This is a genomic window from Streptomyces yerevanensis (assembly GCF_000716805.1).
GTDB classification, from domain to species: domain Bacteria; phylum Actinomycetota; class Actinomycetes; order Streptomycetales; family Streptomycetaceae; genus Streptomyces; species Streptomyces flaveus.
This window is the reverse complement of sequence record NZ_JNWJ01000028.1, coordinates 1-55,949: the sequence shown is the minus strand read 5'-3', so window position 1 is coordinate 55,949 and position 55,949 is coordinate 1. Positions and strand designations below refer to the sequence as shown.

The window sequence follows — 55,949 nt, the reverse complement described above, 5'->3', positions numbered from 1 at the left end:
TCGCTCCAGGACACGTTCCTCGCCATCACCGGCCGGGGCCCCGCACCGGTCGACGCCACCCCCGTAGCCGTCTAGGAAACCCATGCTGCTGCACGACACCGCACTCATCTACGGCCGCTACCTGCGCCAGTCCCTCCGCTCCCGCTTCGCACTGCTCTTCGGCGTGCTGATGCCGCTGCTCTACCTGCTGTTCTTCGGTCCGCTGCTGACCGATCTGCCGCTGGGCGGGCAGGGCAGCTCCTGGCAGGTCCTCGTCCCCGGGCTGCTGCTCCAACTCGGTCTGTTCGGGGCGTCGTTCGCGGGCTTCACGATCATCATGGAGAAGGGCCAGGGAGTGGTCGAGCGCATGCGCGTCACCCCCGTCAGCCGGCTGGCCCTGCTGCTGGGCCGGGTCCTGCGGGACGCCACCGTCTTCGTCTTCCAGGCGGTACTGCTGGTGCTGGCCGCGTTCGCCATGGGCCTCAGGGCACCGCTGCCCGGCGTCCTGATCGGCTTCGCGTTCGTCGCCCTGCTGACCGTTTCGCTCGGCTCACTGTCGTACGCGCTGGCCATGAAGCTCAGCACACCGCAGACCTTCGGCCCGGCGGTCAACGCGCTGACCATGCCGTCGATGCTCCTGTCGGGCCTGATGCTCCCGATAACCCTGGGCCCGGCCTGGCTGGACGTCCTGTCCCACTTCATGCCGTTCCGCTATCTGGTGGACGCGGTGCGGGACGCGTACGTCGGCTCGTACGCCACCACGCACATGCTGTACGGCACCCTGGTCGCCCTCGCCTTCACGGCGCTGGCCGTGACAGTGGGCACACGAGTGTTCCGGACGGCCGGAGCGTAACTACGCTGGTCGCATGGTCAATCTGACGCGCATCTACACCAGGACCGGCGACCAGGGCACCACCGCCCTCGGCGACATGAGCCGGGTCGCCAAGACCGATCTGCGGATCGCGGCGTACGCCGACGCCAACGAGGCGAACGCGGTGATCGGTACGGCGATCGCTCTCGGGGGGCTGGACGAGGAGCTTGTGAAGGTCCTCACCCGCGTGCAGAACGATCTCTTCGACGTCGGGGCCGATCTGTCCACGCCGGTCGTCGAGAACCCGGAGTTCCCGCCCCTGCGCGTCGAGCAGTTCTACATCGACAAGCTGGAGGCGGACTGCGACCGGTTCCTCGCCGAGTTGGAGAAACTCCGCTCGTTCATCCTGCCCGGCGGCACGCCCGGTGCGGCACTGCTGCACCAGGCGTGCACGGTCGTACGGCGGGCGGAGCGGTCTACGTGGGCGGCGCTGGAGGCGCATGGTGAGGTGATGAACCCGCTCACGGCGACCTACCTGAACCGGCTCTCCGACCTACTGTTCATCCTTGCGCGTTCCGCCAACAAAGACGTCGGAGACGTGCTCTGGGTCCCGGGTGGGGAGCGCTGACTTCTCCGCGTACGGGGCCTTTTCCGCGTATCCGTACGGGGCCTTCTTCGGGAACACCGTGTAGCCGAGCGGGATGAGCAGGTTGATGCCGATCACGAACAGCATCTTCGACTGCCAGTCGCGCAGCGACTCGGTCTCGCCGCCGGAGCCCACGTACCAGATCGCGGCCTGGAGCAGCGCCAGGGCGACGACCGCCGCGAGAATCCACCGGCCCGCGACCTTCCACTCGTGCACCGCGCGGGCGAAACCGTACTTCGGTGGCTTCACCGGTGGCGGGCCGCCCGCGAAGCGGTGGGCGAAATGGGCGTCGGCCCACTTGATCATGGAGTGGCCCAGGCCCACGGTGAAGCCGATGTAGACGGCGGCGAGACCGTGCTTCCAGTCGGGTTCCGCGCCGTTCTTGAGGTCGATGGCGGTGACGGTGAACAGCAGGACTTCGAGGAGCGGCTCGCACAGCAGCAGGGCGAGGCCGGTCCTCGGCATCTTGAGCAGATAGCGCGCGGTCAGGCCCGCGGCAAGCAGCGCCCAGAAGGCGACTTCGCAGACGATGATGAGTGTGACGATCATGGTTCGCTCCTCTCGGTCACCGTTCCAGGCTCCCGGCGGCAGCGGCCCGGATCGTCGTCGGCGGTGACGAATCGGCACTGCATCCTTCGATGTAGCCGCACTGGTGGAGTGTCGGTATTCGAGAGTTGCAGTATTCGCCCGCAAGGTTGCTGCTACGTACGGTGCTCGACACCGTGTGCTGACTCTGAGCCCTACCCACGTGTCCGCGTCAGCCGCGTTGTCGGCGGGCACGCAGATTGGCCCAGTGGCGCAGGCGTTCGCTGATCTGGGCTTCGTGGCCGTTGTCGGTGGGCTGGTAGTACGTCTCGCGGTCCATGCCGTCGGGGAAGTAGTTGTCACCTGAGAAGCCGTCGGCTGTGTCCGGGTCGTACTGGTAGTCCTTGCCGTAGCCGAGGTTCTTCATCAATCGGGTCGGGGCGTTGAGGATGTGGGCGGGCGGCATGAGCGAGCCGGTCTGCCGGGCCGATCGGTGTGCGGCGTTGAAGCCGCGGTAGACGGCGATGGACTTGGGGGCGGTGGCGAGGTAGACGACGGCCTGGGCGATCGCCAACTCGCCCTCGGGGGAGCCGAGCCGCTCGTACACGTCCCAGGCGGCGAGGGCCTGCTGGACGGCGTGCGGGGCGGCCATGCCGATGTCCTCGTTCGCGAAGCGGACCAGGCGGCGGGCGACGAACAGCGGGTCCTCGCCGCCGTCGAGCATGCGGGCGAGCCAGTACAGGGCCGCGTCCGGGTCGGAGCCGCGCATCGACTTGTGCAGCGCGGAGATCAGGTTGTAGTGGCCCTCCTGCGCCTTGTCGTACAGCGGGGCCCGCTGCTGGATGTGATGGGCGAGCCCGGCGGTGTCCAGGGGAGTCCCGGTATCGGGGAGGGCCTGGAGCTGTTCGGCCATGTTGAGGAGGTAGCGGCCGTCGCCGTCGGCCATGGCGATCAGGGCGCGGCGGGCGTCGTCGTCCAGGGGCAGACGGTGGCCGGTGAGCTGCTCGGCGCGGGCGAGGAGCGTGGACAGGGCGGTTTCGTCGAGGCGTTTGAGGACGAGGACCTGGGTGCGGGAGAGGAGGGCGCCGTTGAGTTCGAAGCTCGGGTTCTCCGTGGTGGCGCCGATCAGGGTGACAGTGCCGTCTTCGACGTAGGGCAGGAAGCTGTCCTGCTGGGCACGGTTGAAGCGGTGGATCTCGTCGACGAACAGCAGGGTGCCCTGGCCGATTGTGCGCCGGCTGCGGGCGGCGGCGAAGACCTTGCGCAGGTCGGCCACGCCGGAGAAGGTGGCCGACACCGGTTCGAAGGCCAGGTCGGCGGCGTCTGCGAGGAGCCGGGCGATGGTGGTCTTCCCGACGCCGGGCGGGCCCCACAGGACGGCGGAGCTGAGGCGCTGCTGGGCGACCATGCGGCCCAGCGGGGCGTCCGGGGCCAGGAGCTGGTCCTGCCCGACGACCTCGTCCAGCCGGGTGGGGCGCAGGCGGTCGGCGAGGGGCCGAGCGGGCTCCTCACCGAAGAACGGCAGGGTCGGTTCCATCGGTCTCTCGGGTCGCCGGCGGACGTGTGCGGACATGACGAGCTTTGCACGGGACACTGACAGGCTGCGGCTCAGCCGATCGTGGGGAAGTTCGCGGAACTCATCGGGCGCTGGGGCGGTCGCGCCGCGGCAGCCGCTCGACGGCCAGGTCGTAGGAGTCCTCGACCGCGTCGGTGACCAGCCGCTCGGTGACGCCGGGTCCAGGACCGAGGGAGATCCAGTGCCGTTTGTCGAGGTAGCGGCCCGGTGTGATCGAGGCGTGGTCGTGCACGTACGTGCGGGCGTGTTCGGGTTCGCACTTGACCGTGATGATCTGATCGTCCGGGTCGTCGGTGACGATCAGGAACACCTTGCCCGCGACCTTGTACACGTCGAGTCCCGGGGTGAAGGGGTAGCCGTGGCTGACGTCGGGGAGGGCCAGGGCCGCCTGGCGGGCGGTGTTCTGGAGCCGGTCACCGGCCGCGCTCACCGGGCCGCCCGCGTGGCGGTGCCGTAGGTGTGCGGGTCGACGGGCTGCTCGGCCTTGGGCAGATGGGCGACGACGAGCCGGTAGGAGTCGGTGACGAGTTCCTCGACCAGCTTCTTGTCGACGTCTTCCCCGCCCTCCAGGGTGATCCAGTGCTTCTTGTTCATGTGGTAGCCGGGGGTGATGTGGCTGTACTGCTCCCGCAGGGCGTGGGCCTCGCCCGGGTCCGCCTTGAGGATCACGACGGGCCGCCCCGGAACCTCGGTCATCAGCATGAACACCTTGCCGCGCACCTTGTAGACCTCCCAGTCAGGGCCGAAGGGGTGCTCCAGCTGAGCTCCGGGGAGTTCGTCTGCGCAGTCGGCGGCCGTCTTCTGCAGGGTCGATCCGTTCATAGGCCGTGGGTCTCCTCGGGCGGTGTCGGATGGTGGCATCGAAGAGGGGGAGGGCGCGCCGCGCGGGCGCGGTGGCAGGTCCCATCCTTCCGTCGAAGCCGACTGCGAAGGGGGTAGGCTGCGGACATATGATGGTCGATCGGCGACACTCCGGGCCGAGTGGGCAGGCTGGACCGGCTGCGGTTCCGCTGTACGGTTTCGAGCCCCCGGTCGGTACTCCGTACGGCCTGGAAGTGAGTACCGTCGAGGAATTCTTCGTCCAGCACGACGACTGGCCGTGGAACCCGCCCCGTCCGGGCCGTGCGACCTTCCACTACCTCATCGCGGTCACCGAAGGTGAGCTGCTGCACGACGTCGACCACGTCACGCGGACTGTCGGCCCCGGCCAGTGGCTGTGGGTGCGTCCCGGGCACGCGCAGTGCTGGCATCCGCCCGGCGCAGCCCGCGGCACCTTCATCCTGTTCGAACCGGACGTGCTGCGGCCCGACCTCGCCCGTCTCCTGGCCCCGCTCACCGCGCACGAGGCCCCGGCGGTGCTGAGCCCGCACCCCGACGACACCGCCTGGCTCCAGCAGACGGCACTCCAACTCCTGGACGAACACCGCGCACTGGGGCGCCGCCCCCTCGACATCCACCACGCCCTGCGCCGCAGCCTGCTCGAATCGCTGCTGCTGCGCCTGGCCAACTCCCCGGGCATCGCCCCCATCGGCACGGCCACGGCCGGCACGGGCCGCGCCGACAGGTACGGACGCTTCCTGGACGCCCTGGAGCTGCACTTCCGCGAGCTACACCAGGCTGCGGACTATGCCGAGTTGCTCGGCTGCTCGGTTCGCACCCTCAGTCGTACCGCCCGGGACGCCACGGGCAAGGGGGTACGTGAACTCATCGACGAGCGGCGTCTCTTGGAAGCCCGGCGCCTGCTGGGAGGTGCGCGGTGGGATGCCCGGGCTGTGGCGGTCCACCTTGGCTTCACCGATCCCGCGAACTTCGGCCGCTTCTTCCGCGACCGCACCGGCCTCACCCCGGCCGCCTTCACGGCCAGCGAGGCCCCGACCCACCCGTGAGTGGAGCGCGGCGGCTGGCGCACCTCTGACCACCCACAGGCCGACCACCTTGCCGGGGCCCGGCTTGCGGTGGGTGGCGAACGCCGGGTCGCGCACCGCCTTCTCGCTTTCAACCCGGCTGGCAGAGCGCGGCTCATCAGCCGTTTGCCGTATCGCTGAGGCCCGGCCTCGACGGCAGCTCACCAGTGCCGCCGCCCCATGCCGTGCCTGCTCGGCCGGCTTCCCAAGCTCCTCCGGGCCCGCCGATGGCAGAGCCCAGTCCCCTCGACCTCCCCTCGGCTGCCTGGGCCACGAGAGAAAGACAGGCAAGGAAGTTTCACCTGTTGACCACCAGGTGACCGCTGCACACCAGGCGTTTTGTCATATCCCGGGAAACGATGGGAGAGGTCACCGCGAGCGACCAGCCGCCGATTCACCGCGCGAAGCATCCGCATCGCGCTGGAAGGACATGTCATGACCGCCTCCACTCCCAAGGCTCCGACTGCACCAGGGGTGCGGTCCTGGTGGGGGATCCCGTACGCCACCGCCGAGCGGTACCGCCGTCCCGTGGTCGCGGACTTCGATCCCAGCCTCCCGTACGACCGCAAGGGCGTCGTCTCGATCCAGCCCGACAGCGGCGACTGGCTCGAAGCGGACAGCGGGATGGGTGAGGACTGCCTGAACCTGAACGTGTGGGCCCCCGAGGAGCCGGCCGGCGAGGCGGCGCTCCCGGTGACCGTATACATCCACGGCGGCGGATTCGAGGTCGGGGCGAACACGCAGATCACCTCGAACGCCGCCGGTCTCGCTGCGACGGGGCGGGTGGTGAGCGTGTCGGTCAACTACCGGCTCGGCGCCCTGGGCCCGCTCTCGCTGTCGCACTACGGCGGAAAGCTCGCCGAGGCCAGCAACCTCTTCCTCCAGGACATCATCGCCGCGCTCACCTGGATCCAGCGGAACATCGCCCACTTCGGCGGCGACCCCGACAACGTAACCGTCTACGGCCATAGCGCCGGCGCCTACTCCACCTTCGGACTGCTCGGCGCCTCCTCCGCCGACGGCCTGTACCGTCGCCTGGCCGGGTTCTCCGGCGGGCCCGCCCGCTCCATCCCGGCCTGGTGGGCCGAGGAACTCGCGCACCTGTTCGTCACCGAACTCGGCGTGGCGGACAACCCTGAGAAGCTGCTCGACCTCGACCCGCTCTCCCTGCGGGACGCCCTGCGCAAGGTCGCCCCGACGGACCTCGGAGTCCGCGGCGGGGTGGACAACAAGGCCACCGGCGTCGTCCTGGACATCGGGCAGCCCGGCGCCGTGGTGCACGCCCATCCCATGGACGTCCTGGCCTCGGGCGCGCACCACGACGTGGACGTGCTGCTGAGCATGGCCAGTGACGACATGGGTTGGTGGGTGGCGAACGACCTCGACCGCTACGACCCGGGCACTGTCGACCGCGTCGTCGACGAGGTCGCGGGGTGGCGTATTTCCCGCTCCCGCGCGCAGAAGATCGTCGACTTCTACGACCAGGGCGGCCGTACCCCGGCCGAGGTCCGTGCCGCGGTCATGGCGGACTACCTCTTCGCGATCCCCGCCGCCCGCGGCGCCCTGGCCCACGCCGCCGCCGGCGGCAACGCCCACCTCCTGGTGATCGGCCCCGCCGAGGGCGCGCCCGCCGTGCACGGCACCGAGATGTACGCCCTGGTCGGCCAGGAAAAGCCGGGCCGCAGCGCGGAGCAGGCCGAGCGTGACACCCGTATCCGCGACATCGTCCTCGACTTCGCCACCGGCGAGCACTCCCGCCTGTGGCCCGCCGTCGCAGACCAGCCGACCTCGGAAACCGTCGGCAACTCTCCCTTCGAGGGCACCGCCCACTACCAGCAGGTCCTCGACTTGTGGGAAGGCATCGGCCGCCCCTGACGGCCTGCGGGCGATACGGAAGAGCGCAGGGGACGACGAGACGGAGTGAGGTACTCGGTATGAGCCAACCGACAGCAGCAGGTGACGCCGCACCGGTGACGATGGGGGCCGTCGTCGTCACCCGGCCCGGCGGCCTCGACGCACTGGAGATCAAGGATGTGCCGGTGCCCGTCCGCAAGCCCGGCTGGGTGCGGATCAGGGTGAAGGCGTTCGGCGTCAATGAGTCCGAGGTCACCACCCGCAAGGGCGAGTCGGATGCGGAGGCCACCTACCCGCGCATCCCTGGCATCGAGGGTGTCGGCGTGGTCGACGCGGCCGACGAGGACAGCGGGCTGCGGCCGGGTCAGCAGGTGGCCACGATGATGGGAGGCATGGGCCGCTCGTACGACGGCGCGTACGCCCAGTACGTGACCGTCCCCGCGGCGCAGGTCATCCCGTTCGAGACCGGCCTGCCGTGGGACGTGGTCGGTGCGCTTCCGGAGATGTTCCAGACCGCCTACGGATCGCTGACCACCGGCCTGGACCTCCAGGCCGGGCAGACGCTGCTGATCCGCGGCGGCACCTCCACCGTCGGCCTGAGCGCGGCCACGATCGCGAAGGACCTCGGAGCCACCGTGCTGTCCACCACCCGCAGCCCGGAAAGGGCAGGGGAACTGCGGGCCGCGGGCGTCGACCATCCCCTCGTCGACAACGGAAGCCTCGCCGACCAGGTGCGCGAGCTGATGCCGGACGGAGTCGACGCCGCACTGGAACTGGTGGGCTGCTCGGTCCTCGCCGACACCCTGCGCACCGTCCGCCGGCACGGCACGGTCTGCTTCACCGGAGCCCTGGCGGGCCAGTGGACGATCCCCGACTTCAGCCCGTTCATGATCCCGGGCGGGGTGCGGCTGACCAGCTACGCGGGCGAGGCCGCCGACCTTCCGTCCGACGTCCTCGCCCACCAGCTCCAGGCCATTGCCGAAGGACGCCTCAACGTCCCCGTCGCGAAGGTCTACCACGGCCTGGAACAGGTCCGTGACGCCCAAGCCGACCTCGAGTCCGGCACCACACCGGGCAAGCACGTCGTCGTCCTGGACTACTGAGAACGGATCGCGGGACACCACAAGGTCATCGCACACCTCATGCCGATCGGCTCGAACCAGCACATCGTGCAGCGTGCGTACCTCCGATGGGCTCCGGCAGCTCACGCATGCGCGGCACCTCACTCACGTCTACATGATCAACAGATCCCCCTCGATGGTAAGTGGGTCGACTTGCCATAGGAGGGTGCGACAGCTACCTTCCATTAGGTAAGTCCATCGACTTACCTCCATTCTCGGCAAGGAACAGCCACATGATTCGTCTTGCGGGCAAGCGCGCCCTCATCACCGGCGGCACGAGCGGGATCGGTCTGGAGACCGCGCAGCGTTTTATCTCGGAGGGGGCCGATGTGCTGGTCACGGGGGTCACCCCGGCCAGCATCGAGAAGGCGAGGCAGATCCTCGGGGACAAGGTGCCGGTGGTGCAGGCCGATGCGCGCGATCTCGATGCGCAGCGCGGTCTGGCGGAGCGGGTGCGTGAGCACTTCGGAGAGCTGGACGTGGCATTTTTGAACGCCGGTGTCTCGGACTGGCGGCCGTTCGAGGACCACACAGAGGACAGTTACGACCGTCTCTTCGACATCAACGTCAAGAGCGTCTTCTTCCTCACCCAGGCCCTGGTACCTGTGCTGGCCAACCCGTCCTCGGTCATCCTCAACGCGTCCAACAGCGCACACGGCGGCTACGGTCACTCGAACGCCTACGCCGCGACCAAGGCGGCTGTCAGCTCCCTGATGCGGTCGTGGAACGCGGACCTGCTCAGGTCGCACGGCATCCGATTCAACGCGATCAGCCCCGGCCCGGTGGACACCCCGCTGTACTCCAAGATCGGGGTCGAGGATCCCGCCCAGCAAAAGGCGGTTCTGGAGGCGATCAGCTCCGGCATCCCCCTGGGGCGCATGGGTCTGCCCGAGGAGGTCGCGGAAGCCGTCGTGTACCTCGCCTCCGATGCTTCGGCCTTCGCTGTGGGCCAGGACCTTATCCTGGACGGTGGCCAGACCGTCCTCTGACAGCGAGGATGCGCTGGAAGACGGGCGAGGGGCGCAGGGATGTCGGTGGCGGACCGTGACCGAGCGAAAACCGGTGGCGATACGTGCGAGGCCGGGTATCACGCGCAGATCAAAGCCGAGAACCGCGCGCGCATCATCCACGCCGCCCGCGACCTCTTCCTCGCCCAGGGATACGACAAGACCTCCCTGGCCCAGATCGCCAGGGAGGCCCGCGTCTCCACCGGCACCCTCTTCAAGCGGTACCCCTCCAAGGCTGCGCTGTTCGCGGCCGTCACCTCCGAGCAGTGGCAGCTGGATGTGCAGTACGTCGAGCCCCCCGCGCCCGGCGATCCCCGGAACGGCCTGACGCACATCGGCCGCGACTACGCCTGCCTGGTCTCGCGGCCCGGCACGGCGGCGCTGTGCCGGCTCGTCATCACCGAGCTTCCCCAGATGCCGGAACTCGCCGACATCGTCGGCACCGGCTTCGCCATCGATCGCGGCCCCTTCTTCGACCGGCTCCGCGACTACCTCGAGGCCGAGGAACAGGCCGGCACGCTCGCCTTCCCCTCGACCGACGGACAGACGCAGACGGCATCCGCAGTGGCCGAGCAGTTCCTCGGCATGATCTGCGGCCAACTCCTGTGGCCTCAACTCGTACGGACCGACTTCGTCCCTCCCGCCGACCCAGTCGACAGCACAGTCGTGGACGAAGCCGTCGCCCTCATGCTCACCCGCTACCGCGCCCGATCCTGAACCCAGGACGCTGCGGCTACTGCGGGCAGACCGCAGAAGCGTGACGCAGAGTGGCGGCCCGCACGTGAGTCAAACGGCCTAGCGGAGCGCCCGGAGTCAACAGGTGTGTCCGCAGCCGGACGAAACCACCGGCCAGGACAATGATCAGAGTCGGAACACGCCCTGCTGACTGCCTAGCCCTGCGGGGCGGCCCGTCGCACTGCCAGATATTCGGACCAGTTCCCACCGGCGAGGGTGGCCCAGCGTTCGGCTGTCTTGGGGTGGATGCCGAGCAAGTCGGCGATGACCATGGGCGGCAGGTCTACCAGGGCGTCCATCATGGCGGTGTTCCGTGCTGCGCGGGCGGGCAGACCGTGGTGTCTCAGGGTGTCGGCGAGGCCGAGAGGGTTGCGCGGGCGTCCAGGGCTGTGACCGGGCAAGAGGTACCTGCACCCGGCCGTGTTGCTGTGCCGGGGGCTTTGCTGGAGCTGGTCGTCGATGAGGCGGGCGAGCTTCGGCGGCAGCACAAAGGGGTGGTGGTTGACCGTCAGATAGGTATGCCCCTGGTCGCGGCGAACGTGGTCGTCGGTGAGTTCGACGATGCGGGTCAGCGGAAGGGCGTAGAGCCGGACGAGAGCAGCCGCGACGCGGACCTCCAGGGGCAACGCCGTGTCGTTGAAGCAGCGCAGCAGCTCTTTTCGGTGCTCCTCCTCGGCTTGAAAGTGGCCTGGGAGTTGGGCGGCTGAGCGCTCGATGACCAAATCGGGCGGGCACAGGCGTCGTGCAGTGCTCCAGCGGAGGAAGGGGATGGAACGGGAGCGCAGAGTTGGCCGGTCGATCGCCCAGGTGTCCAGATGCTGCTGTTGGAGCTGGGGGAGATTCAGGTGCTGGGTGTCGAGCCAGTTCAGGAAGTTGATGGCGGCGAGGACGTTGCCGCAGTCGCCCTTGTGTGCGGCGTAGGTGTAACGGCCGCGGGCTGAGCGCCGGCGGGCGTCGCGGATGATGTGCCATTCGGCGAACGGGCGGATGAGATTGGCGTGCCGTGGTGGCAGTTCGGCCACGGTCCGCGCGACCCAGTTGGTGAGGAGGGCGAGATTCTCATCGCGTGGCGGCAGGACGCCGGCGGTGACGAGTAGCCCGCGCACGTAGGCGGTGGCAGTCCGTTGCGGCAGCGCGTCGAGGGATTTGTGGTCCAGTGCTTCGGGATCGAGAGCCAGGCGTCCCAGGAGGCGGGCGGTAGGGCTGCGGCGCAGCCACTGCAGTACGCGGTAGGGGTTGTCCGCACCGGTCAGTACCGCGGCGAGGGGTTGGAGCGGCTGGGTCACGCCTGCGCCGTCTGCGGCGAGCAGGTCGGTCACGCGGGCGGCCAGGGTGCAGCGGGGACAGCGGCGGCCGGAGTAGAGGTCCGCCGGCTCATCGCAGGCTGAACACCGCTCGACCGGCTCGTCGGGGAACGAGCACGCCTTGCACAGAGGGCTTCCCTCGGCCGTCTGACCGATCAGGATGCGCTGTCGATTGCACGACGCGCACGGTGCAGGGGTCGACAGGGCTGTTCTGTAGCAGGGGTCGCACACCGGCCCCTTGGGCCAGAAAACCTTGACCTTCCCAATCCGGCCGCACAGGGCACATGCGCACTCTTCGCGAGGACGGCACGTGTCGCAGTGGAACAGGCCCCGGCCACCGTCGATGTGGTGGCCGGGGCGGACCCTCTCGCAGATGACGCAGGTCTTCTCACGTCGCTTGTAGCACCGGTCGCAGGTGTCCGGCCTGGAGCCGTCGGCCCGGGCGACGATGGGAACGATCTGTCTGCAGACCCCGCACAGGCGGGCAGGACTGGAGTAGCAGGCGCCGCAGACCGGCCCGTCAGAGGTCAGGGCGTTGACCCGGCGTACGCGTCCACAACGGCAGCAGGTCTGAGTGTTCTTGGGAGCACAGGTCTGGCAGAGGCTGGTGCCGTCGGGCAGGCGCCGGTAGGAGATCATCATCCGGTGGCAGTCGGCGCATTCTTCCTTGGCATCCGGCTCCTTGTTCCTGCACGGATTACAGATGCCGCCCTCTGGTCGGCGGGCGTAGATGCTGGCCATTTTGCCGCAGCGTGCACACGGCTTCTTGGCACGTCGGCCGGCGCAGCGTGAACACAGTCGTCCCGCCGGCCCGTTGTTGGTGGGAAGAGGGTCAGTCCGTCCGCAGTCGCCACAGGCCACCAGGACGACCTTGTCACCGTGGCCGACGGCGGTCAGCACAGCCAGCAAACGCACCACACAGGTCGGGCAGTCGCTGCTGGGCACGCTCAGAGCGTCGGGCCTGTCGGACAGATAGCGCACCAGGCGGAAGGCATTCGCACCACGCCATGCCCGGGCTTCCTCCGCCACGGCCTGCGCCTGTTCGGGGCCTAGGGATTCGCCCACCGCCGACCGCAGCAGCGTAACGATCTGCTCCTGTGCGGCAGCGAGTTCGGCGCGTAAGCGGATCTGGTCCGGAGTCAGCGGCCTCACGGCTGCCCCGGGCGCCGGATCGTGGTCCGCCGCTCCTTCAGCGGCAAAGCCTCGGCCTGTCCGTCCGCGGTCTTCTTGACCTGTGCGTTGACCACCTTCGGCTTGATGAGATCGTTCGGCGTGCACCCGAAGATGTCGCACAGCGCGACCAAGGTGTCCATGCTCATCCGCTGGGGCGGCTGCGTCACCAAGCGGTAGACCTGCTCACGTGACAGGGTGACGCCACGTTCTGCCAGGAGCGGCACCAGGTCCGAGGTCTGGAACATCTGGTGCTCGGCCATCGTGGCCCGCAGACACCACTCGTAACCCATCTTCTTGATCATTTAAGGTCCCAGTCGTCACCCAGCCGACGCTTCAGCGAAGCCTCCAGGAGCTGGTTCCGGTACTCGTCAGAGACGCCCATGTAGATGGCCGTCGTGGACGCGTGGGTATGGCCCACCTGCTCTTGAACGAAGCGGGCAGGGTAGCCGAACTCGGTCAGATGCGTGATGTAGCTGTGGCGCAGGCAGTGCAGGTCGAGGTCCTCGTTGAGGCCGGCGTCCTGGCGTGCCGTCACGAACGCCTCGTTGATCGAGCGCGGAGACATGCGGCCGAGCCGCTCGGTCACCCAAAGGGCCGGGTGCCGGTTCGGCGAGAGCCGTGGGCGAATCTCGTGCACCCACTCGTCAAGAACGTCGACTATCCAGTCCATCTCGGGGACCAGAAGCACGGTCCGTCGCTTCGGCGGTGTGCCCTTGGAGGACTTGCCGTACCTGACGGTCATGCTGTCGGCCTGTCCGAACTGCGGCGCCTTCCTGTGCCGTCGCAGATCCACCAGGTCGACCATCGAGGACTCGGTCCGCCTGGTGCCGTAGGCGTAGATCGTCTTGAGCGCCGCGGCATCGCGCAGTGCGGTGAGCGTGCCCTTCCGGCCCTGCCCGTGAATGCGTCGAGGTCGGGCATCGGCGGCGTCGAACAGCGCCTGAACCTCGTCGTAGGTCAGAGGCCGCCGCCGGGGATCACCCTCGTACTCCACCGAGTGCAGGACAGAGTTGCCCTCGTGAAAGATCACCTGCGGTGACAGGCCGAACCGTTCCTGGCAGATCTCAACCCATCCGTACCGGCGGTCCAGCAGGAACTCCACGAACAGCTCGATCCCAACCTCGTACGCCCGAGCCGTAGACAACTGGATCGGCTTGGAGCCGCTGCGAAGGTGAACGATGAAAGCCTCGCCATCGGCAGGAGTCCACTGCCACGGGTACAACCCTGTGAACTCCTCGAACCGTTGGATCAGACGCAGCCGAGGCTGGATCGTCGAAGCCTGGAGAAACCGCGCGGACTGCTGGCGAGCCCATCCCTCCTTCATGGCAGAAGAAACCGCTGACTCCGGGTCCAGAAGGACGACATTCGGAGCCAGGGCAAGACGCACCGAGCCAGGTGCCTCAGCGATCATGCCCGCCGTTGTATCAAACGCATCATTGTTGCGTCCATACGGGGCACCCCTGGTCAACTACGCAAGGGAGCCACGGCCGTGCACGCGCCAGGGGCTCTGATCAGCAAAAACATCCGAGGCAAGGAGCTACGAACTGTTGCAGCCAATGCAATTCATCGCGTTTCGGACCGTTCCCCAGGATCAGGCGCCGGGCTCGTACGCCGTGTTGGATGGATTCATGGCCGTACGACTCCCCCGCCCGCACCGCGATGACGTGCGCATCGCGCTCGCGGGGCTGCTCGGCGGGCTCGTCCTGTGGGGCCTCGGCCTTGGCATGCGGACGGCCGAAGAGCCGAACGTTCTCTGGCCGTGGCGCTGGCCGGTCCTGGTACCGCTCGTCGTGATGGTCTGCTGCGAGGTGCTGCGCCGGCAACGCCCGCGTACGGTCCTGCTGGTGGGTACGGCTGCGCTGGCCCTGGACACCACGACACAGGGAAACATTGCCACCCTCGTCATGTTCACCGACCTCGCGTACGCGGCCGTGCTGTACAGCCCTCTGGCCTCCGCCCGTCGCATTCTCTGGATGACCGGGCTGCTCACGGTGGTCGGCACGGTCGTTCCCATCGCGGTGTGGCGCACGCCGGAAGCGGTGCTGGTCGGCGTGATCATCGGCGCGGTGGCGTTCGGCCCCGCAACCACCGGCTGGCTCGTCCGCAACCACCGCGACGCCGCCGAAGCCGCCCGCCTGCGCGCCGAACAGACCGCCCTGCTCGCCGAGATCGACCGCACCCAGGCCGTCACCGCCGAACGTGCCCGGATGGCAAGGGAGTTGCACGACATGGTGGCCAACCACCTGTCCGCGATCGCCATCCACTCCACGGCCGCGCTCTCCCTCGACGACGCGGACACGACGAAGCAGGCCCTCGGCGTCATCCGGGAGAACAGCGTCGAGGGCCTGGCGGAGATGCGGCGGCTCATCGGGATACTGCGGGACTCCAGCGGCGACACCGAACCCTCGGCCGCCCCCACCCTCGACGGACTCGGCGCACTCGTCGACACCGCCCGCGCCAACGGCCTCGACGTCACGCTCGACACCACGCACGTAAAACTCCCCGCGCCGGTCGAGCTCGCCGCGTACCGGATCGTCCAGGAGTCCCTCACCAACGCCCTCAAGCACGCCTCCCCCGGCCGGGTCACGGTGACGCTCGCCCAGCGGGACGGCACCCTGAGCCTCAGGGTGACCAGCCCGTACGGCGACCGCGACGGCCCGCGCGCCCCCGGCTCGGGCGCCGGTCTCGTCGGCATGCGGGAGCGGGTCGCGCTGCTGGGCGGCACCTTCGAGGCCGGGCCCGAGAGCGCGCCCGACTCACCCGACTCGGGCAGCTCACGCGACGGCAAGATCTGGACCGTACACGCCACTCTGCCGACCACTCTGGGAGGAACCGAATGATCCGCGTGCTCGTTGCCGAGGACCAGTCCGCCGTACGCGCCGGGCTCGTCCTCATTCTGCGCAGCGCGCCCGACATCGAGGTGGTCGGCGAGGCCGCGGACGGTGAGAAGGCGGTCGCGCTGGCGCGTGAACTGCGGCCCGATCTGGTCCTGATGGACGTCCAGATGCCCCGCCTCGACGGCGTCTCGGCCACCCGTCAGGTGGTCGACGAGGGTCTTGCCGACGTACTCGTGCTGACCACCTTCGACCTCGACGAGTACGTCTTCGGGGCGCTGCGCGCGGGCGCCTCCGGCTTTCTGCTGAAGAACACCGAGGCCCGCTCTCTCCTCGACGCGGTCCGCACGGTCGCGCGCGGCGAGGGGCTGATCGCGCCCGCGGTCACGCGACGCCTGATCGCCGAGTTCGCCGCCAAGCCCGTACGGGATCCAGGGCCCGACCCGGCGGTCCTGGAGTCCCTCACCCGCCGTGAACGCGAGGTGCTGTCCTGCCTGGGCAACGGGCTGTCCAACGCCGAGATCGCGGGCCGCCTGGAGATGGCCGAGGCCACGGTGAAGACCCACGTGAGCCGCCTGCTGGGCAAACTGGAGCTGCGCAGCCGGGTGCAGGCGGCGGTGCTGGCGCAGGAGTTGGGCGTGTAACAGCACCACCCTCATTGGTCTGGACCTCTTGACCTATGGTCCAGACCTTTCTATTGTCCAGCGCACCCCCTCACACTGCCCTCACTTCCCCGAGGAGTCCCTGGATGCGCTTCGGCCTCAGAGTCAGACACAGAGCCGTGGCAGGGTTCGCCACCCTGCTGCTCCCGCTCGCCGCCCTGGTCGGCCTCGCCGGTCCCGCCCAGCCCGCCACCCCGAGCTCCGCCCCGGACGCCGTGGACATCGCGACCGCTCCACCCCCGGTCCAGAAGGTCAAGCTCGGTTACTTCATCGAGTGGGGCGTCTACGGCCGTAACTACAACGTCAAGAACCTGGTGACCTCCGGCTCCGCCGCGAAGGTCACTCACATCAACTACGCCTTCGGAAACGTCGTCGACGGCAAGTGCGCGATCGGCGACTCATGGGCCGACTACGAAATGCCGATCACCGCCGACAATTCGGTGAGCGGCAAGGCCGACACCGCGGATCAGCCGCTCAAGGGCAACTTCAACCAGCTGCGCCAGCTGAAGGCCAAGTACCCGCACATCAAGATCCTTTGGTCCTTCGGCGGCTGGAGCTGGTCCGGCGGCTTCACCGAGGCGGCCAAGGACCCGGCGGCCTTCGCCCGATCCTGCCACGACCTGGTCGAGGACCCGCGCTGGGCCGATGTCTTCGACGGCATCGACATCGACTGGGAGTACCCGAACGCCTGCGGTCTGACCTGCGACACCAGCGACGCCACGGCCTACGCGGACATGATGCGGGCCCTGCGCACCGAGTTCGGCTCGAAGTACCTGGTCACCGCCGCCGTCACGGCCGACGCCTCCCCCGGCGGCAAGATCGAGGCCGCCGATTACGCGGGCGCCGCGCAGTACCTCAACTGGTACAACGTGATGACGTACGACTTCTTCGGCGCCTGGGCGGCGAACGGCCCCACCGCCCCGCACTCCGCGCTCACCCCCTACAACGGCATTCCGCAGAAGGGCTTCACCAGCGCCGAGGCCATCGCCAAGTACAAGTCGCTCGGCGTGCCCGCGAAGAAGCTGCTGCTCGGCATCGGCTTCTACGGCCGCGGCTGGACCGGCGTCACACAGTCCGCGCCGGGCGGTACGGCGACGGGGGCGGCCCCGGGCACGTACGAGGCGGGCTTCGAGGACTACAAGGTCCTCAAGAAGTCCTGCCCGGCCACCGGCACCGTTGGCGGCACGGCATACGCGCACTGCGGCAGCGAGTGGTGGTCCTACGACACCCCGGCGACGATCCTCGGCAAGATGAGCTGGGCCGAGAAACAGGGCCTGGGCGGCGCGTTCTTCTGGGAGTTCAGCGGTGACACCAGCAACGGCGAGCTGGTAAAGGCGATCAACAACGGCCTCAGGTAAGGGCCAGGCCTGACTTAGGCCACGTTGACGCTCCTCCAGACTTCGTCCGGGGGGGGAACCCCCAATCAACGAGTAAATGTGGCCTTTCAGGCCACATTTACTCGTTGCCCGGGCGGAGCCGCCTCCAGCCACGCCAGGAACCCCGTCAGCGCGTCCTCGCTCATCGCCAGCTCAAGGCGCGTACCCCGGTGGAGACAGGCGAGCACGATCGCGTCGGAGAGCAGCGCCAGTTCCTCCTCGCCCTCTGGGGCGCGGCGGCCGGCCACCTCGATCGACGAGCGTTCCAGGATGCGGCGCGGGCGAGGGGCGTAGGAGAAGACGCGGAACCATTCGATGCGGTCGCCGCTGTAGCGGGCGATGCCGTAGCCCCAGCCTTTGCCACTGGTGTCGCTCTTCTCGGCGGTGTTCCAGCGGAGGCTGCAGTCGAAGGTGCCGCCGGAGCGCTGGATCACTCTGCGGCGCACACCGAAGGCGAAGAGTCCGGCGGCCACCAGAAGGATTACCAAGCCGCACACAGTCAGAGCGAGGACCATCGACACCGACCTCCTCGTCTCCTAGGTAACGGAAAAGGAAAAAGCACCCGCATTGCCGCAGCCGCGACCCGGTCCGGAGAAGGCTCCGGTCCTGGCCGCGGCTGAGTCATGTCCAGTGGCGCGCTGGGTTCAGCGTGCCGCCACCGCTCGCAGTCGGACGTCCGCGCGACGCTCGGCGGACTCGTCGCCCTCCGCCTTCGCGCGCTCGAGCTCCCGCTCCGCGCTCTGGACATCGATCTCGTCCGCCAGCTCGGCGATCTCGGCCAGCAGCGACAGCTTGTTGTCCGCGAACGAGATGAAACCGCCGTGCACCGCAGCGACGACCGTTCCACCATCACTCGTACGGATGGTCACCGGGCCCGACTCCAGCACACCGAGCAGCGGCTGGTGACCGGGCATGACGCCGATGTCGCCGGACGTGGTACGCGCGACGACCAGGGTGGCCTCGCCGGACCAGACACTGCGGTCCGCGGCGACGAGCTCGACATGCAGCTCAGCAGCCAAGGTGGGCTCCTCGGGTCACCACCCGGCGGTTGCTGCCGGGTGTTGGAAGTAAGTCTAGTAGGGCTCCGCTTGTCAAAAGTGCGGGGTCCCCACCCAGCACTCGGCTGGGGGTCCGGGGGTTATCCCCCGGGCAATGCTGCGTAGGCGTACGAAGAAGGGCGGGACGCACCCCGCGAGGCGGCCCCGCCCCCCTTCATGAACACGAGGTTCAGGAGACGCCGAGCTCCTTGGCCTTGGCCTTGAGGTCCTCCAGGCCACCGCACATGAAGAACGCCTGCTCCGGGAAGTGGTCGTACTCACCGTCGCAGATCGAGTTGAACGCGGAGATCGACTCGTCGAGCGGCACGTCCGAACCGTCCAGGCCGGTGAACTGCTTGGCGGCGTGGGTGTTCTGCGACAGGAAGCGCTCCACGCGACGGGCACGGTGGACGACGAGCTTGTCCTCCTCGCCGAGCTCGTCGATACCGAGGATCGCGATGATGTCCTGGAGGTCCTTGTTCTTCTGCAGGATCGTCTTGACGCGCATGGCGCAGTCGTAGTGCTCCTGCGAGATGTAACGCGGGTCCAGGATGCGGGACGTGGAGTCCAGCGGGTCCACGGCCGGGTAGATGCCCTTCTCGGAGATCGGACGGGAGAGCACCGTCGTCGCGTCGAGGTGGGCGAAGGTCGTGGCCGGGGCCGGGTCGGTCAGGTCGTCCGCGGGGACGTAGATCGCCTGCATCGAGGTGATCGAGTGACCACGGGTCGAGGTGATGCGCTCCTGGAGCTGGCCCATCTCGTCCGCGAGGTTGGGCTGGTAGCCCACCGCGGACGGCATGCGGCCGAGCAGGGTCGACACCTCGGAACCGGCCTGGGTGAAGCGGAAGATGTTGTCGATGAAGAACAGCACGTCCTGCTTCTGCACATCGCGGAAGTACTCCGCCATGGTCAGACCGGCCAGGGCCACGCGCAGACGGGTGCCCGGGGGCTCGTCCATCTGACCGAAGACCAGCGCGGTCTTGTCCAGCACGCCGGACTCGGTCATCTCGTCGATGAGGTCGTTGCCCTCACGGGTGCGCTCACCGACGCCGGCGAACACGGAAACGCCCTCGTGCAGCTTGGCCACACGCATGATCATTTCCTGGATCAGCACGGTCTTGCCGACACCGGCACCACCGAACAGACCGATCTTGCCGCCTCGTACGTACGGGGTGAGAAGGTCGACGACCTTCAGGCCCGTCTCGAACATCTCGGTCTTCGACTCGAGCTGGTCGAAGGCCGGGGCCTTGCGGTGGATCGGCCAGCGCTCGCCCTCGAACTGCTCGTCGGAGTTCAGCACCTCACCGAGGGTGTTGAAAACCTTGCCCTTGGTGAAGTCACCGACCGGGACGGTGATGCCCGTGCCGGTGTCGGTGACCGGGGCCTGGCGGACCAGACCGTCGGTGGGCTGCATGGAGATCGTACGGACCAGTCCGTCACCCAGGTGCTGGGCGACCTCCAGCGTCAGGATCTTCTTCTTGCCGGCCTCGGCCGGGTCGGCCACCTCGACGTGAAGGGCGTTGTAGATCTCCGGCATGGCGTCGACGGGGAACTCCACGTCGACGACCGGGCCGATCACCCGGGCGACGCGGCCCGTGGCAACGGCCGTCTCAACTGTCGTCGTCATTACTTGTCACTCCCCGCGGTCGCGTCGGCCAGGGCGCTGGCGCCACCGACGATCTCGCTGATTTCCTGGGTGATGTCGGCCTGGCGGGCCGCGTTGGCAAGCCGGGTGAGGTTCTCGATGAGATCCCCGGCGTTGTCGGTCGCCGACTTCATCGCGCGGCGCGTGGCGGCGTGCTTGGAGGCAGCCGACTGGAGCAGCGCGTTGTAGATACGGCTCTCGACGTAGCGCGGCAGCAGGGCGTCGAGGACGTCCTCCGCCGACGGCTCGAAGTCGTACAGCGGAAGGATCTCGCCCTTGGTCTGCGACTCCTCCGCCACTTCCTTCAGGCTGAGCGGCAGCAGGCGGCTGTCGACCGCCGTCTGCGTCATCATCGAGACGAACTCGGTGTAGACGATGTGGAGTTCGTCCACGCCGCCGTCCGCCGTCTCCTTCTCGATGGCCTCGATCAACGGGGCCGCGACCTTCTTCGCGTCCCCGTACGAGGGCGCGTCGGTGAAGCCGGTCCACTGCTCCGAGATCTTGCGCTCACGGAAGTTGTAGTGGGCGACACCGCGGCGGCCGACGATGTAGATGTCGACCTCCTTGCCCTCGCGCTCGAGACGGGCGGTCAGCTGCTCCGCCGCCTTGATGGCGTTGGAGTTGAAGGCGCCGGCCAGGCCGCGGTCGCTCGTGAGGAGCAGTACCGCGGCGCGGGTCGGGTTCTCCGCCTCCGTGGTCAGCGGGTGCTTGGTGTTCGAGCCGGTGCCGACCGCCGTGACCGCGCGCGTGAGCTCGGTCGCGTACGGCGTGGAGGCCGCCACCTTGCGCTGCGCCTTGACGACGCGCGAGGCGGCGATCATCTCCATCGCCTTGGTGATCTTCTTGGTCGCGGTGACGGATTTGATGCGACGCTTGTAGACCCGGAGCTGGGCTCCCATGAGTCAGGTCCCTTCCGTCGTCACTTGCCCGCAGCGGCAGGGGTGTCCTCGCCGAGCAGCTTGCCGTCCGAGGTCTCGAACTGCTTCTTGAACTCCGCGACGGCGTCACTCATGGCCGTGATCGTGTCGTCCGACATCTTGCCGCCCTCCTTGATGGAGGTCAGCAGGCCCTGCTCCTTGCGGTGCAGGTACTCAAGCAGCTCCTTCTCGAAGCGGCGGATGTCGGCGACCGGCACCTCGTCCATCCTGCCGGTGGTGCCGGCCCAGATGGAGACGACCTGGTCCTCGGTGGCCATCGGCTGGTACTGCGGCTGCTTGAGCAGCTCGACCATCCGCTGACCGCGCTCCAGCTGCGCCTTCGACGCGGAGTCCAGGTCGGAACCGAAGGCGGCGAAGGCCTCCAGCTCACGGAACTGGGCAAGGTCGACGCGGAGCCGCCCGGAGACCTGGCGGATCGCCCTGTGCTGGGCGGAGCCACCGACTCGGGAGACGGAGATACCGACGTTCAGCGCGGGACGCTGACCGGCGTTGAACAGGTCCGACTCCAGGAAGCACTGGCCGTCGGTGATGGAGATGACGTTGGTCGGGATGAACGCCGAGACGTCGTTGGCCTTCGTCTCGACGATCGGCAGACCGGTCATCGAGCCCGAGCCCATGTCGTCGGAGAGCTTCGCGCAGCGCTCCAGCAGACGGGAGTGCAGGTAGAAGACGTCACCGGGGTAGGCCTCGCGCCCCGGCGGACGGCGGAGCAGCAGGGACACGGCGCGGTAGGCGTCGGCCTGCTTCGAGAGGTCGTCGAAGACGATGAGGACGTGCTTGCCCTCGTACATCCACTGCTGGCCGATGGCCGAACCGGTGTACGGCGCAAGGTACTTGAAGCCGGCCGGGTCGGACGCCGGGGCGGCGACGATGGTCGTGTACTCCAGGGCGCCGGCCTCTTCGAGGGCACCACGCACGGAGGCGATGGTCGAGCCCTTCTGACCGATGGCGACGTAGATGCAGCGGACCTGCTTCTTCGGGTCGCCCGTGCGCCAGTTGTCGCGCTGGTTGATGATCGTGTCGACGGCCAGCGCGGTCTTGCCGGTCTGCCGGTCGCCGATGATCAGCTGACGCTGGCCGCGGCCGATCGGGGTCATCGTGTCGACGGCCTTGTAGCCGGTCTCCATCGGCTCGTGCACCGACTTACGGACCATGACGCCCGGAGCCTGCAGCTCCAGAGCGCGGCGACCTGACGTCTCGATCTCGCCGAGGCCGTCGATCGGGGCGCCGAGCGGGTCGACGACGCGGCCGAGGTAGCCCTCGCCCACGGCGACCGACAGGACCTCGCCGGTACGGCTGACCGGCTGGCCCTCCTCGATGCCGTTGAACTCACCGAGGACAACGCAGCCGATCTCGCGCTCTTCGAGGTTGAGCGCGAGGCCGAGGGTGCCGTCCTCGAACTTCAGCAGTTCGTTGGCCATGGCCGAGGGCAGGCCCTCGACCTTCGCGATGCCGTCGCCGGCAAGGGTGACCGTACCGACCTCCTCGCGCGAGGCCGCGTCCGGCTTGTACGCCTGGACAAAGTTCTCCAGCGCGTCCCGGATCTCCTCCGGCCGGATCGTGAGCTCCGCCATCTGGGTTCCCTGCTCTCCTTGTTGGGCCCGAAGTTTCAACTTGGGGGTCTGGGGGCGACCCCCAGGAATCCTCTGCACGGCCCAACCAGGGCCGTAGTACTGCCTGTCTTCGTACGTGCGTGTATTGGTACGTGTATTGAGTTGCTGTCAGCCCGCCATGCGGCGAGTGGCGTCCTCGAGCCGGTCCGCGATGGAGCCGTTGATGACCTCGTCGCCCACCTGCACCCGGATCCCTCCGACGACCTCGGGGTCGACATCGAGATTGAGGTGCATCGGACGCCCGTAGAGCTTCGCGAGAGCGGCACCCAGGCGCCGCTTCTGCGGGTCGCTCAGCGGGACCGCCGAGGTGACGATGGCGACCATGCGGTCTCGGCGCTCGGCAGCGAGCTTGGACAGGGACTCGAGTCCCGCCTCCAGGCTACGTCCCCGCGGCGCGGTCACAAGGCGCGTGACCAACCGCTCGGTCCCGGCCTTGGCCCGGCCGCCGAGCAGGCTGCGCAGCAGCTCGGTCTTGGCGGCGGTGCCGGCGGCGCGGTTCGTCAGCGCGGCACGCAGCTCGGTGTTGGAAGAGACGATCCGGCCGAACCGGAACAGCTCGTCCTCCACCTCGTCGAGCGTGCCCGCCCGCTGGGCCGCGGTGAGGTCGGCCGTGTTGGCCAGCTCCTCGATCGCGTCCACCAGGTTGCGCGGCTGCGACCAGCGAGAGCGCACCATGCCCGACACCAGGTCGACGGTGGTCCCGCCGACCTGACCGCCGAACAGCCGTCCGGCCAGCTCGGCCTTCGCCTCGCCGGGCTGCGCCGGGTCGGTGAGGACCCGACGCAGGCTGATCTCGCGGTCGAGCAGCGCGGTGACGGCGGCCAGCTCGTCGGCGAGCGCGAGCGCGTCCACGGACGTGTTGTCCGTCAGCGCGTCGAGACGCTCACGTGCGGCAGCGGTTGCCTCGCGGCTCGCTCCGTGCGCTGTCATCGAGCCGCCTCGGCCTTCTCCTCGAGCTCGTCGAGGAAGCGGTCGATGGTGCGGCTCTGCCGGGCGTGGTCCTCGAGGGACTCGCCCACGAGCTTGCCGGCCAGGTCGGTGGCGAGCTTGCCCACGTCCTGACGCAGCGCGGAGGCAGCAGCCTTGCGGTCGGCCTCGATCTGGGTGTGACCGGCGGCGATGATTTCCTCACGCTGCCGCTGGCCTTCCGCGCGCATCTCGGCGATGAGCGTGGCGCCCTGCTCCTGCGCCTCCTGGCGCAGCCGCGCGGCCTCGTGCCGGGCCTCGGCGAGCTGGGCCTTGTACTGCTCCAGCACGCTCTGGGCCTCGGTCTTCATGGCGTCGGCCTCTTCGATGCCGCCTTCGATCGCCGCGCGGCGCTCTTCCAGAACCTTGTTGATGTTCGGGAGGAGCTTCTTCCAGAAGAAGAAGAACACGATGGCGAAGGCGATGGTGCCGACGAGCAGCTCGGGACCCGGAGGCATGAGCGGGTTCTGCTCACTCTCGGTCGCCAGCTGTACGAGATTGGCGATCACATCAGTGCCTTTCGTCGAAACGTGTCGGTGAGCAGAAAAATTACTGACCGAACACGAACGGCATGACGATGCCGATGAGGGCGAGCGCCTCACAGAACGCGAAGCCGAGGATCTGGTTGGCACGGATCAGGCCGGCCGCCTCGGGCTGGCGGGCGAGGGCCTGGGTGCCGTTACCGAAGATGATGCCGACGCCGATGCCGGGGCCGATGGCGGAGAGGCCGTAGCCGATGGAGCCGAGCGAACCGGAGACAGCGGCGAGGGTCTCAGTGGCAGCCATGCTGATTCTTCTTTCTCTTTCATGGACCGGCGGGGGTTGGCCACCGGACGTTCTTGGGACTTGCGGGGGCGGGAGGGGCTCAGTGGTGCTCGGCCAGAGCACCCTGGATGTACGTGCAGGCGAGGAGTACGAAGACGTACGCCTGGACGGCCTGCACGAAAAGCTCGAAACCGATCATGGCGATGGTCATCACGAAGGAGACACCGGCCGCCGGGATCATCCAGCTGTTCAGCAGATACCAGGAGGCGACCGTGAACATGACCAGCATCAGGTGCCCGGCGAACATGTTGGCGAACAGTCGCACCGCGTGCGTGAACGGCCGGACGAGCAGGTTCGAGAAGAACTCGATGACCATCACGAGCGGCAGCACCGGGCCGAGCGACTTGTCGTAGCCGGTGATGTTCTTGAAGAACCCGACGAAGCCGTGCCGCTTGAAGGTCAGCGAAACCCAGGTGACGTACACGATCGCGGCGAGGACCGCCGGGAACGCGATGATCGACGACACCGGGAACTGCGCGAGCGGGATCACGGACCAGATGTTCATGATCCAGATGAAGAAGAACAACGAGACCATCAGGGGGACGTACTTCTCGCCCTCCTTCTTGCCGAGGGTCTCGTAGACGATGCCGCGGCGTACGAAGTCGTAGCCGGCCTCGCCGATCATCTGGAGCTTGCCCGGCACCACCTTGGCCTTGCCGAAGGCCAGTGTGAAGAAGGTGATCACGAGGCCGGTGGTGATGAGGGCGAGCAGCATCACCTTGTTGAACTCGAACCCCCCGACCGTGGCGATCGGCTTGAAGAGGAACGAGTGCAGGCCCGGAGCCGGGAAGCCGCAGCCGTTGTCGGACATGATCCGACAGCTCCAGTCAAAGGCGAGCTGGGTCTGTTCAGCACTCACCACGGGCTCCTTCGGCGTGACGCATAGGTACGGCAACCTCGTTGTGTCGGCGCGGCGCGCAGCCGCGGTTCGGCACTGGACTGGTGTTACGGATGTGGGGGCGGCTGTGGGGCATCGAGCCTCGCGCTAGAGCAGGCGTCAGCTCGGATGCCCGCGCCCGCGATGCCGCAGTTGGCACCGGACGATAGCAGGGCCTCGCGCGAGTCCTTATACCGGCCCTACCTCTCACGACGACGACCCGGACTTCTCGTTCTTCTCGTCCTTCGCGGCTTCAGGATCGACGTAGAAGATCTTGGCCTTCATGTGTGCACGCGCCTGCGCCGCCATCCATACGACGGTCGCCACGACGAGGCCGATCGCGAAGGTCTGCGGATCGAAGGCAGTGGTGTCTTTGAACAGGCCCACGAACATCAGGAGCAACAGGAGCTGAGCCACGTACAGCATCATGCCCATCGCCTGGAAGAGGTGCGGAAGCGATTTGGCGGTGCGCTGCAGAACGTACAGACCGATTCCCATGAAGAGGATCGCCAGCAGTACGCCGACAACAGCACCCAGCGCTCCCTTGCCCCCCGCAACCACCCCGCTGACAACGGCGGCAATCGCGCCGACGGCAGCCGTGGGCACGGCGGCCTGAAGGAGAATCCGGGCGTCATTGGACGGCATGGCGGCAGCTCCGCTTACTAAGGGGGCAGGGTGTCGTCATGGACGAGCGTAGTCCCGGGTGGGGAGGGAACCTCACGCCAATGGGCCGTCGCACTGCGGCCCTTCGGCTCATCCCCGAGCTTCGTGAACCGTATCACAAACTATTTGATGAGGTCTTTACCTGATTGGTGTGCTCGGCGTCACACATGAGAGTGAACCTGCCCGTCTGTGCACTCGCGCCGCCGAGTTTGTCTGCTATAGGGACGGTTTGCGAAAGCGTCAGTGGGACGATTCGGCCTTGCGTCGGTCCAGAACGCGCGAACGACGGCCGACAGCCGTCGAACCGTTGACACCTGAGACGCCCGCGGTGACCGGAGCGCGACGTTCCTCGCCGGTCTCGCCGGACTCAGTGGCCTCACCGAGCTCGCTGGACGCGCCACTCGTGGCACCCGCGTACGCGACCGCAGGCGCCCCCTGCACGGCCTCCTCGGCCACCTCCTCCGCGAGCCGGCCACGGCGGCGGTAGCGCGGCGGCACGAAGCGCTCGGCCCAGGCCGGCGTGCGCGGTGTGAAGCGCGGCAGCAGGAGCAGCACCAGACCCACCGCGCTGAGGAACACGATGCCGAGCACGATCCACATGGACGCCGAGTTCACCGAGTACGCGAGGGCCCCGAAGGCGACCAGTGCCGACCAGAAATACATGATGAGCACGGCCCGGCTGTGCGAGTGCCCGATGTCCAGCAGGCGGTGGTGCAGATGCCCGCGGTCGGCGGCGAACGGGGACTGTCCGCGCCAGGTGCGCCGCACGATGGCGAGCACCAGGTCGGCGGCCGGTACCGCGATGATCGTCAGCGGCAGCAGCAGCGGGATGTAGACGGGCACCGTCTGGTGCACGGCCTCCTTCTCGGACCCGGCGAAGAGGTTCATCGCGTCGGGGTCGACCTGCCCGGTGATGGAGATGGCGCCGGCCGCGAGCACCAGGCCGATGAGCATCGAGCCCGAGTCGCCCATGAAGATGCGCGCCGGGTGCATGTTGTGCGGCAGGAAGCCGAGGCACATGCCCATGAGGAGCGCGGAGAAGAGGGTGGCGGGGGCGGCGGACTCAAGTCCGTACCCGTACCAGATGCGGTAGGCGTACATGAAGAACGCCGCGGAGGCGATGCACACCATGCCCGCGGCGAGGCCGTCGAGGCCGTCGGCGAAGTTCACGGCGTTGATGGTGATGACGACGAGCGCGACGGTCAGCAGCGTGCCCTGCCACTGGGTCAGCGAGACCGAACCGACGCCCGGCACCGGCAGCCACAGGATCGTCAGACCCTGCATGACCATGACGCCCGCGGCGATCATCTGGCCGCCGAGCTTGATGAGGGCGTCGATCTCGAACTTGTCGTCCAGGACGCCGATCAGCCAGATCAGCGCGGCCCCGGACAGCAGCGCTCTCGGCTCGTTGGAGTTCTCGAAGACCTCACTGAGGTTCGTCAGATGGTCGGCGACCAGCAGGCCGGCGCACAGTCCGAAGAACATCGCGATCCCGCCGAGCCGCGGCGTGGGTTCCCGGTGCACGTCACGTGCCCGGATCTCCGGCATCGCTCCGGCCACGATCGCGAACTTCCGCACCGGCCCGGTCAGCAGGTACGTCACCGCGGCCGTGACGAGGAGCGTCAGGAGGTATTCACGCACAGGCATCCCCACAGGTCTCGCTGGCCATCTCAGCCCCACACCCTAGCTTTCAGCGCATACGGTTGGGGACTTCCGGGTAGAGCCGATGGTTGCACGCGTGGCTGTGTACGGGTTCGCGCATACCCCGCTCTAGTCCGGATACGGCGGAAATCTTCCGGCCAGCTCCCGCACTTCTTCACGCACCCGCCGGGCAGCGTGTACATCACGCAGCGCGGCGGCGAACAGTACCGCGATCCGGGCCATCTCCACCTCGCCCATGCCCTGGGTGGTGACGGCGGCCGTCCCCAGGCGCAGTCCGCGCACGTCCGGGTGGGGCAGTGCGCAGGTGTCGAGGACCAGACCGGCGGCGGCAAGGCGGCCGCGGGCACTGCGGCCGTCCACGCCGAGCGGTGCCGGGTCGAAGGTCAGCAGGTGGGTGTCGGTGCCGCCCGTGGTGACGGCGAGGCCCTCGGCGGTCAGCCCCGCCGCGAGCGCCCGTGCGTTGGCAACCACCTGATGGGCGTACGCCGTGAAGGCCGGCGTGGCCGCCTCGCCGAACGCGACGGCCTTGGCGGCGATCGTGTGCATCTGGGCGCCGCCCTGGGTGAACGGGAAGACGGCCCGGTCGACGCGCTCGGCCAGCTCCGTGCCGCACAGCAGCATGCCGCCGCGGGGGCCGCGCAGCACCTTGTGCGTGGTGGCGCAGACGACGTCGGCGTACGGCACGGGGCTGGGCGCCGCTCCCCCGGCGACGAGGCCGATGGGATGGGCGGCGTCGGCGATGAGATAGGCGCCCACCTCGTCCGCCACGGCCCTGAATGCGGCGTAGTCGATGTGCCGCGGGTAGGAGATGGAGCCGCACACGATGGCTTTCGGGCGGTGGGTCCGGGCGAGCGCGCGCACCTGCTCGTAGTCGATGAGGCCGCTCTCCGGGTCGACGCCGTAGCCGACGAAGTCGAACCAGCGGCCGGAGAAGTTGGCGGGCGAGCCGTGGGTGAGGTGGCCGCCGTGCGGGAGGCCAAGGGCGAGGACGGTGTCGCCGGGGCGCAGCAGGGCGGCGTATGCGGCGAGTACGGCCGAAGATCCGGAGTGGGACTGCACGTTGGCGTGCTCGGCGCCGAAGAGGACCTTGGCGCGCTCGACGGCGAGGCGTTCGGCCACGTCGACGAGTTCGCATCCGCTGTGGTGGCGGGCGCCGGGGTAGCCCTCGGCGTACTTGTTCGCGAGCGGTGAGCCGAGGGCGGCCAGCACGGCGGGGGAGGTGAAGTTCTCGGCGGCGATCAGCTGAAGCGTCGTCGACTGCCGGTCCAGTTCCCCGAGGAGGATCTCGGCCAGCTCGGGATCCTGCCGACCGAGCACGTCGGCGGGCAGCAGGCCGTCAAGCGTATGTGTGACCACCATCGTGGACTCCGGACCGGCAACCCCGTACGGGGCGGCCTGATATCGGTGGGAAAGTACGTCCAATGTAGAACCGCGTCCCCTGCTGCGCCCGTTGTTACGCCCGACCCGGGGACCCCGGGAGCGGTCAGGTGCGGGCCGGGCCCCTCCCCCACGCGCCGCTGTGACATCAGTCGCTCCGCGACGGGCCGTCCGTCGGAGGTTGTCCCGCGGCCGCGTCAGGTGCGGGCCGGTACGCCCGTCAGCGCCGTCACCACCGGATCGATCGCCTGCTGGATCTCGTCCCCCACCGAGCGGAAGAACGGCAACGGTGCCCCGTACGGGTCGTACACCTCGTCCGCCTCCACCGTCGGGGCCAGGAGCCACCCGCGTAGAGCTGCCGCGGCGCGGACCAGGGCTCGTGCGCGCGCGACCACACCGTCCTCCAGGGGAGGCAGGGTTGCCGGGTCTATGGCCTTCACCAGGCGGGTGAACTCCTTGAGGGTGAAGGTGCGCAGGCCCGCCGAGTGGCCCATGGAGATGACCTGGGCCCGGTGGTCGCGGGTGGCCGTCAGGACCAGGTCCGCTCTGATGACGTGTTCGTCCAACAGCTCCCGGCCCACGAAGCCGGAGGCGTCCGCGCCGAAGTCGGCGAGGACCGCCTCTGCGTTGGCCTCCATGGGGGCGCCCTCGTGGCCCCAGGTGCCGGCGCTCTCCACGATCAGGCCGCCCCACAGCGGGTCGCCGAGGCGGTCCGCCAGGGCATGGCGGGTCAGCCGCTCGGTGATCGGCGAGCGGCATACGTTGCCGGTGCTGACGTGGAGGATGCGGAAGGTGTCCCGGGGTAGCCCTGTGAAGGTCCCCGTATCGTCCCCGTTGCCTATGCCACGCCCCGCGTCAGGGGCCGTCAATTCGCCACCTCGAGGTCGGGTACCACCTTGCGCAGCTCCTCGGCCGACAGCGCGCCCGCGCGCAGCAGGACCGGCACCTTGCCCGTGACGTCGACGATCGAGGAGGGGACGTTGCCGGGGGTGGGCCCGCCGTCAAGGTAGACCGAGACGGAGTCGCCGAGCATCTCCTGCGCGGCGTCGCAGTCCTCCGGCGCCGGATGGCCGGTCAGGTTCGCCGAGGACACGCCCATGGGACCGACCTCGGTCAGCAGCTCGATCGCCACCGGGTGCAGCGGCATGCGCACGGCGACGGTGCCACGGGTGTCCCCCAAGTCCCACTGGAGGGACGGCTGGTGCTTGGCGACCAGGGTCAGCGCGCCCGGCCAGAACGCGTCGACGAGCTCCCACGCCATCTCGGAGAAGTCGGTGACGAGGCCGTGCAGCGTGTTCGGGGAGCCGATGAGAACAGGGGTGGGCATGTTGCGCCCACGGCCCTTGGCCTCCAGCAGATCGGACACGGCCTCCGAGCTGAACGCGTCGGCGCCGATGCCGTACACGGTGTCGGTGGGCAGCACGACGAGCTCACCCCGGCGTACGGCGGACGCGGCTTCGCGCAGACCTGTAGAACGGTCGGTCGCGTCGTTGGTGTCGTATCGCCGTGCCATTTAGCGAGCCTCCTCGTACACGTACTGCTGGCTTGAAGTCTTCGAACAAGGCGTGCCGAACGCAATGCCGCGCGCCGGGTTCACGGCATCGCCCTGCGGGCCGTGGCGAACCGCGGCCGGTTGTTGAGGTCGGGGTGGTCGGCGGCGTCGGCCCAGCCCCGCTCCTCGGTGAAGATCCACGGCACCTGCCCGCCCTGGGTGTCGGCGTGCTCGACGACGACGACGCCGCCGGGCCGCAGCAGCCGGTGCGCGGTGCGCTCCAGGCCACGGATGAGGTCGAGTCCGTCCTCGCCCGAGAACAGGGCGAGTTGAGGATCGTAGTCCCGCGCCTCGGGCTGTACGTACTCCCATTCGGTGAGCGGGATGTACGGAGGGTTGGAGATGACGAGGTCCACCTGGCCGTCGAGGTCGCGGAAGGCGTCCCGGGCGTCTCCCTGACGCAGCTCGACCCTGGACCCCTCGACGTTCTTGCGCGTCCACCGGAGCGCGTCCTCGGACAGCTCCACGGCGTGTACGCGGGAGCGCGGCACCTCCTGCGCCATGGCGAGCGCGATCGCCCCGGACCCCGTACAGAGGTCGACGATGAGCGGCTCGACGACATCCATCGCGCGTACGGCGTCTATGGCCCAGCCGACGACGGACTCGGTCTCCGGGCGCGGCACGAACACCCCTGGCCCGACCTGGAGTTCCGTGTACCGGAAGAAGGCCCGCCCGGTGATGTGCTGGAGCGGTTCGCGGGCCTCGCGGCGGGCGATGACCTCCCAGTAGCGGGCGTCGAAGTCGGCGTCCTTGACCGAGTGCAGCTCGCCCCGCTTCACGCCGTGCACGAAGGCGGCGAGCTCCTCCGCGTCATTGCGCGGTGAGGGCACGCCGGCATCGGCAAGGCGCTGGGTGGCCTGGGCCACTTCCGCGAGCAGCACGCTGCGGGGGTTCGGGGGCCGCCCCCCAAAATGTTGCTGCACGCTGGTCCTCCGGGGCTGAGCTGTTGTCTTGTCGCTGTTGCGCGGCGTTATGCGGCGGCGAGCTTCGCGGCCGAGTCCGCGTCCACACAGGCCTGGATCACCGCGTCGAGGTCACCGTCGAGCACCTGGTCCAAGTTGTACGCCTTGAAGCCGACGCGGTGGTCCGAGATGCGGTTCTCCGGATAGTTGTACGTTCGGATCTTCTCGGAGCGGTCGACGGTACGGACCTGGCTGCGCCGGGCGTCCGCCGCCTCCTTCTCCGCTTCCTCCTGGGCCGCCGCGAGGAGCCTGGAGCGCAGGATACGCATCGCCTGCTCCTTGTTCTGCAACTGGCTCTTCTCGTTCTGACAGGAGGCGACGACTCCGGTGGGAATGTGCGTGATGCGCACCGCGGAGTCGGTGGTGTTGACGGACTGGCCGCCGGGGCCGGACGAGCGGTAGACGTCGATCCTCAGGTCGTTGGGGTTGATCTCGACGTCGATCTCCTCGGCCTCCGGGGTCACGAGGACACCGGCCGCGGAGGTGTGGATCCGGCCCTGGGACTCGGTCGAGGGCACGCGCTGCACGCGGTGCACCCCGCCCTCGTACTTCATGCGGGCCCAGACACCCTGGCCGGGCTCGGTGGCGCCCTGGCCGCCCTTGGTCTTCACGGCGACCTGGACGTCCTTGTAGCCGCCGAGCTCGGACTCGGTGGCGTCGATGATCTCGGTCTTCCAGCCGACGCGCTCCGCGTACCGCAGGTACATGCGCAGCAGGTCGCCCGCGAACAGCGCGGACTCGTCGCCTCCGGCGCCGGCCTTGATCTCGAGGATGACGTCCTTGTCGTCGTTGGGGTCGCGCGGGACCAGCAGCAGCCGCAGCTTCTCGGTGAGCTCCTCGCGCTGCTTCTCCAGCTCCTTGACCTCGGCCGCGAACTCCGGGTCGTCGGCGCCGAGTTCGCGGGCCGTCCCGATGTCGTCGCCGGTCTGCTTCCAGGAGCGGTACGTCGCGATGATGGGGGTCAGCTCGAAATAGCGCTTGTTGAGCTTGCGCGCGTTCGCCTGGTCCGCGTGGACCGACGGGTCGGCGAGCCTTTTCTCAAGATCGGCGTGCTCGCCGATCAGTTCCTCGACCGCCTCGAACATCTCCGGCTCCAATGACGTACGTGAAAACAGGGGCTGCACCATCGCAAAGCGCCGGTCCCGAAGCCCCCTTTGCGGGGACAACGAGGACCGGCGCTGTGAGGTCGCTACTTCTTGGCAGCGGCAGCCTTGCCGAAGCGGGCCTCGAAGCGGGCCACACGGCCACCGGTGTCGAGGATCTTCTGCTTGCCCGTGTAGAACGGGTGGCACTCGGAGCAGACCTCGGCACGGATGCTGCCGCTGGAGATCGTGCTACGGGTGGTGAACGACGCGCCGCAGGTGCAGCTGACCTGCGTCTCGACGTACTCGGGGTGGATGTCGCGCTTCAAGGTGTCTCCTAGTTTCGGGAGGGCACCGGGTCGCTGCCGCGGGCTGCGGAGCGTGAACCGGGGCCGACGTACCAGTCTGCCATCGACTGGTGTCATCCCCCAAAACAGGGGGGCGGGGTCTTGTATTCCCTGGCCGTAGGGGGGTGGGTTCGCGGAACGGGGTGCCTCGCCGGCGCCGCGGGCGTCTGCGGGTTGTTTGTGGCTGGTCGCGCCCCTATGCGGCGCCTACGACGCTCTTTGCCTTGCCCGTCGCCGTGCCTTCTGTGGCCGTCTTCGGGATGGGGCGGTCGTTCTTCAGGGCCTTCCACACCAGATCGGTCTTGGACTTGACCATGAGGACCCGGTTGCCGTCGGCCGGGTCGTACTGGACCGGCATCGTCACCATCGTCATGTTCGAGGAGCCGATGCCCTTGAGTCCGCCCGCGAACGAGGCCAGATCCTGGGGCGAGTCGAGGTCGGAGTCGGTCGTGACGGCGTTCGTCGCGGTGTCGGCGAGGTCCCACAGCTTCTTCGGGCTGGTCAGTACGCCGACCTGCTTGATCTGCTCGACCAGTGCCTTGATGAACGCCTGCTGGAGCTGGATGCGGCCGAGGTCGGAGCCGTCGCCGACGCCGTGCCGGGTGCGGACCAGGCCGAGGGCCTGCTCGCCGGTGAGCTGGTGGGTGCCGGCCTTGAGGTCCAGGTGGCTGTCGGGGTCGGATATGTCCTCGGTCGTGGTGACCTTGACGCCGCCGAGTTCGTCGATGAGCTTCTGGAAGCCGCTGAAGTCGACCTCTATGTAGTGGTCCATGCGGATGCCGGTCATCGACTCGACGGTCTTCACCGCGCAGGCGGCGCCGCCGGTGGAGTACGCGGAGTTGAACATCGCGCTGGACGCGCCCTCGTGCGTGTCGCCCTCGGTGTCGGTGCACTCGGGGCGCTCTACGAGGGTGTCGCGGGGTATGGAGACCACGCTGGCCTTCTTGTGGCCCTTGTAGACGTGCACGATCATCGCCGTGTCCGAACGGGCCGAACCGTCGTCGACGCCGCCGCCCAGCTCCTTGTTGCTGCCGGAGCGGGTGTCGGAACCGAGTACGAGAATGTCCTGCGAGCCGTTGTCGACGTCCAGGGGCCGGTCGGTACCGAGGGCCTGGTTGATGTCGACGCTGTTGAGGTTGTTGTTGAGCTTGAAGTACACGTAGCCGAGTCCGGTGCCGCCCAGGACCACGATGCCCGCCGCGGCCCAGGCCGTGACAAGGAGGGCCTTTCCGCGTGTGCTTCGCGGCTTGCGGCGGCGACCCTTGGCGCGGCGGCGCGGGCCGGTGGGTCCGGAGGCTTCCGGGTTGCCGGAATCAGGTGTGCTCTCGGCAGACATGTGCTCCTCAGTCCTCGTCCGGTCGGTTACCCCCTGTGTGCAGGGTCAGGCATGGGGTGTCAGGCATGACTGGCATGTCACGACCCGTCACGTCAGACGTTGAAACCGAAAAAAGGGTTGCATGACGCACTGTGGCCACCCTGTGGGCGAATATGAGCAATCCGTGACCTACGAGAGCGAAGTCTGCCCGCTCACCTGCGATTTCAGGCCAATTCTTGGTCCTGTTCGCAGTGGGTGGCGGTCTTCACACGTGTGGCGAAGGTCTCGCGACAGAGGTCTCGCCGATGCCCTTCATGGCCGTACAGGCGCGACGCAAAGGGCCGCCCCCGTCACGTGCGTGACGGGGGCGGCCCTCAGAAAACTGATGCAGGAAAACTGACGTCAGTCGCCGTTGCCCGGCATCGGCGTCGTCTTCTGGATCTGCAGCAGGAACTCGCCGTTCGACTTCGTCTGCTTCATCTTGTCCAGGAGCAGCTCGATCGCCTGCTGCTGGTCGAGCGCGTGCAGCACCCGGCGCAGCTTCCAGACGACGCCCAACTCGTCGTTGCCGAGCAGGATTTCTTCCTTACGGGTGCTGGACGCGTCCACGTCCACCGCCGGGAAGATGCGCTTGTCGGAGAGCTTCCGGTCGAGCTTGAGCTCCATGTTGCCGGTGCCCTTGAACTCCTCGAAGATCACCTCGTCCATGCGCGAGCCGGTCTCGACAAGGGCGGTGGCCAGGATCGTAAGAGATCCGCCGTCCTCGATGTTGCGCGCGGCACCGAAGAAGCGCTTCGGCGGGTACAGCGCGGTCGAGTCGACACCACCGGACAGGATGCGGCCGGAGGCGGGGGCGGCGAGGTTGTACGCACGGCCCAGACGCGTGATCGAGTCGAGCAGTACGACCACGTCGTGGCCCAGCTCCACCAGGCGCTTGGCGCGCTCGATGGCCAGCTCCGCGACCGTGGTGTGGTCCTCGGCCGGGCGGTCGAAGGTCGAGGAGATGACCTCGCCCTTGACCGACCGCTGCATGTCGGTGACCTCTTCCGGACGCTCGTCGACCAGGACGACCATCAGGTGGCACTCGGGGCTGTTGACCGTGATCGCGTTGGCGATCGCCTGAAGGATCATGGTCTTGCCGGTCTTCGGCGGGGCCACGATCAGACCGCGCTGGCCCTTGCCGATCGGCGCGACCAGGTCGATGATCCGCGTCGTCAGCACCGCCGGGTCGGTCTCCAGACGGATCCGGTCCTGCGGGTAGAGCGGCGTCAGCTTGTTGAACTCCGGGCGGCCACGGCCGAGTTCGGGCGCCATGCCGTTGACGGAGTCGAGCCGGACAAGGGCGTTGAACTTCTCACGCCGCTCCCCCTCCTTCGGCTGCCGGACCGCGCCGGTGACGTGGTCGCCCTTGCGCAGACCGTTCTTGCGGACCTGGGCGAGGGAGACGTACACGTCGTTCGGACCGGGCAGGTAGCCGGACGTACGGATGAACGCGTAGTTGTCGAGGATGTCCAGGATGCCCGCGACGGGGATCAGGACGTCGTCCTCGGCGACCTGCGGCTCGGCGATCTCGTCGCGGCCACGGCGGCCACGGCGGTCCCGGTAGCGACCGCGACGGCCGCGACGGCCGCCCTCGAAGTCGTCATCGTCCTGCTGCTGACGGTCCTGGCGGTCCTGACGGCCGCCGCCCTGCTGCTGGCCGCGCTGCTGCTGGCCGCCGCCCTGGCCCTGCTGGTCGTCGCCCTTGCCGCGGCCGCGGTCCCGGTCACGGCCGCCTCGGTCGCCCCGGTCGCGGTCACGGCTGCCCCGGTCACGGTCGCGGCGGCCCTGACGGCCCTCGCCACCCTGGTCACCGGCGTCGGCCCTGGTCTCGCCCTGGGGCTGCGCCTGGGCGGGCGTCTCGGCCTTCGGCTCGCTCTTCGCCTCGGCGGTGACCGTCTCGGGGCTGCCCGCGTCGGCGATGGCCCGGCGACGCCTGCGCTCGACGGGAGCGTCCTCACTGGCCGGCTGACCGGGAATCTCGATCTGCTGCTGGGCCACGGCCTTTTCGGCGCTCTCGGCCTTGTCCGCCTTCTTCTCGCTCTTCTCGGCGGACTTGGCGGCGGGGGATGCGGATTCGTCCCCCGTACGAGCCTTCGAGGTGGTCCGGCGCTTCGGCTTGGTCTCGGTGGCCGCCTCGGCGGTCTTCGCCGGGGCACCCCCTCCCGCCTGCGCCTCCTTGATGACCTCGATCAGCTGGCTCTTGCGCATCCGCGCGGTGCCCCTGATGTTGAGGCCGGATGCGACCTGCTGCAGCTCGGCCAGCACCATGCCCTCAAGGCCACTGCCGCGGCGCCGACGGGAGCCTGAAGCACCGGTGGCAGGCGCGGCGGAGGCGTCCGTGGCGGGCGCGGCAGCGGTCTCCTCGACACGTGCGCCCATCAGATCGGTGGTGTCGCTCACGAAGGGTCCTTCCCTGGAGCGGACGTCGGCCTGTCTGGCTCGGCGACCGGTTGTGCTGTCCGGCTTCGGTCCTGTGGTGTGGACCGCGCCGGGGCGGTGGTCCGCCAAAGAGGCGGAGGGAATATTTGCTGGATGACGTTTCCGGGGGCCGTGACACTGATGTGCGGTGTCGATCGGCTCGGTCACGCCGGTTCCGGAGCGTGCTCAGGACTGCTCAGCGCATAAGCACCGAATGCGTGACACAAAGCAGTTTGGGAGGCTCCCGGAAAGAGGTCTGTCCCGGACGGGGACACGAAGCACCTCGCCATGGTGGGGTCGGGTGCAGACTTGAGATTAACACTACCGGATCCAACAAACATTCCCCCTCTCCAAATCCGGCAACCGTACGCTTTTAATCGACACCGTAGGTGGCAAGCGGCAGCACGCTCGCTCCCTGGGCATCGAGGCTCAGCCGGTTGGCCGCCCAGCCCTCGCCGGCCAGGCGCGAGACCTTGTCGGCGGTGGCTTCGTCGGCCAGCGCGAGCACGGTGGGACCCGCACCGGAGATCACGGCGGGGACCCCGTCGGCCCGCAGCCGCTCCACCAGAGCGGCGCTCTCCGGCATGGCGGGAGCGCGGTACTCCTGGTGCAGTCGGTCCTCGGTGGCGGGCAGCAGCAGCCCGGGGCGCCTGGTGAGGGCCTCTACGAGCAGTGCGGCGCGGCCCGCGTTGGTGGCGGCGTCGACGTGCGGCACGGTGCGCGGCAGCAGTCCGCGGGCGGTCTCCGTCAGCACCGGCTTCCCCGGTACGAAAACCACCGGAACGATGGAATCGGCGGGATCCATCCTGATGGCGCGTGCGGCGCCGCCCTCGATCCAGGACAGCGTGAAACCGCCGAGCAGACAGGCCGCGACATTGTCGGGATGGCCCTCGATCTCGGTGGCGAGCTCGAGGAGCGCCTCGTCGTCGAGCTTCGCGTCCCCGCCGATGGTCACGGCGCGCGCGGTGACGATGCCCGCGCAGATCGCGGCGGACGAGGAGCCGAGGCCGCGGCCGTGCGGGATGCGGTTCGCGCAGACGATTTCGAGTCCGCGCGGCTGTCCGCCCAGCAGATCGAAGGCGGTACGGAGGGAACGTACGAGGAGGTGACTCTCATCACGCGGGAGTGTCTCGCTGCCCTCACCTGCGATGTCGATGTCCAGGCCGGAGTCGGCCACCCGGACGACCACGTCGTCGTAGAGCCCCAGCGACAGACCGAGGGCGTCGAAGCCCGGGCCGAGGTTGGCGCTGGTGGCGGGGACGCGCACCCGGACGGCGGCGGCGCGGAACGCTGGACCGGCCATCGCTCGATGACTCTCCTTGAGCTTGAGCTGCGAGATTGTCGAGATGTGTCGAAATCCTGCGAGACGAACGGAAGATCACGGAAGACCCCGCGGCCGCAGAGACGGCGCGGCACCGCGGCATATGCGGCGGGCGGGTTACCTACAGCTTATCGAAGGAAGGTTCCGTGGCGACATAGGGCGCACGGGAGGCGCATGGTGCGTGCCATAAGCCCCCCGTGCACCCCCTGTCAGGAATTACAGGTTAGGCGAAACCGAGGCGCCACGCTTACGCAAGCCCGAGACGCTCTGCCGCAGTTGCCGCGTCCACCGGGACCGTGACGGGCTGCGGGGCGCCCGCGACGGCCCAGTCCGGGTCCTTGAGGCCGTTTCCGGTCACCGTACAGACGATGCGCTGGCCCGGGTCGACCTTGCCCTGCTCGGCGGCCTTCAGCAGGCCGGCGACGGACGCGGCGGACGCGGGCTCGACGAAGACGCCCTCCTGGGAGGCCAACAGCCGGTAGGCGCGCAGAATCTCACGGTCCGTCACCTCATCGATGAAACCGCCCGATTCGTCCCGCGCGGCAAGCGCGAACTTCCACGAGGCCGGGTTGCCGATCCGGATCGCGGTGGCGATGGTCGACGGATCCTTGACGACCTCCCCGCGCACGATCGGGGCGGAACCGGAGGCCTGGAAACCCCACATTCGAGGGGTCTGCTTCGCGATCCCATCGGCCGCGTACTCCGTGTAGCCCTTCCAATAGGCCGTGATATTGCCCGCGTTGCCCACCGGCAGGACGTGAATGTCAGGTGCGTCACCCAGCATGTCCACGATTTCGAACGCGGCGGTCTTCTGACCCTCGATGCGCACCGGATTGACTGAATTCACCAGCGCCACAGGGTAGTTGTCGGACAGATTGCGCGCGAGCGTGAGGCAGTCGTCGAAGTTCCCGTCGACTTGGAGGATCTTCGCGCCGTGCACGAGCGCCTGGCCCATCTTGCCGAGCGCGATCTTGCCCTGCGGGACGAGTACGGCGGAGACCATTCCGGCCCGTACGGCATACGCGGCGGCGGAAGCCGACGTGTTCCCCGTCGAGGCGCAGATGACGGCCTTCGCACCCTCCTCCTTGGCCCGGGTGATGGCCATGGTCATACCGCGGTCCTTGAAGGATCCGGTGGGGTTCGCGCCCTCGACCTTGAGGTGCACCTCGCAGCCCGTGCGCTCGGAGAGCACCTGCGCGGGCACGAGGGGCGTGCCGCCCTCGCGGAGCGTCACGACCGGCGTGCTGTCGGATACCGGCAGCCGGTCCCGGTACTCCTCGATGATTCCGCGCCATTGGTGGGTCATTGCTGGTTACTCTCCTTCAACCCGCATGATGCTGGCGACACCCCGCACGGTGTCGAGGCTGCGCAGCGCCTCGACGGTCCCGTTCAGGGAGGCGTCGGACGCGTGGTGGGTGACGACGACCAGAGAAGCCTCGCCGTCCTTCCCCTGCTGGCGAACCGTATCGATCGAAACGCCGTGCTCGGCGAAAACGGTCGCGACCTGGGCGAGAACACCCGGTTTGTCCGCCACATCGAGACTGATGTGGTATCGCGTGACGACCTCGCCCATCGGCGAGACGGGCAGCTGGGTGTACGCGGAGGCGCCGGGTCCGGTGGCGCCGCTGATCCGGTTGCGGCAGACGGCCACGAGGTCACCGAGGACCGCGGAGGCGGTCGGCGCACCGCCCGCGCCGGGACCGTAGAACATCAGCTGCCCCGCGGCGTCTGACTCGACGAACACGGCGTTGTACGCACCGCGCACGGAGGCGAGCGGGTGGGCCAGCGGAATCATCGCGGGGTGCACGCGCGCGGTGACGGACCCTCCGTCGGCGGCCCGTTCACAGATGGCGAGCAGCTTGATGGTGCAGCCCATCCCCTTCGCCGAGGCGAAGTCGGCGGCGGTGACCTCGGTCATGCCCTCGCGGTACACGTCGTCGAGCCGCACGCGCGTGTGGAAGGCGATTCCGGCGAGGATCGCGGCCTTGGCAGCGGCGTCGAAGCCTTCGACGTCCGCGGTGGGATCGGCTTCCGCATACCCGAGCGCGGAGGCCTCGTCGAGGGCCTCCTGGTAGCCGGCGCCCGTCGAATCCATCTTGTCGAGGATGAAGTTGGTGGTGCCGTTGACGATGCCGAGCACGCGGTTGACCTTGTCACCGGCGAGGGACTCGCGCAGCGGCCGGATCAGCGGGATGGCACCGGCGACGGCCGCCTCGTAATAGAGGTCCTTGTTCTGCTCCTCGGCGATGGCGTGCAGGCCCGCGCCGTCCTGGGCGAGCAGCGCCTTGTTCGCGGAGACGACGGAGGCGCCGTGCTCGAAGGCGGTGGTGATGAGGGAGCGGGCGGGCTCGATACCGCCGATGAGCTCGACGACCACGTCGATGTCCCCGCGTTTGACGAGGGCGGTGGCGTCGGTGGTGATGAGCTCGGCCGGGATGCCCTCCCGTACCTTGTCGGGCCGCCGGACGGCGACGCCCGCCAGCTCGACGGGGGCCCCGATGCGGGCGGCGAGGTCGGCAGCGTGCGTCGTCATGATGCGCGCCACCTCTGAGCCGACAACACCACAGCCCAGCAGCGCCACCTTCAGCGGACGCGTACGCATCATCCGACCTCGTTTCCTCTTACCGTCACGGTGGATCCAGTCTCACTCACCGGACGGGACTTTCTATGCCATGTCCGGATCGTGAGATGTCTATTTCATTTCTCCGGTGGCCGATCACAGGAGATCTTCCGCCGGTTGTCTGCGTACGTCAGCGGGTCATCCGGCTGCGTACGTCAGTGCCTCATCCGACATCGAGGCGCAGCAGGTCCTCCTCCGTCTCCCGGCGGACGATCACCCGGGCCTCGCTGTCCCGGACCGCGACGACGGGCGGGCGCAGCGCGTGGTTGTAGTTGCTGGCCATGGAGCGGCAGTACGCCCCCGTGGCCGGCACGGCGATGAGGTCGCCCGGCGCGAGATCGGCGGGCAGGAAGGCGTCGCGTACGACGATGTCGCCGCTCTCGCAGTGCTTGCCGACGACGCGTACGAGCATGGGTTCGGCCTCGCTCACACGGGAGACGAGGGAGACGCTGTACTCGGCGTCGTACAGCGCGGTGCGGATGTTGTCCGACATGCCGCCGTCGACGGAGACGTACGTACGCAGTCCGTCGAGCGGCTTGATGGTGCCGACCTCGTACAGGGTGAAGGCGGTCGGGCCGACGATGGCGCGCCCTGGCTCGACGGAGATGCGGGGGGTGCGGAGCTTCGCGGACTCGCACTCGCGCGTGACGATCTCGTTCAGCGCCTTGGCGATCTCGTGCGGCTCGCTCGGATCGTCCTCGCTGGTGTAGGCGATACCGAGGCCGCCGCCGAGGTCGATCTCGGGCAGCTCGACGCCGTGCTCGTCGCGGATCTCGGCGAGCAGCTTGACCACCCGGCGCGCGGCGACCTCGAAACCGGCCATGTCGAAGATCTGCGAGCCGATGTGGCTGTGAATCCCGATGAGTTCGAGTCCGTCGAGGGCGAGGGCCCGCCGTACGGCCTCGGCGGCCTGCCCGTCCGCGAGCCCGATGCCGAACTTCTGGTCCTCGTGGGCCGTGGCGATGAACTCGTGCGTGTGCGCCTCGACGCCGACCGTCACCCGGATCTGCACGCGCTGCCGCCTGCCGAGCGACTCGGCGATGTGCGCGACGCGGACGATCTCCTGGAAGGAGTCGAGGACGATGCGTCCCACGCCGCTGCTGATGGCTTCGGTGATTTCCTCGGTGGACTTGTTGTTGCCGTGGAAGGCGATGCGGTCGGCGGGCATGCCGGCGGACAGGGCGGTGGTGAGTTCGCCGCCGGAGCAGACGTCGAGGTTGAGCCCCTCCTCGTGCAGCCAGCGCACGACGGCGCGCGACAGGAACGCCTTGCCGGCGTAGAAGACGTCGGCGTCCTCCCCGAAGGCAGTGCGCCAGGCGCGCGCCCGCGCACGGAAGTCGGCCTCGTCGATGAAGTACGCCGGGGTGCCGAACTCCTCGGCCAGCTTCTTCACATCGATGCCGCCGACGCTGACGACTCCGTCGGGCGTACGGGTGACGGTCTGCGCCCAGACCTTCGGGTCCAGGGCGTTGAGGTCGGTGGGCGGCGCGGTGTAGTGCCCCTCGGGCAGAACATCGGCGTGACGGGGCCCGGCGGGGTGTGCGGAACGGCTCATGACTTGTCTTTCTTCGGCTCTCTCAGAGGTGTTCGGGTGCGTCGATGCCGAGCAGGGTCAGGCCGCCGGCCAGCACCGTCCCGGCGGCTTCGGCAAGCGCCAGCCGGGCCCGGTGGGCGGCCGAGGGTTTCTCGTCACCCAGGGGGAGGACGCGGGTGACCTCCTGGTACCGGAGGAGGGCGTCGGCGATGACGACGAGGTGGCGGGCCAGGTGGTCGGGGGCGCGGCGGGTTGCCGCGGTGGCGAGGGCGGCGGGGTGGTCGGCCAGGGCCGTGAGGAGGGCGGCTGAGGAATGGTTGGGATTTTGTGGCTGTACGTCACCGGGGGCGCCGTCGAAGCCGAGGTCGGCGGCGTTGCGTCTGAGGGCTCGGGCGCGGGCGTGTGCGTAACGGACTCTGAAGAGGGGGTTGATCTCGCGCTGTACGAGGTGGTCGGCGGTGATCCGGGGCCGGTCGTGGGGGGCCGGGTGGAGAAGGGCCCAGCGGGCGGCGTCACGGCCGAGGGGGGTGGGGTCCTCGGGTGCCGGTACGGGGCGGAGGTTCACGTCGAGGGGGATGCGGTCCTCGGGTGCTGGTCCCGGCCGGGGATTCACGTCGAGAGGGGCGGGAGCGCCGGGTCGGCCGTGGGCGTCGACGGTCACGCCGAGGGGCTCGGCCCACGCGGGGTCCGGTTCGGCCTCGCAGGACGTACGGACGAGGGCACCCTGCGTACGGAGGATCCCGGCGAGCACCTGCCCACTGACCGCGGCGCGCACCTCGCACGGGTAGTGCAACTGCACGATCCGCCCGCTCGGTTCCTCGGCGTACCCATAGCGAACGCCGCGCCGCAGGATCTCCCGGACCAGGGCCTCCGCTCCCCCGTCGAGGGTGATGTTGAGGAAGCCGGGCCCGGTGATCTCGACGTGTGCGACACCCGCGGCCTCGGTGATGAGCGGCCGCAGGATCTCGGCGACATGACGTGGCGGACGCCCGGCGGGCCGGGCCAGCTGCAGGGCGACATTCGTGGCGTAGTCACCGCATCCCCCGGGCCCCGGCGGCGCCACCACGGCCCGCGCGGGCACGGCCACACTGAGCTCACCGGCGTCCACGGCGCGGCGCACGGCGCGCAGGACGGTACGGGAGAGCTCGACGGGGGTCACGGGGACAAGCGTATGGGAGGAGGGGGGTGGGTGAGCGAGCCGATTTGGGGAGGGTCCGGGATGTGGACGGGAGGATGTGGACGGTGCTGGGCCGGGCCGTCAGCGCACGGATCCGTGGGGCGCCGACCCGTCGGGGCCGGACCGTCACCCCTCCCCCTTCAAGCGCCGGCGCGCCCCGCCCGCTCGGCACACTCGGTCTCGCTCGTGGCTCCCGGGGCCCCGAGCGGACTCCCGAGGGAGGCTCCACCACCGCGCCGCTCCATCAACTGCCGTACGAGCCGCACGAGTTCGGCAGGCTCAAAGGGCTTGGCCAGAAAGGCGTCCACCCCCACATCGAGCCCGCCCTCGACCTCGTACTGCGAACAGGCGCTCACGACGGCGAGGGGCAGGTTCCGGGTCCGCGGATCGGCACGGAGCCGGGCGGCGGTCCGCAGCCCGTCGAGCCGGGGCATCACGACGTCCAGGGTGATGACATCGGGCCGCACGTGATGAACGACATCCAGACACTCGGCACCGTCAGCCGCGGTCACGACCTCGAAACCCTCCAGCTCGAGGTTGACCCTGATCAACTGCCGGATGACCTTGTTGTCGTCCACAACAAGCACCCGACCCGACGCGCCTGGCACAACTCGAGAGTAGGTCCGCTCCCCCGCCCGCGTCCGGCTTTTCCCCACTTCCACCCCGCCCGCGGGCCCGCGCCCCGACCCGTTTCCCCACACCAAAACCGGTTCCTGATGCCCTCGTAAGAGCTGGTAGGGTTCTACCCGTCGCCGCACAAACCGCGCCCGACACGCCCCCGTAGCTCAGGGGATAGAGCAACGGCCTCCGGAGCCGTGTGCGCAGGTTCGAATCCTGCCGGGGGCACTCGCCACACAGTCAGCAAGAATCAGGCGCTGAGCTGGGCGGATGCCGACATGAGAGAGCGGGAGTCAGTCTCACTGACTCCCGCTCTTTCTCGTTGTCTCTCACTGTTCACGCACTATCTGCGATACACGCGACACACCTCCGACACGCTCACACGCTGCTCACGCGCAGGGCGCCCCGCGACGACGTCGGGGGCTGCGCGGAAGGATGCGTACATGCCCAAACCGAAGAGCTTCACGGCGTGGTTGAAGACCCAAACCGATCGCGAGAGCGGCATCGGCGACATAGCCCGCGACGTCGCCGCTGATCCCGACTGGCCCTCACGGAAGGGGCGGGCGGGCCAGCGCGCCTATCTCGAAGAGTGCGGCGCCATCCCAGCCGCCATCGAGATGTTCGAGGAGGCCTGGGTTCGATACGAGGCGTACCGGGCGGCGCTAGGCGATGCCTGAGCCGCTAGCGCGGACCAACAGGGGTTCCGGCCGCTCGCTGCACCTCTAGTGCCGCGTCAGGCAACGTTTGCGATGTTCGTCGTTGACCCTGAGCCGACGGTAGGTGACGTGGCACCGTGCATCGAAGTCGAGCGTTATGGGCGCCGTCCCGTTGCGAACCTGAACGCCCCGAGCGCCGAATCGGTCGCGCGCTCGGTCTGCGGTCTGGTTCGCATCACGACGGTGTTGAGTAGGTGGGATCGGGCGCCGATGAGAAATGGCGCCGACAGTCGTCTAAGTACGGTCCGGTGAAAACGCGCTGCGCGCATCAAGGGAGAGCAACGAGATGAGACCACTTCGATACTCGATCAACGTCACGCTCGACGGCTGCTGCCATCACGAGGCAGGGCTCCCCCCGGACGAGGAGTCGATGCGCTACTGGACCGCTGAGATGGAGCGAGCCGATGCCCTGCTATTCGGCCGGGTGACCTACGAGATGATGGAGTCGGCGTGGCGGAAGCCGGCCACGGACACGTGGCCTGACTGGATGGATGAGTGGCGCATCCCGTTCGCCGAGACCATCGACCGGGCGAAGAAGTACGTCGTGTCGAGCACGCTGAGCGGGGTCGATTGGAATGCCGAGCTGGTGCGAGGCGACTTGGGGCAAGCGGTTCAGCGGCTCAAGCAGGAGTCAGGCGAGGGCCTGTGGGTGGGTGGCGTGACGCTCCCCCTGGCGTTGGCAGATCTGGGACTGATCGACGAGTACGGGTTCCTTGTGCAGCCGGTCCTTGCCGGACACGGGCCGACGTTGCTCGCCGGTCTGCGCGAGCGCATCCAGCTCGAGCCCGTGGACCGCCATGAGTTCCGGTCGGGGGCGGTCGCCCTGCGATACCGGCCCACGCGAGTTACGGCTTGACGTGATTTGTCCTGGCACGTTGGCCGCTCCCTCGCGACGGAACGACGGCTCGGGGTCGCGTTGGCCGCGCTGGCCGCGCTGGCCGTGCTGGCCGTGCCCCCGAACGCGCGGACATATCGACGGGGGACATCGCCCCGAGGTGCCGGTAGCGGACAGGGCAAACGTTGCCTGACGTGGCACTAGCGCTAGAGGGCGGTCCGAGTCGCCCGGACCGCCCTCGCAACGCGATGCAACGGGCCGCTATGCGGCGTCTCCCTCCTCCTCCAATGCCTTTGTGATCTTCGCGTTGGCGGCTTCCTCGTGGCCGTCGATGCAGCCGTGGTAGCGGCGGTGGATCACTTCCGGGGAGTTGCCGACCCGCCGGGCCACCTCAGCGATCGGAACCCCTGCGTTCAGCCACCGCGTGATGCATGCGTGCCGCAGGTCGTACGGGCGACCGGCGAGCGGCGAATCGACGCGGTCCGGCGGGAGGGCGAACAGCCGCGCTTCCTCCCACGCCCGCCAGTAGGTGGATGAGCCGACCAGTCCCCCGCGCTCATTGCCGAACACGCGCCCTTCCTTGGCGGTCCCGAACTCCTTCAGGTGAGCCCGGAGGATGGCGACCAGGACCGGCGGGATGGGGACCGGCCGGTCAGTGGACGCCTCGCGTGCCTTCAGGCCCCGGCGGTCGTGCCGCTCCCCCGAGTCCGTCCACTGCTTCCCGGAGACGGGGCGCGTCTCCGCCAGGGTCAGCGTGTCCCAACCCGTCTCCGGCAGGTGGCAGTCCGACAGTCGGAGCCCGACCGCTTCGGCGGGCCGGAGTCCGGCGAAGTACAGGACCGCGTAGAAGGCCGCCAGACGCCGCCCACGGCAGCGATCCCACGATCCGACGACGAGACGGCGGTGAGCAACTGCCGGGCCTGTACGGCGTTCACGAGGACGCGCCGGTCAACCGTGTCCTTGGAGCCGACGTACTTCCGGCGGGCACGCTGAAGCGGGTTCTCCGGAAGCACGTCGGCGACCACGGCGTGTTCGAGGGCGGTGTTCAGGGCCCGGCGACGTCGTCTGTACGTGTCGCCTGCCGCCGGTGTGCCGTCCAGCTTGTAGCTGAGCCGGTAGAGCACGTCCTCGAACACCTCGGCGTCTGCACCGGCGCCCGACGATCGGGCTGGTCGGGGCCCTGATGCTGGGTGTGCTATTCGGCGTGGGCTGGACGCAGTGCATCGGCCCCACCCTGGCCGCCATGCAGGCGCTCGCCTTCAGTGAGGCCAGCGCTGGGCGCGGCGCGGTCCTGACCGTCGCCTACTGTGCCGGGTTGGGGGCGCCCTTCCTCGTGGCCGGGCCGGCGTTCCGCAAGGCGCTCGGTGTGTTCGCCTGGGTGAAGGCCCACTACCAGTGGGTGATGCGGATCGGCGGCGGCATGATGATCGCCACCAGCCTGCTGATGGTCACCGGGGTGTGGAGCTACCTGATCAGCCAGATGCAGTCCTGGTCGGCCGGCTTCACCGTCGGCATCTGAATCCTCCCGCTACGTTCTGAACCCTCCCGCTACTTACTGTCTACTTTTGATCTTGGCCAGTGCTCCGCCCTTCAGGGCGGGGGTGAAGGCCATCTCGGAACTGCTCTGACCCGCACTGTTCGCACGGGTCCGCAGTGTTGCCATCAGCCTGTGGGGCGTTGCTGGTTCTCGATGTACTGGCGTACGGCGGTCAGCGGTGCCCCGCCGCAGGATCCGGCGAAGTAGGAGCCGGACCAGAAGTGGCCGCCCCACAGATAGCGGCGGACGTGAGCGTTGTACTCCTTGCGCAGCAGGCGGGCGGAGACGCCCTTGAGGGAGTTGACCAGTTTGGAGAGCTGGACCTTCGGCGGGTAGTGCACCAGGAGGTGCACGTGGCCCTCTTCACCGTTGAACTGCTTCAGCTCGGCCTCGAAGTCGGTGCAGACCTCCCGCATGATCTCCTCGCACCTGATCAGCATGGCGTCGGTGAACGCCTTCCGTCGGTACTTGGTGACGAACACCAAGTGGACATGCAGGTTGTACACGACGTGACGGCCGGTGCGTACATCGGGGTTTGGGTTCCAACGTGGCGACATAAACCAAATGGTACAGTGATCGTGCGAACACGGAGCGTGCTCTGGAGGAGTGGCAGTTCGGGCATCGCGCCCGGCTGGCGCTGACGCCTGCGCAGGTCCGGCTCGTGGATGATCAGGCTCATGCGGCGCGGGCGATGTGGAATCAGCTCCACGACCTGTGGACCATGACGCCGAAGTGCCAGAGATCGCTGTCCCGCATGGACCAGACGTTGCGTCAGGCCCGTAAGGAGATCGACTGGTACGCGGTGCTGCCCGCACAAGCCGCGCGGGCGGTCCTCAAGACGTACTTCCAGGCGTGGAAGAACTGCTGGGACAAACGGGCCGAGGAGCCCACCTTCAAGGCCCGCATCCGCACCGTCATGTCCGTGGACATCCCGCAGGGCCGGGACCTCCAGATCAAGCGGGTGCACCGACGGTGGGGCATGGTCAACATCCCCAAGGTCGGCCGCGTCCGGTTCCGCTGGACCCGTGATCTGCCGATGGGCAAGGCAGCGAACAAGGAGAACCGGATCACCGGGGCGCGGCTGGTCAAGGACGCGCTCGGCTGACACATCGCCTTCCGCGTCCAGACCCTTCAGCCCAGGCCCGAACCGCATGGCGGCGGCGAGGTCGGCATCGACGCCGGGGTGAACCTGCCTCTGGCCCTGTCCGACGGCAACCACCAGGACCACGGGCGGCCGCCCCGGCTCCCGGACGGCACCGCCGACCGGGACAAGTGGCTGAACCCGGACGAGAAAGCCAAGTTGCTCCGCCTGGAACAGCGGGCCGCACACCGCAAATCCTTCCGCAAGCCGAAGGAGCGCAGCTCCAACCGGCTGCGGAACACCTATGACCAGATCAACCAGCTCCGCGCAAGAGCCACGCGCCGCGCCGTTGACTGGCAGCACCAGACCACAACAAACCTCGCCCGCACCTACGGCACGGTCGTGGTCGAACAACTCAACATCACGAACATGGTCAAGTCCGCCAGGGGAACCATCGAGGAACCGGGGAAGAACGTCGCGCAGAAGTCCGGCCTGAACCGCTCCATCAGCCAAGAGGCATGGGGCCGCACCGTGACAATGCTGACGTACAAGACCGCCCGCCACGGCGGCACCCTCGCCAAGGTCCCCGCCCCGAACACCTCCCTGCGCTGCTCCACGTGCGGCTTCATCACGCCCGGCAGCCGGGAGGACCAGGCCACGTTCGTATGCAAGAACCCCGACTGCGGCTGGGAAGGCAACGCCGACCACAACGCAGCCCGGAACATCTTGCACCTGTACCGGATGGGCCACGCGCTCATCCCGGCTGCCGGGAGGGCAGTCGTCAGGCGCACCCGTGGCGCCAAACCCGCCACCGCAAGGTAGGCGGGAGTCTCCTTCCTGAGCTTGCCGAAGGAAGGAGAACACTTCAAGGATGTGGATTCCGGCTCCGGCCGGTTGATTCACGACCGGCGGCTGAGGAACCGTTTCCGGGACCGGTGCGCGGGGTGCGCACGGCGAGAAGAGCGAGGTCGTCGTGGCCGTCGCCGGGGTTCTGGTCGGCCAGCGTGCAGCAGAGTGCGTCGAGGGGCAGCCCGACGTGGGCGGCGGCGGTGGCGGCAAGCGTGTCCAGTCCGGCGTCCAGCGGGTGCTCGGGGTGTTCCACCAGGCCGTCGGTGAACAGCAGCACTGTGTCTCCGGGCGTCAGCGGGTGGGTGTGGTCGGGGCGCGGCAGGCGGGTGTCGACGCCCAGCGGCACGCCGGGTTCGGCCTGCAGGTAGCGGGTGCGGCCGTCGGCGGTGAGGAGCATGGGCGGCAGGTGGCCGGCCGTCGACCAGTGCAGGCGCCAGCCGTCGCCGTCGGGTTCGATGCGGGCCAGGCAGGCGGTGGTGACGGGGGCCTCGGTGATGGAGTGCAGAATGTCGTCGAGCCGGTCCAGGACCAGGCTCGGCGGGGTGAGCCGGTCGTACAGCAGGGCGCGGAGCATGTTGCGGGTCTGCGCCATGACGGCCGCCGCCGTCAGGTCGTGGCCCAGCACGTCGCCGATGATCGCGGCGCACGCACCGTCCGGGAGCAGCAGGGCGTCGTACCAGTCGCCGCCCAGGTGGTGGTCGGGGGCGGTCGCCGGCCGGTATACCGCGGCCGCGGTGAACGGGGCCAGGTCGGGCAGCGTGGGCAGCAGCAGGCGCTGGAACTGCTCGGCGGAGGTACGCACCCGCTGATACAGCCGGGCGTTCTCGATGGCGATGCCGGCGGCCCCGGCCAGCGCGAGGACGACAGCCGCGTCCTGTTCGTCGAACGGTTTGCCGTCGCGTCGGTCGGTCAGATAGAGGTTGCCGTAGATGCGCCCGTGCACGCCGATCGCCACCCCGAGCAGGGTCCGCATCGACGGATGCCCGGTGGGGAAGCCGACCGCGTCCGGATGGTGCGGTACGTCGTCCACGCGCAGCGGTTCGTGCTGCTCGATCAGGTGGGCGAGCAGGCCGCGGCCGTGCGGGGGGTGTATGTCGGCCAGGGCCTGGTGCTCGGTGTCGCTCAGGCCCAGCGGGATGAAGTCCTCAAGGCCCGTACGGTCCTCGCCGAACACGCCGAGGGCGCCGTAGCGGGCGTTCACCAGCTGCATCGCGGCGCTCACGATCTCCCGCAGCACCACCGGCAGCTCCAGCTCGCGGCCGACCGCGAGCACCGCGTCCAGCAGCGCCTGCATGCGTCCCTGAGCCCGGGTGAGTTGTCCGACCTGCTCGGCGATGCCGACCAGGTCCGCATCCCCGGCCGGACCGGAAGCCGTCGGCGACTGCCGGCGCTGAAGGCTCTCGTCGCCGCTCATCGGCGCCTCACCTCTTCCCGGCCGCCCCGGGTTCTGTGGCGGATACGGCCACATCGCACACCCTAGTGCCCCGGTAGCCCTCTCGCCCCGCCGTGGGCGCCGCGGCAGGAGCGGCCTTACAGCAGTTGCCACACGCCGTCAGGCGATCTCTCCGCCTCGTCGGCTCGGAGGGTGTGGCCTGCGGCTTGAGCGGGGGCCAGGTGTACACCCGCACCCGATAACGAACCCAGCGTCGGGAGGGGTCCCCCGGGGACGGACATGCCCGCACGAGTGAAGCGCGGCGCGGCGATGGTGGTCGTGGGCGTACTGGCCGTCGGCGGTTGTTCGTCGGACAAGGACACGGACACGTCCGAGGCCAAGCAGTCGGCGAGCCCGGTACCGAGCCGTGCGCTCGTCGTCTGGGCCGACGGGATGTGTGAGTCCACCAGTGCCCAAGCAATGTCCAAGGGACGCACCAGGGAATTCCTGTTGGGCGTCCGCAAGGAGCTGGAGCGATGAAACACGCCATTAACGCCACTAAGGATTTGGGTACTGAGGGGTGGCACAAGCCGCGGAGCGGCAGCAACAACGGCAATTGCGTCGAAGTGAAAAAGCTTGACGGTGGGCACGTGGCGCTCAGGCAGTCCACGGACCCTGAGAGCCCCGCACTCATCTGCACCTCCTCCACGATCGCCGAATTCGTCGGGGCAGCCAAGGCCGGAGTGACGGACTTCCTGGTCACGTGAGACACCGGTTCGCAAAAACACCATTCAACCGCATCCATATGAGGTTTTACGGTCACACCCATTTAGCAGCGGAGGACTGAAGTGACAGATGCAGGATTCAGCACGGACGAAATCGACACCAGCAAACCTCACTCGGCCCGCATGTACGACTACTTCCTCGGAGGCAAGGACAACTATCCCGTCGACTGGGAAGCCGCAGAAAAGGTGATCTCCTTGTTCCCTGCCGTTGAAGAAATGGCACGGGTCAACCGCGATTTCATGTACCGGGCCTCCCGGCTATTGACTGAGCGAGGGATCAATCAATTCCTCGACATCGGCACTGGAATACCGACCGAGCCGAACCTCCATCAGGTCGTCCAGGCCATCACACCCAGCGCCCGTGTGGTCTACGCGGACAACGACCCGATCGTCCTCAGGCATGCCGAGGCGCTTCTTCACAGCACGCCAGAAGGGAGGACCGCCTACATCCAAGCCGACGTGAGAGAGCCGGGAAGGATCCTCGCAGCGGCGAAAGAGACCCTCGACTTCGAGCAGCCCATCGCTCTGTCTTTGGTGGCCCTCCTGCATCTGGTGGCAGATGACGACGATCCCTACCGGATCGTGGGTGAGCTGCTCAAGCCGCTGGCAGCCGGGAGCTATCTGGCGCTTTCCCATGCGACAGGAGATTTCGATCCCGAGACATGGGAGCGCGTTGTCAACGTCTACCGCAGGGGAGGAACTCCCGCGACAGTTCGGTCGCGCAGCGAATTTTCGAGGTTCTTCGAAGGCCTTGAGCTGGTCGACCCTGGCATAGAACTCGCCGCACTCTGGCACCCAGAGCTCGGGGAACAGCACAGTCAGAGGGAGCAGATCCCGCTGTATGTGGGGGTCGCCCGCAAACTGTGAAGCCCCTGCGCCAGCGTCACGGGCTTGGGCCTCGTGTCCGCTTTCCCCGCAAGAGGCTACCGTTCACGGTGACCACCTCCTGCAGCAACTCCGCGCACTGACCTTGAAGTTACGTCGGTACATGGGTGTATGTCAGAGGCAGTGCTGCTGTCCCTCGGGTCACCGCACTGCCGCTGGGTCAGTCGGTCACGTCCGCGGACGTGACCGGGCGGCCGCAGAGCGCGCGTCCTTCGACTGGCTTGAGCAGGGGCGTGTTCTGGACACCTCCGACGCGGTTGGCCCACCAGACAGTCAGTTCGCGTACGAAGAACATCGGCAGTCGCCGGTAACGGCGAGGCTTCTGGAAGACCCCGACGGAATCACCCCAGTAGGCATGTTTGGCGTCAATGGCCGAGTAATTGTGCCGGATTCCCGCCATCGGCGGAAAATCGGTGTAGGCCTCGCGCAATTCGAGTCCCGAGTACGCAGCCATGGCTCGGAACCCGTCTGGGTAGTAGCGCCAGCAATCCTGTGCATCGTGCACATGGCCGCGCGACGGTGCCGTGACGAATGCCATTCCCCTGGGCTTCAGCACACGCGCGATCTCCATCATCGTCACCCAGAAGAACGGGATGTGTTCGAATGCTTGACCTGAGAGCACAAAGTCCGTGCTGTTGGACTTCACTGGAATGCGGTACGGCTTGGCCATGACCACATCCACATTCTGTCCATCGAGTACATCAACGCCCACATAGTCGATGTCATGCTGACCCAGCATGTCTTTATGCGTGACACTCTGTTTGTCTGACACACGCGATCCAAGATCCACGACCCGGTGCCGCCGGTTCGTCGGCATGTACTCCTTCACGCAGAGTTCCATCTGCTCGTATGCAGACCTGTGCATCAGTGTTGCCTCTCGATGTGCCCCCACCTGAATGGACATGTCCCACAACTCCAATCGGCAGAAGGAGTCACGCTCCTGAACTGCGCGACAGCAAGACGGAACGTCGGCGTACAACCTCGAAAATAGAGTCGTCACCCATGCCGCTGGGCGGCGGTTCGTTGTCCACAGGCTGTGAACCGCCTCTCCGGCGGTGACGGCCGGCGCCCAGTCGCAGACGCGGTCGCCCTTGGAGCCACGTCGGGGGCACTCGCCGAGGATCAGTAGAAATCAAGCTCTGAGCAGGGCGAATACCGACATGAGAGAACGGGACCCAGTCTCACTGAGTCCCGCTCTTTGTCGTTGCTGATCACGGTTCACGCGTGAGGGGCGCGTGAACCGTGTGATCACGTCGGTGTCAGGGCTCCAGCCCGCTGGCCCTGGCGATGCCCTCGACCTCACGCCGTAGGTGCTCCCGCTCGGCGTCGCTTTGCACGGGTTCGGTTCCGGTGAGGGTGCTGAAGTCGACGAGCGTGTGCGCACCGAGGGGGCCCAGAAGATCCAGGAGCTGGTTCAGCCTCCGCCCGAACTCGGGGGTGAACAGCTCCTGTTCGCGTGGCGACAGCTCGATGTCGATATCGACGTTGCGGTGGACGAGTGCGTCGTTCGTACCCTTGAGGATGCGTAGCAGCAGCTCGTACGACTCGGGGTCGAGGCCGCTTTGGAGCTCGGACAGGTAGAGCGCGAACTGCTTGGTGCTCTCCAGGAATACGTCTTCGTTCATGCACGTATCGTGCCGGATCCCCGGCAATACTCCGGGGCGTTTCAGCTGATCGGATGCCATTTCGCCCACGGACTTGACAGGAGTTCGGGTTCCCGGCTCCCGAGCTGCCCCGGCCGACTTCATCCGTACAGCGGGCACCGGCTTGCATTCTGTCGTCAACACCCGGTGAACACCTCCGCCGGCAGCGCCGCTTGCAGAGGGATGTGATGGCACGGCAGGGTTTCGGGACGTGGCCACCTTGTTGATCGTGCATCACACGCCTTCGCCCAACTGCCAGGCGATGTTCGAAGCCGTCGTGTCCGGCGCGACGGCACCGGAGATCGAGGGCGTACGGGTCGTACGGCTCGCCGCGCTGTCCGCGACGGCGTCGGACGTACTGGCCGCGGACGGATATCTGCTCGGCACTCCGGCGAACCTCGGCTACATGTCCGGTGCCCTCAAGCATTTCTTCGACCAGGTGTACTACCCATGCCTGGACGCGACACGCGGTCGCCCGTTCGGCTTCTACGTGCACGGCGGAAGTGACACGACAGGGGCCCTGCGCGGGATCGAGTCGATCACGACGGGCCTCGGCTGGCGCCGTGCGGCCGAGCCGGTGACCGTCACCGGTGAGCCGGGCAAGGCCGGCATCGAGGCGTGCTGGGAGCTCGGCGCGACGGTCGCGGCCGGGTTGATGGACTGAGCGCCTGGAAGCGAGGAGGCTCTCAGCCCGCGCGCCTTGGCAGACTGCCGACGCTGATCATGGACATGCGTGACCACGCCGGCGCGACTGAGCCGGACGACACCGACCGCTGACCCCACCGGCCCGTTCGCACCCCGAGGCCCCCGTCCTGACCACCGGAGTGCGGTCAGCAGCACTCGCAGCCGTCCCGGCAGCCGCAGTCGCCCCCGGTCCGTGCGGCCGTGACGGAAACGGGCGCGGCACAGCAGCCGTCCCCGCGCCAGGCGTCCCGCCCCTCCTTGACCGCCACCGCCGCGATGACCAGGGCCGCGATCGGGTCGGCCCACGACCAGCCGAGGACGGCGTTGGCGATGAGGCCGACGAGCAGGACAGCGGAGAGGTACGTACACAGCAGCGTCTGCTTGGAGTCGGCCACGGCGGAGGCGGAGCCCAGTGCGCGCCCCGCCCGCCGCTGGGCCGCGGACAGGAACGGCATCACGGCCAGCGACAGAGCTGCCAGCACGATCCCTGGAACGGAGCGCTCCGCCTCTCCCGTACCCGAGAGGGCGCGTACGGCGTCCACAGCGACGTACGCGGCAAGGGCGAAGAAGGAGACGGCGATGATCCGGAGCGTCGTCCGCTCGCGGGCCTCGCGCACGGCATGGTCGCGGGCGGAGAACTGCCAGGCGACCGCCGCGGCCGAGGAGACCTCGATGACCGAGTCGAGCCCGAAGCCGATCAAGGCGGTGGAGGAGGCCAGCGTGCCCGCGGTGATCGCGACGATCGCCTCGATGACGTTGTAGGTGATCGTGACGGCCACGAGCAGGCGTATCCGGCGGGTGAGCGCCTCGCGCCGGGCGGGCGAGGGTCCGAGAGATATCGCGGTCACGGTCAGCAGCAGCCCTTCTCGTCCGTGTCGGGGCAGGTGCGGTCGGTCTCCACCGCCACGATGGCGGTACGCAGGTCGTCCAGCGCGTGTCCGAGGCGGGGGTCGGCGAGTTCGTAGCGGATGCGGCGCCCGACCGGTACGGCGACCACCAGGCCGCAGTCGCGCAGGCACGCCAGGTGGTTGGACAGGCGGGTGCGCGAGATGCCCAGCTGGTCGGCCAGATCGGAGGGGTGGGCCGGCGCCTGGCGCAGAGCGAGCAGCAGGCGGCAGCGGATGGGATCGGCGAGGGCGCGGCCGAAGCGGGCGAGGACGTCGATCTCGGTGGCAAGAGTCAGCACCTTCACAACGATACATGGATTCCTGAATTCAGAAATCCATGTATTCAGTCACCCTTGGTCCCATCGGTGACCCACCGGCCTGCTGGTGACCGGCCGCGGCTGGTCACCAGCACAGTGGCAGCGCTGGGCGGCGGACGCGCTCGCCCGGCAGCTCTTGCCATGAGCGAGGCGTTGGCTATTTGAGTCCGGAGGTGGAGACTCCGGCGATGAAGCCGCGCTGGAGGATCAGGAAGAGCGCCAGCACGGGCACGACGTACATCACGGTGCCTGCTGCGACG

Annotated in this window: 55 protein-coding genes, 1 tRNA gene and 4 pseudogenes (1 of these 60 running past the window's edge); 20 read left to right on the top strand and 40 right to left on the bottom strand. The window is 68.3% G+C overall.

The genetic code is table 11. The annotated features are described in order from the left end of the window. The 3 genes in view from OP79_RS27600 to OP79_RS27590 are tightly spaced (at most 13 nt apart) and all read left to right on the top strand, a layout consistent with a single transcriptional unit that may run on beyond the window. Positions 1-75, top strand: partial view of an ABC transporter ATP-binding protein gene (locus tag OP79_RS27600; protein WP_033323888.1) — the final stretch only. 708 nt of this gene lie to the left of the window's left edge; the window shows 75 of its 783 coding nt (coding positions 709-783); its start codon lies beyond the left edge, outside the window; it ends in the stop codon at positions 73-75. Positions 76-82: 7 nt separating this feature from the next. After that, the gene (locus tag OP79_RS27595; protein WP_033323886.1) at positions 83-832 is read left to right on the top strand and encodes an ABC transporter permease; all 750 of its coding nucleotides are present in this window, start codon (positions 83-85) and stop codon (positions 830-832) included. Positions 833-845: 13 nt separating this feature from the next. After that, the gene (locus OP79_RS27590; protein ID WP_033323885.1) at positions 846-1,418 is read left to right on the top strand and encodes a cob(I)yrinic acid a,c-diamide adenosyltransferase; all 573 of its coding nucleotides are present in this window, start codon (positions 846-848) and stop codon (positions 1,416-1,418) included. On the opposite strand, the gene OP79_RS27585 is transcribed toward OP79_RS27590, so the two are convergent. From OP79_RS27585 to OP79_RS27570, 4 genes are all read right to left on the bottom strand, one after another. Continuing rightward, positions 1,344-1,985, bottom strand: coding sequence for a hypothetical protein (locus OP79_RS27585; RefSeq protein WP_033323884.1), 642 nt, complete (start codon positions 1,983-1,985; stop codon positions 1,344-1,346). The genes OP79_RS27590 and OP79_RS27585 overlap by 75 nt on opposite strands. Before the next feature lie 208 nt (positions 1,986-2,193). Beyond that, positions 2,194-3,498, bottom strand: coding sequence for a replication-associated recombination protein A (locus tag OP79_RS27580; protein ID WP_033323883.1), 1,305 nt, complete (start codon positions 3,496-3,498; stop codon positions 2,194-2,196). 100 nt (positions 3,499-3,598) lie between these two features. Beyond that, complete coding sequence (locus OP79_RS27575) at positions 3,599-3,967, bottom strand: MmcQ/YjbR family DNA-binding protein (RefSeq protein WP_033323881.1); 369 nt, start codon at positions 3,965-3,967, stop codon at positions 3,599-3,601. Beyond that, on the bottom strand, positions 3,964-4,359 hold the full coding sequence (locus tag OP79_RS27570; RefSeq protein ID WP_033323879.1) for an MmcQ/YjbR family DNA-binding protein: 396 nt from the start codon (positions 4,357-4,359) through the stop codon (positions 3,964-3,966). The genes OP79_RS27575 and OP79_RS27570 overlap by 4 nt, the downstream gene beginning before the upstream one ends. A gap of 128 nt (positions 4,360-4,487) precedes the next feature. On the opposite strand from OP79_RS27570, the gene OP79_RS27565 reads away from it, so the two are divergent. The 5 genes from OP79_RS27565 to OP79_RS27545 all read left to right on the top strand — a co-directional run bounded on the left by OP79_RS27565 (position 4,488) and on the right by OP79_RS27545 (position 10,140). Then, a complete protein-coding gene (locus OP79_RS27565; protein ID WP_033323878.1) occupies positions 4,488-5,423 on the top strand; it encodes a helix-turn-helix domain-containing protein in 936 nt (311 codons plus the stop codon). A gap of 453 nt (positions 5,424-5,876) precedes the next feature. Beyond that, entirely contained in the window at positions 5,877-7,316 is a 1,440-nt protein-coding gene (locus tag OP79_RS27560; RefSeq protein WP_033323876.1) for a carboxylesterase family protein, read from the top strand. A gap of 59 nt (positions 7,317-7,375) precedes the next feature. Further along, positions 7,376-8,398: an alcohol dehydrogenase catalytic domain-containing protein gene (locus OP79_RS27555; RefSeq protein WP_033323875.1), complete on the top strand. Its 1,023-nt coding sequence runs from the start codon at positions 7,376-7,378 to the stop codon at positions 8,396-8,398. 251 nt (positions 8,399-8,649) lie between these two features. Then, the gene (locus OP79_RS27550) at positions 8,650-9,405 is read left to right on the top strand and encodes an SDR family oxidoreductase (protein WP_033323874.1); all 756 of its coding nucleotides are present in this window, start codon (positions 8,650-8,652) and stop codon (positions 9,403-9,405) included. Between the two features lie 39 nt (positions 9,406-9,444). After that, positions 9,445-10,140 (top strand): TetR/AcrR family transcriptional regulator, encoded by a 696-nt coding sequence (locus OP79_RS27545; protein ID WP_033323873.1) that lies wholly within the window; start codon positions 9,445-9,447, stop codon positions 10,138-10,140. A gap of 173 nt (positions 10,141-10,313) precedes the next feature. Here OP79_RS27545 and OP79_RS56470 read toward each other — a convergent pair whose 3' ends face one another. Genes OP79_RS56470 through OP79_RS27530 form a run of 3 tightly spaced genes read right to left on the bottom strand, consistent with a single transcriptional unit; the run spans position 10,314 to position 13,959 of the window. After that, positions 10,314-12,614 carry an XRE family transcriptional regulator gene (locus OP79_RS56470; RefSeq protein WP_211270875.1) on the bottom strand — a complete coding sequence of 767 codons (2,301 nt, stop codon included), beginning with the start codon at positions 12,612-12,614 and terminating at the stop codon, positions 10,314-10,316. Then, a complete protein-coding gene (locus OP79_RS27535; RefSeq protein ID WP_033323872.1) occupies positions 12,611-12,937 on the bottom strand; it encodes a helix-turn-helix domain-containing protein in 327 nt (108 codons plus the stop codon). Before OP79_RS27535 ends, OP79_RS56470 begins: the two co-directional genes overlap by 4 nt. Further along, a complete protein-coding gene (locus OP79_RS27530; protein ID WP_211270877.1) occupies positions 12,934-13,959 on the bottom strand; it encodes a tyrosine-type recombinase/integrase in 1,026 nt (341 codons plus the stop codon). The genes OP79_RS27535 and OP79_RS27530 overlap by 4 nt, the downstream gene beginning before the upstream one ends. A gap of 304 nt (positions 13,960-14,263) precedes the next feature. Between OP79_RS27530 and OP79_RS27525 the strand changes: the two genes are divergently transcribed. From OP79_RS27525 to OP79_RS27515, 3 genes are all read left to right on the top strand, one after another. After that, positions 14,264-15,475 carry a sensor histidine kinase gene (locus OP79_RS27525; RefSeq protein WP_033323978.1) on the top strand — a complete coding sequence of 404 codons (1,212 nt, stop codon included), beginning with the start codon at positions 14,264-14,266 and terminating at the stop codon, positions 15,473-15,475. After that, on the top strand, positions 15,472-16,113 hold the full coding sequence (locus OP79_RS27520) for a response regulator (protein WP_033323870.1): 642 nt from the start codon (positions 15,472-15,474) through the stop codon (positions 16,111-16,113). Before OP79_RS27525 ends, OP79_RS27520 begins: the two co-directional genes overlap by 4 nt. Before the next feature lie 104 nt (positions 16,114-16,217). Further along, positions 16,218-17,489, top strand: coding sequence for a glycoside hydrolase family 18 protein (locus OP79_RS27515; RefSeq protein WP_033323869.1), 1,272 nt, complete (start codon positions 16,218-16,220; stop codon positions 17,487-17,489). Between the two features lie 86 nt (positions 17,490-17,575). On the opposite strand, the gene OP79_RS27510 is transcribed toward OP79_RS27515, so the two are convergent. The 25 genes from OP79_RS27510 to OP79_RS27390 form a co-directional block, all read right to left on the bottom strand. Further along, positions 17,576-18,022: a DUF2550 domain-containing protein gene (locus tag OP79_RS27510; protein ID WP_033323868.1), complete on the bottom strand. Its 447-nt coding sequence runs from the start codon at positions 18,020-18,022 to the stop codon at positions 17,576-17,578. 129 nt (positions 18,023-18,151) lie between these two features. Further along, on the bottom strand, positions 18,152-18,526 hold the full coding sequence (locus OP79_RS27505) for a F0F1 ATP synthase subunit epsilon (RefSeq protein ID WP_033323867.1): 375 nt from the start codon (positions 18,524-18,526) through the stop codon (positions 18,152-18,154). Positions 18,527-18,734: 208 nt separating this feature from the next. Further along, positions 18,735-20,171, bottom strand: coding sequence for a F0F1 ATP synthase subunit beta (gene atpD / locus OP79_RS27500; RefSeq protein WP_033323865.1), 1,437 nt, complete (start codon positions 20,169-20,171; stop codon positions 18,735-18,737). Beyond that, entirely contained in the window at positions 20,171-21,088 is a 918-nt protein-coding gene (locus tag OP79_RS27495; RefSeq protein ID WP_033323863.1) for a F0F1 ATP synthase subunit gamma, read from the bottom strand. Before OP79_RS27495 ends, atpD begins: the two co-directional genes overlap by 1 nt. Positions 21,089-21,108: 20 nt before the next feature. Next, positions 21,109-22,701: a F0F1 ATP synthase subunit alpha gene (gene atpA / locus OP79_RS27490; RefSeq protein WP_033323862.1), complete on the bottom strand. Its 1,593-nt coding sequence runs from the start codon at positions 22,699-22,701 to the stop codon at positions 21,109-21,111. A 147-nt stretch (positions 22,702-22,848) separates the two neighbouring features. Continuing rightward, the gene (locus OP79_RS27485; protein ID WP_033323861.1) at positions 22,849-23,670 is read right to left on the bottom strand and encodes a F0F1 ATP synthase subunit delta; all 822 of its coding nucleotides are present in this window, start codon (positions 23,668-23,670) and stop codon (positions 22,849-22,851) included. Beyond that, on the bottom strand, positions 23,667-24,215 hold the full coding sequence (locus OP79_RS27480; RefSeq protein ID WP_033323860.1) for a F0F1 ATP synthase subunit B: 549 nt from the start codon (positions 24,213-24,215) through the stop codon (positions 23,667-23,669). Before OP79_RS27480 ends, OP79_RS27485 begins: the two co-directional genes overlap by 4 nt. Before the next feature lie 40 nt (positions 24,216-24,255). Beyond that, entirely contained in the window at positions 24,256-24,492 is a 237-nt protein-coding gene (locus tag OP79_RS27475; protein WP_010040161.1) for an ATP synthase subunit c family protein, read from the bottom strand. Positions 24,493-24,571: 79 nt separating this feature from the next. Further along, entirely contained in the window at positions 24,572-25,390 is an 819-nt protein-coding gene (gene atpB / locus OP79_RS27470) for a F0F1 ATP synthase subunit A (RefSeq protein WP_483855335.1), read from the bottom strand. 225 nt (positions 25,391-25,615) lie between these two features. Next, positions 25,616-26,053, bottom strand: a complete 438-nt coding sequence (locus OP79_RS27465) for a Cg1360 family ATP-synthase-associated protein (RefSeq protein WP_033323858.1) — start codon at positions 26,051-26,053, stop codon at positions 25,616-25,618. Between the two features lie 258 nt (positions 26,054-26,311). After that, the gene (locus tag OP79_RS27460; RefSeq protein ID WP_033323975.1) at positions 26,312-27,712 is read right to left on the bottom strand and encodes an MraY family glycosyltransferase; all 1,401 of its coding nucleotides are present in this window, start codon (positions 27,710-27,712) and stop codon (positions 26,312-26,314) included. A gap of 129 nt (positions 27,713-27,841) precedes the next feature. Beyond that, positions 27,842-29,092, bottom strand: coding sequence for a serine hydroxymethyltransferase (locus tag OP79_RS27455; RefSeq protein WP_033323857.1), 1,251 nt, complete (start codon positions 29,090-29,092; stop codon positions 27,842-27,844). 215 nt (positions 29,093-29,307) lie between these two features. Next, positions 29,308-29,979: an arsenate reductase/protein-tyrosine-phosphatase family protein gene (locus OP79_RS27450; protein ID WP_033323856.1), complete on the bottom strand. Its 672-nt coding sequence runs from the start codon at positions 29,977-29,979 to the stop codon at positions 29,308-29,310. After that, a complete protein-coding gene (locus OP79_RS27445) occupies positions 29,976-30,623 on the bottom strand; it encodes an L-threonylcarbamoyladenylate synthase (protein ID WP_033323855.1) in 648 nt (215 codons plus the stop codon). Before OP79_RS27445 ends, OP79_RS27450 begins: the two co-directional genes overlap by 4 nt. An 80-nt stretch (positions 30,624-30,703) precedes the next feature. After that, positions 30,704-31,543: a peptide chain release factor N(5)-glutamine methyltransferase gene (prmC, locus tag OP79_RS27440; RefSeq protein WP_033323854.1), complete on the bottom strand. Its 840-nt coding sequence runs from the start codon at positions 31,541-31,543 to the stop codon at positions 30,704-30,706. Between the two features lie 89 nt (positions 31,544-31,632). Further along, complete coding sequence (gene prfA / locus OP79_RS27435; RefSeq protein ID WP_033323853.1) at positions 31,633-32,709, bottom strand: peptide chain release factor 1; 1,077 nt, start codon at positions 32,707-32,709, stop codon at positions 31,633-31,635. A gap of 104 nt (positions 32,710-32,813) precedes the next feature. Next, entirely contained in the window at positions 32,814-33,035 is a 222-nt protein-coding gene (gene rpmE, locus OP79_RS27430; protein WP_033323852.1) for a 50S ribosomal protein L31, read from the bottom strand. A gap of 214 nt (positions 33,036-33,249) precedes the next feature. Next, on the bottom strand, positions 33,250-34,389 hold the full coding sequence (locus tag OP79_RS27425; protein WP_033323851.1) for an LCP family protein: 1,140 nt from the start codon (positions 34,387-34,389) through the stop codon (positions 33,250-33,252). 381 nt (positions 34,390-34,770) lie between these two features. After that, entirely contained in the window at positions 34,771-36,810 is a 2,040-nt protein-coding gene (rho, locus tag OP79_RS27420) for a transcription termination factor Rho (RefSeq protein ID WP_033323850.1), read from the bottom strand. Positions 36,811-37,201: 391 nt separating this feature from the next. Then, entirely contained in the window at positions 37,202-38,131 is a 930-nt protein-coding gene (gene thrB, locus OP79_RS27415; RefSeq protein ID WP_033323849.1) for a homoserine kinase, read from the bottom strand. A 265-nt stretch (positions 38,132-38,396) separates the two neighbouring features. Beyond that, positions 38,397-39,455 carry a threonine synthase gene (gene thrC, locus OP79_RS27410; RefSeq protein ID WP_033323848.1) on the bottom strand — a complete coding sequence of 353 codons (1,059 nt, stop codon included), beginning with the start codon at positions 39,453-39,455 and terminating at the stop codon, positions 38,397-38,399. Positions 39,456-39,461: 6 nt separating this feature from the next. Next, on the bottom strand, positions 39,462-40,754 hold the full coding sequence (locus OP79_RS27405) for a homoserine dehydrogenase (protein ID WP_033323847.1): 1,293 nt from the start codon (positions 40,752-40,754) through the stop codon (positions 39,462-39,464). A gap of 178 nt (positions 40,755-40,932) precedes the next feature. Continuing rightward, a complete protein-coding gene (lysA, locus tag OP79_RS27400) occupies positions 40,933-42,324 on the bottom strand; it encodes a diaminopimelate decarboxylase (RefSeq protein WP_033323846.1) in 1,392 nt (463 codons plus the stop codon). Between the two features lie 22 nt (positions 42,325-42,346). Then, the gene (nrtL, locus tag OP79_RS27395) at positions 42,347-43,462 is read right to left on the bottom strand and encodes an ArgS-related anticodon-binding protein NrtL (RefSeq protein WP_033323845.1); all 1,116 of its coding nucleotides are present in this window, start codon (positions 43,460-43,462) and stop codon (positions 42,347-42,349) included. Between the two features lie 158 nt (positions 43,463-43,620). Then, complete coding sequence (locus tag OP79_RS27390) at positions 43,621-44,142, bottom strand: response regulator (RefSeq protein WP_425428616.1); 522 nt, start codon at positions 44,140-44,142, stop codon at positions 43,621-43,623. A 112-nt stretch (positions 44,143-44,254) separates the two neighbouring features. Here OP79_RS27390 and OP79_RS27385 point away from each other — a divergent pair. The 3 genes from OP79_RS27385 (at position 44,255) to OP79_RS27375 (ending at position 45,670) form a co-directional block, all read left to right on the top strand. After that, a tRNA-Arg gene (locus OP79_RS27385) sits at positions 44,255-44,326 on the top strand. A gap of 215 nt (positions 44,327-44,541) precedes the next feature. Further along, complete coding sequence (locus tag OP79_RS55395; RefSeq protein WP_051744963.1) at positions 44,542-44,775, top strand: YozE family protein; 234 nt, start codon at positions 44,542-44,544, stop codon at positions 44,773-44,775. A gap of 325 nt (positions 44,776-45,100) precedes the next feature. Further along, positions 45,101-45,670, top strand: a complete 570-nt coding sequence (locus tag OP79_RS27375; RefSeq protein ID WP_033323843.1) for a dihydrofolate reductase family protein — start codon at positions 45,101-45,103, stop codon at positions 45,668-45,670. 240 nt (positions 45,671-45,910) lie between these two features. Here the strand turns inward: OP79_RS27375 and OP79_RS49855 are convergent. Then, a pseudogene (locus OP79_RS49855) lies at positions 45,911-46,794 on the bottom strand (tyrosine-type recombinase/integrase); the annotation flags it as partial. Here OP79_RS49855 and OP79_RS27365 point away from each other — a divergent pair. Next, positions 46,791-47,168 (top strand): annotated as a pseudogene (locus OP79_RS27365) (cytochrome c biogenesis CcdA family protein); the annotation flags it as partial. The pseudogenes OP79_RS49855 and OP79_RS27365 sit on opposite strands and share 4 nt — an antisense overlap. Positions 47,169-47,311: 143 nt before the next feature. Here the strand turns inward: OP79_RS27365 and tnpA are convergent. Beyond that, positions 47,312-47,743, bottom strand: coding sequence for an IS200/IS605 family transposase (gene tnpA, locus OP79_RS27360; protein WP_078492039.1), 432 nt, complete (start codon positions 47,741-47,743; stop codon positions 47,312-47,314). Between the two features lie 134 nt (positions 47,744-47,877). On the opposite strand from tnpA, the pseudogene OP79_RS49850 reads away from it, so the two are divergent. Then, positions 47,878-49,089: pseudogene (locus OP79_RS49850) on the top strand (RNA-guided endonuclease InsQ/TnpB family protein). A gap of 43 nt (positions 49,090-49,132) precedes the next feature. Here the strand turns inward: OP79_RS49850 and OP79_RS27350 are convergent. Beyond that, positions 49,133-50,530: a PP2C family protein-serine/threonine phosphatase gene (locus OP79_RS27350; RefSeq protein WP_033323842.1), complete on the bottom strand. Its 1,398-nt coding sequence runs from the start codon at positions 50,528-50,530 to the stop codon at positions 49,133-49,135. Between the two features lie 258 nt (positions 50,531-50,788). On the opposite strand from OP79_RS27350, the gene OP79_RS27345 reads away from it, so the two are divergent. From OP79_RS27345 to OP79_RS27335, 3 genes are all read left to right on the top strand, one after another. Further along, positions 50,789-51,028, top strand: coding sequence for a hypothetical protein (locus tag OP79_RS27345; RefSeq protein ID WP_157857372.1), 240 nt, complete (start codon positions 50,789-50,791; stop codon positions 51,026-51,028). Next, positions 51,025-51,255 carry a DUF397 domain-containing protein gene (locus tag OP79_RS27340; protein ID WP_033323840.1) on the top strand — a complete coding sequence of 77 codons (231 nt, stop codon included), beginning with the start codon at positions 51,025-51,027 and terminating at the stop codon, positions 51,253-51,255. The genes OP79_RS27345 and OP79_RS27340 overlap by 4 nt, the downstream gene beginning before the upstream one ends. A gap of 81 nt (positions 51,256-51,336) precedes the next feature. Beyond that, positions 51,337-52,140, top strand: a complete 804-nt coding sequence (locus OP79_RS27335; RefSeq protein WP_033323839.1) for an SAM-dependent methyltransferase — start codon at positions 51,337-51,339, stop codon at positions 52,138-52,140. A gap of 178 nt (positions 52,141-52,318) precedes the next feature. Here OP79_RS27335 and OP79_RS27330 read toward each other — a convergent pair whose 3' ends face one another. Continuing rightward, positions 52,319-53,023, bottom strand: coding sequence for a class I SAM-dependent methyltransferase (locus OP79_RS27330; protein WP_033323837.1), 705 nt, complete (start codon positions 53,021-53,023; stop codon positions 52,319-52,321). A 394-nt stretch (positions 53,024-53,417) separates the two neighbouring features. Then, the gene (locus tag OP79_RS27325; protein ID WP_033323835.1) at positions 53,418-53,783 is read right to left on the bottom strand and encodes a hypothetical protein; all 366 of its coding nucleotides are present in this window, start codon (positions 53,781-53,783) and stop codon (positions 53,418-53,420) included. 229 nt (positions 53,784-54,012) lie between these two features. Here OP79_RS27325 and OP79_RS27320 point away from each other — a divergent pair, with 229 nt between their 5' ends. After that, entirely contained in the window at positions 54,013-54,465 is a 453-nt protein-coding gene (locus tag OP79_RS27320; RefSeq protein ID WP_033323833.1) for a flavodoxin family protein, read from the top strand. A gap of 166 nt (positions 54,466-54,631) precedes the next feature. Here OP79_RS27320 and OP79_RS27315 read toward each other — a convergent pair whose 3' ends face one another. The 3 genes and pseudogenes from OP79_RS27315 to OP79_RS57180 all read right to left on the bottom strand — a co-directional run. Further along, positions 54,632-55,333, bottom strand: coding sequence for a cation efflux transmembrane domain-containing protein (locus tag OP79_RS27315; RefSeq protein WP_033323832.1), 702 nt, complete (start codon positions 55,331-55,333; stop codon positions 54,632-54,634). Positions 55,334-55,335: 2 nt separating this feature from the next. After that, positions 55,336-55,671, bottom strand: a complete 336-nt coding sequence (locus OP79_RS27310) for an ArsR/SmtB family transcription factor (protein WP_033323967.1) — start codon at positions 55,669-55,671, stop codon at positions 55,336-55,338. A gap of 175 nt (positions 55,672-55,846) precedes the next feature. Next, positions 55,847-55,949 (bottom strand): annotated as a pseudogene (locus OP79_RS57180) (carbohydrate ABC transporter permease); the annotation flags it as partial.

Excerpts from the sequence above, each read along its gene's own strand:
- OP79_RS27525 (WP_033323978.1), top strand. The coding sequence starts at position 14,264 with ATGGCCGTACGACTCCCCCGCCCGCACCGCGATGACGTGCGCATCGCG.
- OP79_RS27550 (WP_033323874.1), top strand. The coding sequence starts at position 8,650 with ATGATTCGTCTTGCGGGCAAGCGCGCCCTCATCACCGGCGGCACGAGC.
- OP79_RS27405 (WP_033323847.1), bottom strand. The coding sequence starts at position 40,754 with ATGATGCGTACGCGTCCGCTGAAGGTGGCGCTGCTGGGCTGTGGTGTT.
- OP79_RS27425 (WP_033323851.1), bottom strand. The coding sequence starts at position 34,389 with ATGTCTGCCGAGAGCACACCTGATTCCGGCAACCCGGAAGCCTCCGGA.
- OP79_RS55395 (WP_051744963.1), top strand. The coding sequence starts at position 44,542 with ATGCCCAAACCGAAGAGCTTCACGGCGTGGTTGAAGACCCAAACCGAT.
- OP79_RS27345 (WP_157857372.1), top strand. The coding sequence starts at position 50,789 with ATGCCCGCACGAGTGAAGCGCGGCGCGGCGATGGTGGTCGTGGGCGTA.
- OP79_RS27560 (WP_033323876.1), top strand. The coding sequence starts at position 5,877 with ATGACCGCCTCCACTCCCAAGGCTCCGACTGCACCAGGGGTGCGGTCC.
- OP79_RS27530 (WP_211270877.1), bottom strand. The coding sequence starts at position 13,959 with ATGAAGGAGGGATGGGCTCGCCAGCAGTCCGCGCGGTTTCTCCAGGCT.
- thrB (WP_033323849.1), bottom strand. The coding sequence starts at position 38,131 with ATGGCCGGTCCAGCGTTCCGCGCCGCCGCCGTCCGGGTGCGCGTCCCC.
- OP79_RS27455 (WP_033323857.1), bottom strand. The coding sequence starts at position 29,092 with ATGGTGGTCACACATACGCTTGACGGCCTGCTGCCCGCCGACGTGCTC.
- atpD (WP_033323865.1), bottom strand. The coding sequence starts at position 20,171 with ATGACGACGACAGTTGAGACGGCCGTTGCCACGGGCCGCGTCGCCCGG.
- OP79_RS27445 (WP_033323855.1), bottom strand. The coding sequence starts at position 30,623 with ATGGCACGGCGATACGACACCAACGACGCGACCGACCGTTCTACAGGT.
- OP79_RS27510 (WP_033323868.1), bottom strand. The coding sequence starts at position 18,022 with ATGGTCCTCGCTCTGACTGTGTGCGGCTTGGTAATCCTTCTGGTGGCC.
- tnpA (WP_078492039.1), bottom strand. The coding sequence starts at position 47,743 with ATGTCGCCACGTTGGAACCCAAACCCCGATGTACGCACCGGCCGTCAC.
- OP79_RS27515 (WP_033323869.1), top strand. The coding sequence starts at position 16,218 with ATGCGCTTCGGCCTCAGAGTCAGACACAGAGCCGTGGCAGGGTTCGCC.
- OP79_RS27595 (WP_033323886.1), top strand. The coding sequence starts at position 83 with ATGCTGCTGCACGACACCGCACTCATCTACGGCCGCTACCTGCGCCAG.
- OP79_RS27580 (WP_033323883.1), bottom strand. The coding sequence starts at position 3,498 with ATGGAACCGACCCTGCCGTTCTTCGGTGAGGAGCCCGCTCGGCCCCTC.
- OP79_RS27585 (WP_033323884.1), bottom strand. The coding sequence starts at position 1,985 with ATGATCGTCACACTCATCATCGTCTGCGAAGTCGCCTTCTGGGCGCTG.
- OP79_RS27330 (WP_033323837.1), bottom strand. The coding sequence starts at position 53,023 with ATGCACAGGTCTGCATACGAGCAGATGGAACTCTGCGTGAAGGAGTAC.
- OP79_RS27590 (WP_033323885.1), top strand. The coding sequence starts at position 846 with ATGGTCAATCTGACGCGCATCTACACCAGGACCGGCGACCAGGGCACC.
- OP79_RS27535 (WP_033323872.1), bottom strand. The coding sequence starts at position 12,937 with ATGATCAAGAAGATGGGTTACGAGTGGTGTCTGCGGGCCACGATGGCC.
- OP79_RS27375 (WP_033323843.1), top strand. The coding sequence starts at position 45,101 with ATGAGACCACTTCGATACTCGATCAACGTCACGCTCGACGGCTGCTGC.
- OP79_RS27495 (WP_033323863.1), bottom strand. The coding sequence starts at position 21,088 with ATGGGAGCCCAGCTCCGGGTCTACAAGCGTCGCATCAAATCCGTCACC.
- OP79_RS27465 (WP_033323858.1), bottom strand. The coding sequence starts at position 26,053 with ATGCCGTCCAATGACGCCCGGATTCTCCTTCAGGCCGCCGTGCCCACG.
- OP79_RS27545 (WP_033323873.1), top strand. The coding sequence starts at position 9,445 with ATGTCGGTGGCGGACCGTGACCGAGCGAAAACCGGTGGCGATACGTGC.
- OP79_RS27485 (WP_033323861.1), bottom strand. The coding sequence starts at position 23,670 with ATGACAGCGCACGGAGCGAGCCGCGAGGCAACCGCTGCCGCACGTGAG.
- prfA (WP_033323853.1), bottom strand. The coding sequence starts at position 32,709 with ATGTTCGAGGCGGTCGAGGAACTGATCGGCGAGCACGCCGATCTTGAG.
- lysA (WP_033323846.1), bottom strand. The coding sequence starts at position 42,324 with ATGAGCCGTTCCGCACACCCCGCCGGGCCCCGTCACGCCGATGTTCTG.
- OP79_RS27340 (WP_033323840.1), top strand. The coding sequence starts at position 51,025 with ATGAAACACGCCATTAACGCCACTAAGGATTTGGGTACTGAGGGGTGG.
- OP79_RS27565 (WP_033323878.1), top strand. The coding sequence starts at position 4,488 with ATGATGGTCGATCGGCGACACTCCGGGCCGAGTGGGCAGGCTGGACCG.
- atpA (WP_033323862.1), bottom strand. The coding sequence starts at position 22,701 with ATGGCGGAGCTCACGATCCGGCCGGAGGAGATCCGGGACGCGCTGGAG.
- OP79_RS27555 (WP_033323875.1), top strand. The coding sequence starts at position 7,376 with ATGAGCCAACCGACAGCAGCAGGTGACGCCGCACCGGTGACGATGGGG.
- OP79_RS27350 (WP_033323842.1), bottom strand. The coding sequence starts at position 50,530 with ATGAGCGGCGACGAGAGCCTTCAGCGCCGGCAGTCGCCGACGGCTTCC.
- thrC (WP_033323848.1), bottom strand. The coding sequence starts at position 39,455 with ATGACCCACCAATGGCGCGGAATCATCGAGGAGTACCGGGACCGGCTG.
- OP79_RS27520 (WP_033323870.1), top strand. The coding sequence starts at position 15,472 with ATGATCCGCGTGCTCGTTGCCGAGGACCAGTCCGCCGTACGCGCCGGG.
- OP79_RS27325 (WP_033323835.1), bottom strand. The coding sequence starts at position 53,783 with ATGAACGAAGACGTATTCCTGGAGAGCACCAAGCAGTTCGCGCTCTAC.
- OP79_RS27570 (WP_033323879.1), bottom strand. The coding sequence starts at position 4,359 with ATGAACGGATCGACCCTGCAGAAGACGGCCGCCGACTGCGCAGACGAA.
- OP79_RS27475 (WP_010040161.1), bottom strand. The coding sequence starts at position 24,492 with ATGGCTGCCACTGAGACCCTCGCCGCTGTCTCCGGTTCGCTCGGCTCC.